This is a genomic window from Brucella pituitosa (assembly GCF_965577835.1).
GTDB classification, from domain to species: domain Bacteria; phylum Pseudomonadota; class Alphaproteobacteria; order Rhizobiales; family Rhizobiaceae; genus Brucella; species Brucella pituitosa.
The window spans coordinates 1,583,199-1,640,869 of the sequence record NZ_OZ264092.1 but is presented as its reverse complement, the minus strand read 5'-3'; the positions used below and the strand labels follow the sequence as shown (position 1 = coordinate 1,640,869).

Sequence of the window (57,671 nt, the reverse complement as noted above, 5' to 3'; positions counted from 1 at the left end):
GTGCCGTTCTGCGGCCATGCCACAATAGCGCTCGGTGCTGCACTTGCCATGCGCGAAGGTGACGGGCGGTTTGCATTGAAGCTCAACAATTCCGACATCAGCGTGGAGGGCCGCAAGGAAGGCGATCTGTTTTCAGCCAGCCTTCAATCGCCCGGAACGCGCAACCGCGCTGCATCTGAAATCGAGATCGAGCAGGCGCTTGCGCTGTTCAATTATGAGAAAGATGATCTGGCGCCAGGCATTCCACCAGCACTTATCCATGCAGGCGCAGATCATATCGTGTTGGCATTGCGCTCACGCGAGAAACTGGCGGCCATGCATTATGACCTTCCGCGCGGGCGAGTTCTGATGAAGCGACAGGGCTGGACCACGATCCTTCTGGTGCATTCAGAAACGCCACAACGCTTTCACAGCCGTAATCCTTTTGCCTCGGGCGGCGTTTATGAAGATCCTGCGACCGGCGCGTCTACAGCAGCCTTTGCTGCCTATCTGCGCGACTTGGGCTGGCCGCATGGCGGATCTATTGAAGTGTTTCAGGGCGAAGATATGGGCGTACCGTCCCATCTGCGCGCTGAAATTGGTCATGTACGCGGCGAATCTATCCGCCTGTCGGGTACTGCACGTCTGATGGAATAACGGAATGCAACTCGTCAAACCTTGACGAGTTGTTCCACCCGCTCCTCATTACCGAAGAATTTGAGATAACGTTCGACTTCCTTTGGGTCGCCTGTCGCTTTCTGCGGATTGTCGGAAAGTTTTACTGCCGGGCGTCCATTGGCATCGATCACCTTGCAGACCAGCGATATCGCTTTGAGGCCATGGATTGTTGTCGGTGCGCATCCGGCAAAATCATTGGTAAGGTTCGTACCCCAACCAAAGCTCATGCGGACCCGGCCCTCAAAGTGGCGATAGGTTTCCTCAATCGTTTCGACATCAAGCGCATCAGAGAAGATCAGCAGTTTTTCGCGCGGGTCTTTGCCGCGAGACTTCCACCATTCGATGATGCGTTCGCCGCCTTCGATAGGCGGGGCGCTGTCGGGACGAAAGCCGGTCCAGTCGGCAACCCAGTCCGGCGCACTGCGCAAGAATGCCGCCGTACCGAAAGCATCGGGCAGAACAATCAGAAGATTGCCGCCATAATAACGGTTCCAGTCCTGAAGCACCCGATAAGGTGCTGTGCGCAGTTCATCATCCGTATTGGCAAGCGCTGCCAATACCATCGGCAATTCATGCGCATTGGTGCCGAGCGCTTCAAGATCGTTATCCATTGCCAGAAGCACATTGCTGGTGCCGGTGAATGCTCCGCCGATACCTTCCTTCAAAGCCTCTACGCACCAGCGCTGCCACAGGAATGAATGACGGCGACGGGTGCCGAAATCCGAAATCTTCAGGTCCGGCAATTCGCGAAGCCGCTCAACCTTGCTCCACATCTTTGCCTTGGCGCGGGCATAAAGCACATCGAGCGAAAAAGGCCCGAGATTTTTCATCGCAGCACGCGAGCGCAACTCGTTGATGATCGCAAGCGCTGGAATTTCCCACATGGTCGTGTGTGACCATGGTCCATGGAAATGCAGCTCATACTGACCATCCTTGCGGCGCAGATCGTATTCTGGCAGTTGGAAGTCATGCAGCCAGTTGAGAAACTCCGGCTGGAAAATCTGCTTGCGACCATAAAAACTGTTACCGGCCAGCCAGATCATCTCTTTCTTGGTAAAGCGCAGCGTGCGTGCATGATCGAGTTGCGCGCGCAATTCGCCTTCATCGATCTCATCGGCAAGGCGCACGGACGTCGTGCGATTGATGAGCGCGAAGGTCGCATCCACCTTGGGGTAAAGCCCCCAGATCATCTGCAACATCAGAAGTTTGTAGAAATCCGTGTCCAGCAGACTGCGAACAATCGGATCGAGCTTCCATGCGTGGTTAAAGACGCGCCGCGCGATATCGGTTTTGGCCATGACGGCCTCCATTGCATGAACTTAGAGCATTTCCACTTTTAGGTGAAACGCTGGAAATGCTCTCACTATTTTTACGCATGTCTCTACCCCAAAACCGGTTCCCACTTTTGGGAGACATGCAATTGCTTGCAACCAAACCAAATGCTTGGCAGCAAAGAGAAAGGCGGGTTTTCACCCGCCTTTTTAAATGCTTCATTCAGATTTGGGAAGCTCTACAATGATCTCATGTTCACCATCGAGCTTAATCGCAACCCCTTCATCGGGCTTGGTGATTTTACGTCCATTGAGCTTGATCGCCTTTGTCTTGGAACCGGTCACCACTTTCACGTGATAGGTCGCGTCGCCAAAGCGCAGGTCAGCTTCATAGCCGTCCCATTCAGGCGGTAATGCCGGATCAAGATGCAGGCGATCACCACGTTTTGTGACACCGAGAATGCCTTCCGTCGCCACGCGATAGAACCAGCCAGCAGAACCCGTGTACCAGGTCCAGCCGCCCTGTCCGCGACGCGGCTCGACGGAATAGATGTCGGCTGCGATCACATATGGCTCAACGCGGTAGACATCCGGATTGCGTCCATGGTTGACCGGGCTGATGAGCGAGAACAGACGCCATGCTTCCGCGGCCTTGCCCATGCGAGCCAGTGCCAGAATGGCCCATGTCGCACCATGCGTATACTGACCGCCGTTCTCGCGAACGCCGGGCGGATAGCCCTTGATGTAACCCGGCTCCTGTACCGTCTTGTCAAAAGGCGGTGTGAACAGACGCAGCAATTCGCCCTGATCGTCGAGCAGATATTTCTCGAGCGAAGCCATTGCCTGCTCGGAACGCTTTGGATCAGCAACGCCAGACAACACGCTCCATGACTGCGCGATAGCATCGATCTGACATTCGTCGCTGTCTTTCGAGCCGAGCGGCGCACCGTTATCGAAGAAGCCACGACGATACCATTCGCCGTCCCAGCCATCGCGATCAAGCGCTTTGGTCAGGCTATCGAGATGCTTCTCCCATGCTTTTGCGCGTTTCGCATCCTTGCGTGATTCAGCAATAGGGATGAACTGACGCAATGTGTAAGCCAGGAACCAACCGAGCCACACGCTTTCGCCCTCACCCTTGACGCCGACGAGATTCATACCGTCGTTCCAGTCGCCGCCAAGGATCAGTGGCAGACCGTGCTTGCCTGTGCGTTCAATCGCAAGATCGAGCGCCAATGCGCAATGCTCGTAAAGGCTTTCAGTGTTCTTCGAGATTTGCGGCTCGTAGAACGCATCATGTTCGCCCTCTTCCAGCTTGCGGCCTTCAAGGAATGGCAGTTTCTCGTCGAGAATAGCGCGATCACCCGTCGTTTCCACATAGAGCGACGTGCCATATCCAAGCCAGACCACATCGTCGGAAATCAGCGTACGCACACCGGCACCCGTTGCAGGCAACCACCAATGCTGCACGTCGCCTTCAGGGAACTGACGCGAGGCCGCGTTGAGGATCTGCGCACGAGCCAATGAAGGATCAATCAGCAGAAGCGACAGCGTGTCCTGCAGCTGATCACGGAAACCGAACGCGCCACTGGCCTGATAGAAGGCAGCACGCGCCCAGATGCGGCAGGCAATCGCCTGATATGGCAGCCAGCCATTGATCAGGAGATCGAATGCCGGATCAGGCGTTTTGACCTGTACGCGGTTGAAGAGACCTTCCCAATGTTTGCGTGCAGCGTCGAGCTTTTCTTCAAACGAAGCCTTGCGGCTTTCTGCGACAAGCGCCTTTGCCTGTTGCTGATCGGCAGCATTGCCAAGCAGGAAGACCAGTTCACGACTTTCGCCCGGACCGACTTCAATATCGAGCGCAAGCGCTGCACATGGATCGCGTCCTGCTTCAACCGTTCCCGAAAGCGCTTTGCCAGCAAGCACAACTTCCGGCTTGTCAACCGATCCTGTCGAACCGATGAACTCGCCACGATCAGCCGTGACCGATTGCGGCTTTTCGGTTGCCGCAAAGAACGCCACCTGACCGGACTTGTCCGGATGATACGGATTACCAGCAAAGAGCGCACCGAGCTCTTCATCCTGTGATGGCACGATGAAAGGCACATTCTTGGCGCGGGCATTGCCCAGAACCCATTCGACATAACCATAGGCACGCAGCTTGCGCTTGGACCGACCCTTATTGGTAATCGTCAGACGCGAAAGCCGAACCGGCTTTTCGGCATCCACAATATGGGTGAGTTCCAGTGCCAGTTCGCCGTGCTGCGCCGAGAACGTGGTGTAGCCATGGCTGTGGCGGGCTTCATAGGTGACAGCTTCGTCGCGCAGCACATTCGCTGTTGGTGCAAAGCTGCGGCCCGTTTCGCGATCAAGAATATAGATCGCCTCGCCCGGACGGTTGGTGACCGGATCATTTGCCCACGGGGTGAGCTGATAATCACGGCTGTTGCCTGCCCAGGTGAAGGCCGATCCTTCTGCCGAAACATGGAACCCGAAATCCGGATTAGCGATCACGTTGATCCATGGATGCGGCGTGGTTGTGCGGTTGTTGATCCGCACGACGTAGCTGCCATCCTCGGCAAAACCGCCATAGCCATTCCAGAACTGGAGATCGTCGCCCGCTGGAGCCGGACGTGTCACTGGTTTTGGCTTTGCAACCGGACGGCGCTCTTCGGTGCCGCGCTCAAGCGCAACAGGTGCAAGCCCTGCTGCACCAAGGCCCTGCTGAGCTATCGCGGGTGTTTTTGCGTCGCTTCGTGCGGCCAGATCAACCGTGATTTCCTCGCTTCGACGCAACTGTTCGGCAAGCGAACCGTTCTGCGCATGCATGACGATACGAGCCGAAGCGAGAAGCGTGTTGTAGCTTTCCTCGCTCATCTGATCGCGACGAACCGCAAAGATATGCGGTTGACCGCCGCCACGAGCGCGGAAACCTTCCACGATCCAGTCGATGGCGCGTTGCGTATCCTGCGCATAGGAGAATGCGCGTTCGTTGACCGCAACGACGTCGACCGTCAGGCCCTTGCTGCGCCAATATTCCTGCGCACGCAGCACGCCACGCAGCACATCAAGATCGGCTTCATTATCAATGCGAAGAGCAAAGATCGGATAATCGCCGGAGATCGACATCGGCCAGAGATTGGATTGCTTGCCAAGGCCGCTTGCAATCGTTTCAGGCGGCTGACGCAAGGTGCGCTCCGGATAGAGCAGATAGGCTGCAACCTTCTGGTAGTCAGCAGCTTCCGCCGGCTTGATGCCGATATGGTAGAGCTGAACCTGCGAACTCGTCCATGACAGCGAGTATTCGCGCGCAAAGGTCTCCGGATGACGGTGCATCGCGACCGCATGTTCAACCGCATCGCGGCTTCCACCTGCAAAGGTCCAGAAGACGAGGCTCACCTTCTTATGCGCCGGAACGCGAACGCGGGTGCGTACCGATGCAATCGGATCAAGCACACAGCCCTGGCTTCCCGTGAATGTCGTACCTTCATCAAAGGCTGCGGCATCACGCAGCGAACGGCCACGACCGATGAAAGCACGACGGTCGGTTTCGACTTCTGTCTCTCGGATCGAGCCCGACAGGTCGGTCACGAAATGGGCTACATGAATGTCCGGATCGGACGGCGCACGCTTGCGGCGTTTCGCATAGATGGTCGAGCCATTGTCAGCGATTTCGGTTTCGACAAACATCTTGGCGAATGCCGGATGTGCTGCATCGCTGTCGCTGTCCGTCAGCACCAGTTCGGAATAAGACGTGACTTCAATCACGCGATCCCGCGCACTGGTATTGATGATATCGAGCCTGCGGCCTTCACCATCAGATTCTGACGAAACGATCACTTCCATGACCGTCTTGATGTCACCGGCAGTCTTGTAGAACTCCGCCTTGTCTTCGGTGAAGACAGTCTTGGTTTCTTCCTCGGGGTTGCGTACCGGCTCGCCGGTCGCCGACCACCAGTATCCGCTTTCCATGTCGCGCAGGAACAGGAACGTGCCCTGCAAATCCTCCGACGCATCGGCATGGAAACGGGTGATGTCCCAATTGTGCCAGCGACTATAGCCTGAGCCATTCGCCGTCACCATCAGTGCATATTGACCATTCGACATCATATGCGTCGTACGCGGAGCCTTGAACGGCACATCGATGATACGCATTGGCGCATCATCGAAACCGCCCGAATCCACACGCATCGGATTTTCCGTCTTCGCATAGATCATTGGAATTTCGCGTGGTGCCTTTTCCTGCAACAGCAGTTCGGCTGCTTCGATCACCGGATCGGAATGGAAGCGTTCACGCATGCGGCCTTCAAAGATCACGTTGTTAACCGCAATGATCGACATGCCATGGTGGTGGGCATAGTAGTTTTTCACCACCGCACAGGTTTCACCTTCGCGAACACGCGAAGGAGTGAAGTCCACGGAATCGTGGAAACCATAGCGGCCAAGCGCACCGAGCTTTTCCAATCGCTTCAGGTTGGCGACAGCCGCAGCGGGTTGATACTGCGAAGCCAGTAAGCTCGCATAAGGCGCGATAACCGCATTACGCGACAGACCACGCTGAAGGCCGAGGTTCGGCACGCCAAAGTTCGAATATTGGTAGTTCATATGCGCGTCACGCGCATTGAATGCCGCTTCCGAAATACCCCAAGGCAGACCGCGCGAGGTCGCGTAGTCGATCTGACGCTGCACAACGAGCTTGTTGGTCTGGTCAAGCAGCGAACCAAGCGGCTCCGACATAACCAGCGGCGGCATCAGATACTCGAACATCGAGCCGGACCAGGAGAGCAGAGCGCCCTTCCAGCCAACTGGAACCAGAAGACGGCCAAGCTTGAACCAATGCTCAACCGGCACGTCGCCCTTGGCAATGGCAAACAGGCTCGCAAGACGAGCTTCCGATGCCAGAAGATCGTAGCAGCTCTCGTCCAGTTCGTTTTCCTGCACGCGGAAACCGATCGACAGAAGACGACGTTCTTTCCGTTCAAGGAAACCGAACTGCATGTCAAAGGCCAGCTGGCGCGAACGGGATGCAAGATCACGCAGGCGCTCACGCAGTTCGTCGGTGTTGTGCTCGCCCATCGAATCGTCGGTGTGGGCCTTGCAGGTTTCAACGAGAATATAAGCCCACTCACGCGCTTCAGCACTTGCAGGTGTTTCGATCTCGCTGTCGAGTTCTTCCATCAGGCGCACAATATCGGTCGCAAAGAGCGACAGATTGATAGTGCGGAACGATGCCGTTTCCGGCTCTTCCTTGATGGTACGCACTGCACGACGGAAATTGGCGATCCGCTCTTCCAGACGACGGCGCAATGGACGCAGGATACGACGATCATCCGGGATACGAGCTATCGTTTCCTCAAGTACGTCGTTGACGTCAAGAATACCGTCGAGATCGGCCTGGAGATAAACAGATGGTGCTTCCGCCCATTCTTCCAGCGCCGACGAAAGCGTCACAAGATGGCCCGCGAGATTGCCACTATCCACGGCAGAGACATAAAGCGGACGCATCGGCGTCAGCGTATTGGTCTCATACCAGTTGTAGAGATGGCCCTGATATTTCTCCATCTTCTCAAGCGTATTGACGGTGGCTTCAACGCGATCAAGCGTCTCGGTAAAGCCGATCCAGCCAAAGTCACGCGCCGCAATCACCGACAGAAAATAAACGCCGATATTGGTTGGTGACGTACGCTGCGCAACAATCGGAGCTGGATCTTCCTGGAAGTTATCAGGTGGAAGATGGTTGTTTTCTTCATTGGTGAATTCGGCGAAATAGCGCCAGGTACGGCGCGCATACCGGCGCAGAGCCGACTTGTCAGAGGACAGCACTTCCAGCGTATCCTGCGGCTTCGCAGAACGGCTGACGAGCCAGGCAATCAGCGGTGACGCAAACCAGATCACGGCAAAGGGTGCAGCAATCATCGCTGCGTGGCTTTCTGCAGCCAGAGGCATGAAGATCGCAAGACCCGCAATAACAATGGCTGGCCACATCATCTGGAAGTAAAACAGCAGCGTGTCGGGCGCGGACTTGGCCTGTGCCGCCGTACGCCATTCGAGCAGGTTACGGCGTGATACGAACAGGCGATAAATCGTGCGCGCAATCGCATCAGCCATCAGGAACGCGGAATGCGCAATGAAGGTGGTGCGCAGCGCCACATCCGCCGTGCCCAGTGCAATATCGGTCAGAACCGACTGCGCATGGCCTTTAAGCGAATAGTCCATATTTGACGGAATGAGGTTGGTGACGATGCCGAAGGTCGGCGCCACAAACATGCTGATGATCAGGAAGCCTTGCCAGACAGCAGCCGGTCCAATTGGCAGTACACTCCAGCCGATAATGGCTGCAATCAGCCACAGGATCGGATTGAGCGAACGACGCAGATTATCGACCATCTTCCAACGCGTGATCGCGCTTACACCGCGGCCTGTCGAGAACAGCCATGGCAGAAGCTGCCAGTCGCCACGTGCCCAACGGTGATGACGCGACACGTCGACATTGTAGCCGGTCGGATAATCTTCAACGACTTCGACATCACTGACCAGCGCTGCGCGGGCATAGCCGCCTTCGAGCAGGTCGTGGCTGAGAAGCGTGTTCTCTGGAACGCGATTTTTCAGCGCAATTTCAAAGGCGTCGATATCGTAAAGACCCTTACCGGTGAAGGTGCCTTCACCCAAAAGATCCTGATAGGAATCGGAAACGGCAAAGACATAAGGATCAATGCCGCGATTGACCGAGAAAACGCGCTGCAGGAATGAAGCTTCATCGCCCGTCGTCAACGAAGGCGTCACACGAGGCTGCAAAATGCCATAACCACGAACAACCTTGCCGGTTTTCTCATCGAAAACCGGGCGGTTCAGTGGATGGCTGAGCTTGCCAACGAGGTTGGTGACCGATTCCGGCGTAAGCCGCGTATCCGCGTCCAGCGTCATGACGAATTTGACGTCTTTCGGCAGACGCTCGTCCGGCGGGAAATAGCTCGTATCCTGATCGCCACGCAGCAGCAGATTCAACTCATGGAGCTTGCCACGCTTGCGCTCCCAGCCCATCCAGCAGCTCTGCTTTTCATTGAACAGGCGGCGACGGTGAAGCAGGAAGAAGCGCGGCTGTTCGCTGCCGGTATAATGCTCATTGAGCTTGGCTATTTCATCGCGCGCATATTCGTAGATTTCCATATCCGCAGGCGTGATTTCCTGCTTTGCATCCACCCAGTCGCTGACCAGCGCGAAATAGATTTCGCCGCGTGGATTGGTGAGATAATGGACCTCAAGATTGCGGATCTGCTCGTCGATGGAATCGCGCGAATTGATAAGCGTTGGCACGGCAACAAGCGTGCGCGCCTCAACTGGCAGGCCTTCCTTATATTCGAAGCCGATCAAGCGCGTCGGTTGCACAAACCACGGCACCAGCGCATTGAACAGCGAATAAGACGCGTCCATTGCCGGGAAAATCGCGAGCAGCGTGAACAAAGTACGCAGGTCGGTCGAAAGCCCGGCCCTACTCATGCAGTAATTGACCGTCAGCAGAATCAGAATCGTGAAAATGGCTGTTGGGATGAAGAAACCCAACAGGCCCAGATTACGATAAAAGCGCAGGGCTTTGACGCCGAATGGCGCCTTGTAGCCGCACATCTTTTCAAGCTCAGAGCGTCCCTCGCCCGAAAGATAATAGGCGATCGAGCCCTTACCTTCCGCGCCGTTGACATCTGCTGGTCCCGCGGACTTGCTGTCTTCTGCAAGTTTGAGTGCTGCCCAGGTGATGTCAATTTCGCTCATATTCGAAAAGCGAGCGAGCTTTTCAATCGTCACGCGATAGGCATTGCGCGAACGGAAATCCAGAAGTTCAAAATCGCTATGGTCGCGCAGAATTGCATCGACCTCGTTGACGGTTTCAAACCAGGTTTCCCAGTCGATATCGTCAATTCTTTTGAGGCTGGTGATGACATTGCCCATCGTCACACCGCCGGTGGACTGGCGGGCATGTTCTTCAACGATGGCGTCTTCGGGATTGCTGCCTTCCTGCTCGAGAATACGCTCAAGCCAGCTTGCGGCAGCCGATGTATCGGTCGAGGCGCTGCGCAGGCGATAAAGCAGATGCGTGGCAAATGTGCTGTCACGTGCTGCTTGCGCATATTGCGCCAGAACCGTGTCGAGCTCATCCTTATCAGTGGCAACGACGATGCGATCAGCAGCAGTATTGGCGAGATTGCGCATGTTGCGCGCGCGATCAACGCGCAGCGCCAGACGACGCGCATTCTCGATGAGGAAATACCGCACAGCCGATGGCAGCGCCCAGAGTTCACCAATCTTCAGCGGCTCGACAGTCTGAAAGCCCTGAACAAGCGCCGTCAGCGACTTGAGCGAGAAATTACTGTCGGTGTGAGCAACATAAAGCCATGCAAGCGCAAAAATACGCGGCATGTCCTGATATTTTTCAACGCGGGCCTCATAGGGCGGCAGTTGGCGGATGAACTTCCGCGGCAGATCGCGGCGTGTCTGCTGGACGGTCTTGTCGATCTGATAATGATTGTCGAGCAGCCACTGTGCGGCTGGCGTAATCGTCTCGCCAGCGCGAGAAGCCGCATCGGACGAGCGGTATGCGTGCAGGATCAGCTTGCCATTTTCAGACAGGCGCTGATCGAACTCAAAAGCCTGATAGCCGGGCAAATCCAGCTCTTCGCCACGTGCAACGGAGGCCGCGAGTTCGCGCAGCTCATCCTCGCTTTTGTAAAGAGCACGTATCGGAGAGGGTTGCTCGGGCGGAATCTGATCCGAAGTCTTGCGATCGGCAATGGACGAATTAGACGGCGAAGAAGACAATTCCGGCATGTGCCTTAACAGCCTTTCCGAAGGGAATAAGTTAAATGCGGCGGGTGGATACTGAATGCACTGAGAATTTTCATATCAGGGGAACGACAGTATCCGTATTCGGTTCCCTGAATGTCGATATCATTTGGCCAAAATGCGACGACGGGTTGTGCTGATATTCAAACCGTTTGAATCGCAACGCACAATTCTTTCCGAACATTAATGTTGCGTTATAAAATATGCGCCTTTTACAACCCTAACATACTGAAAATAAGAATAATACTACTCTGCGTATTAGATTGCGAAAATGCCTCGGGCACGCACTTCGCCCTACTGGGTACTTTTACCTGTTAGAGCGGCCTTCGTGCGCCCATGGGAGGCACGGCGCTCTAAAAGATAAAAGACATCCGCATCTGTTAAAAAATGCGGATGTCAGTTTGATAAGGTCGTGCTTTGATCAGCCTGTTTTAGGCCTGAGCCTCGGTTAAAACCGGAGGGTTTTCAATTGCATTTGGCGCATCATCATTTCCGAAAACCTGCCAGTAGCGAGGGCGGAAAGCGATGCGGCTTTTTTCCGAAGCCGGATGCTCTGCTGGTATCTCGATTTCGACGCGCTCACGCGCACCGCCGATTTCAAGTTCCACGCGGCGTTTCCCGCCAGACCTGCGGCTTGCAATGACTGTACCGGCGATGCAACCACCGCAACCGTCAAGCAACTCCACATCGTGCGGGCGGAAAAACAGCCGAGCTTCACCATCGGCAACGCCATCGACCGTCAGACCAATATTGCGATCGGCCAGCCAAAGCTCACCCTTTTCTATCCGCACAGGAAGAGTGCTGGATTCACCAATGAAGCCATAAACGAAAGGCGAATTGGGCGTATCATAGACCTCATCAGGCGTACCGATCTGCTCGATACGGCCCTGACTCATCACCACCACCCGATCTGCGAGTTCCAGCGCTTCATCCTGATCGTGGGTAACGAACACGGTCGTGTGGCCAGTCTTGTCGTGAATCTCACGGAGCCAACGGCGCAGTTCCTTGCGAACCTGCGCATCAAGTGCTCCGAACGGTTCATCGAGAAGCAGGACTTTCGGCTCGATAGCCATCGCGCGCGCAAGAGCCACGCGCTGACGCTGACCACCAGAAAGCTGCGACGGATAGCGGTTTTCAAGCCCTTTCAACTGCACAAGATCGAGCAATTCGAGCGCTCGGCGCCTAATCTCGACGGTGGCAGGACGTGTACTGCTCGGGCGAACCTTCAGGCCAAAACCGATATTCTCGGCAACCGTCATATGGCGAAACAGCGCATAGTGCTGAAACACGAAACCGACATTCCGCTCCTGCACACTTTTGTGCGAAGCATCCTCTTCACCAAAATAAATGGCGCCCTCGGTTGGTTTTTCCAGCCCGGCAATCAGGCGCAGCAAGGTTGTCTTGCCCGAGCCCGATGGTCCAAGCAAAGCAATCAACTCGCTCGAACGGATGTCCAGCGACACATTATGCAATGCCGGAAAGCGAGCAAACTCTTTACGCACACCGGCGACACGAACTTCCATTCCCAATCCTTTCCCCTACCGCCAACTGCTAAAACAAAGCTTGGGCGGTTTATTCTCGTATATAAGTTAGTTGTTAATGCCCGTTACCGCCAGCCAGTTCATCACCATAACGCAGCTCAAGAAATGCTTTTAGCGCCAAGGTCACGAGAGCAAGAAGTGCCAGAAGTGAGGCGACCGCAAATGCCGCGACGAAATTATATTCGTTATAGAGGATTTCGACGTGCAGCGGCATCGTATTGGTAAGACCGCGAATGTGGCCCGACACCACGGAAACTGCGCCAAACTCGCCCATCGCCCGCGCATTACAGAGCAAAACGCCGTAGAGAAGCCCCCATTTGATGTTGGGCAAGGTGACATAACGGAAGGTCTGCCAGCCATTTGCCCCCAAAGAAATTGCGGCTTCTTCATCACCGCTTCCCTGTTCCTGCATCAGCGGAATGAGTTCGCGCGCCACAAATGGAAATGTCACAAAGAGTGTTGCCAGCACGATACCAGGCACCGCAAAGAGTATCTGGATATTATGGCTCGATAACCATGGTCCAAGCAGTCCATGACTTGCAAACAGCAACACAAAAACAAGACCGGAAATAACCGGCGATATCGAAAATGGCAGGTCAATCAAGGTTGTCAGAACGGCCTTACCTTTGAACTCGAACTTGGCAATTGCCCAAGCAGCGGCGACACCAAACACCAGATTGACGGGCACGGATATTGCCGCAACCAACAAGGTCAACCTGATTGCTGCCCAGGCATCCGGCTCAACAAGCGCAGTAAGATACTCTTCCGTTCCCTTACGGAAGGCTTCGACAAAAACTGCGACCACCGGCAGAATGAGGAAGAGCGCCAGAAACACCAGCGCTATGCCAATCAAAAGGAGCCGCGTCGGCAGACTTTCCGTCACGGCACTGCGCATCGAAGTTGTTATGTCATTCGCCATAGCCATACTTCTTTCTCGTCCAGGACTGGATCAGATTGATGAACAGCAACATGGCAAATGAAAGCGCCAGCATCACGGTCGCAAGCGCGGTCGCCCCGGCATAATCATATTCTTCAAGCCTGATGACGATCAGCAAGGGTGCGATTTCCGACACATAGGGTGTGTTGCCCGCGATGAAGATCACGGAACCATATTCACCAACCCCGCGTGCGAAAGCGAGTGCAAAGCCAGTGAGAATCGCTGGCTGCAGACTTGGCAGAAGCACCCGCCAGATTGTCTGGAAACGCGACGCGCCAAGGGTTGCTGCAGCTTCCTCAACCTCACGGCTGATTTCTTCCATAATGGGCTGCACTGTGCGCACCACGAATGGCAGGCCGATGAAGATCAGCGCCACGACGATGCCTGCGCGCGAAAAAGCGACCCGAATATTAAACGGAGCCAACAGGCTGCCGATCCAGCCATTGGGTGCATAGATCGAAGCGAGCGCGATACCGGCAACAGCCGTTGGAAGTGCAAACGGAATATCGACGATTGCATCAATGAACCGTCGCCCCGGAAAGCGATAGCGCACCAGCACCCAGGCCAGGATCACGCCAAACACAACGTTGACAAGCGCTGCAATGAAGGCTGTGCCAAAGCTGGTTTCAAGCGCTTTTATGGTGCGTTCATCGGTGACGATACGCCAAAAACCCGACAGCCCGACATCGGTCGAGCGCAGCACGAGAGCCGCAAGCGGAATAAGAATAAGAAGGGTCAAGTAGGCGACACTAAAACCGAGTGTCAGTCCGAAGCCCGGAATGACACTCGGTTTTCTGAAATGCCACCCTGCTCTGACCGGTGCAGGGCGCGAAGACATCAATATTTGTTCCCTTTTATTGATCTTTCGTGTGACTGCATCCTATCGGAATCAGACCACGAGTGGATTTACTTCGCAGGCTTGTAGATCTGGTCGAATGTACCGCCATCGCCGAAGTGATAAGGCTGCGCTTTGGCCCATCCGCCAAAGATTGGATCATCAATCGTCACAAGCTGCAATTGCGGAAACTCGCGCTTTTGGTCAGCAGGCACGACGTCCGGCTTGGATGGACGGTAAAAATGCTTGGATGCAAGCGCCTGACCTTCGGGCGAATAGAGATATTCGAGATAGGCCTCGGCAACCTTACGGGTTCCATTTTCATCGGCATTCTTATCGACCAGCGCCACGGGCGGTTCTGCGAGGATGGACTGCGGCGGAACCACGATGTCAAAAGCATCTTCACCGAATTCAGCGATCGAAAGATAGGCTTCGTTTTCCCAAGCCAGCAGCACATCGCCAAGCTGACGCTGCACAAACGTCGTGGTCGAACCGCGTGCACCTGTATCGAGCACCGGCACATGGCGGAACAATTCGCCGATATAATCCTTTATCTTGGCTTCATCGCCGCCATATTCCTTATAGGCCCACGCCCAGGCAGCCAGATAGTTCCAGCGCGCGCCGCCCGAGGTTTTCGGGTTTGGCGTAATGACCTCGACGCCATCCTTTACCAGATCACCCCAATCCTTGATGGCCTTGGGATTGCCTTTACGCACGAGGAAAACAATCGTGGAGGTATAGGGTGAGGAATTATCCGGGAGGCGTTTGCGCCAATCCTTGTCGATTTTACCGGAGTGTTCGACAATCGCGTCAATATCGCTTTCCAGCGCAAGTGTCACGACATCAGCTTTGACGCCGTCAATGACGGAGCGTGCCTGCTTGCCCGAACCGCCATGGGAAACGCGGATGGTCAGATTTTCGCCGGTCTGATCCTTCCAATGTTTTGCAAAGGCCGCATTGTAATCTTTATAAAGCTCCCGCGTCGGATCATAGGACACATTCAAAAGCGTCTGATCGGCAAAACTTGCCTGAACCGTCCCGGCCAGCGAAGCCGCAGCAACCAATGCTGCCAAAGTGAGCGAAAATCTCGATATCTTCATGACCGCCTCCATGTTTCATTGGCCAAGACAGTATCAGAGCTCTTTGAAGACAGGATGCCACAAGTTGGTCGTTATTTGAAACGACTTCGAAAAATCTACTCGCTTTGCAGGAGAATTCGGGGATAATTTTTCCACTGGCATGTCGAAACATGCCAGCTATAGTATCATTAACTCATTGGACCAGCTCAGGCACAGCAACCGGCACAGTTCCAGCGGCAGGCTGGCTACTCGTGGCTTGCTCCAGTTCGAGCGGCTGCTGCTTCGGCTCGTTCCAGCCCATAAAATTGTAGAGCGTATAGCGCCAGACGCCGATTTCCTCGTGGAGCGCCAGATCTGTCGCCAGGAAATACAGGCCTGCCGAAGACATGTTGGTTTGCGATCCGGTCAGATAACCCGCAGCGACTGGCTCGGGCTTCACGCCGAAATGCGCCAGATAGAGAAGATCGCGCTTCATCATGGGTGCAGCTTGCAGCAAAACGACCTTCCTCGGTCTGATCTCACGCAGGATTTCCGCCGTATTCCTGGCGTTCTGCCAGCTATTGCGGCTCTTTTCGTCAAGCAGGATGGACGTCCGATCAACACCGGCATTTTCCAACTGCTTGGCGATTGATGCGGCTTCGGAAATGCCCGTTCCGGCTACATCACCGCCGCTGGCGATAAACTTGCAGCTGAGACTCTTCTCGACACACTGACGGTTCATGGCAACCGCCGTCAAGATTGGCCCATAAGAGAAGGCAAGCAGCTCGACCACGTTTTGACCCTGTACATTGACCGTCTGGGTTCCCATGCCGAAGACGACGAAGGCAGTATTGTCTTCAAGCTGCGTCTGCAATTGCGATGAATAGGATGATTGCAGGCGGCTCATCAAATAATCAGGGAGAATTGCAGAAACAATTGCACCATATAAAACGACACCAAGGCCTAATAATAAAAAGCCCGTCTTACGCCGTTTGAATTTCAACAAGAGCAATCCGATAATAACAAAGGCAATAATAATATTAAGCGTCATACGGCAATCACCGGGATTCAATATGAATTCTTCTCAATTTCATCAATATAAACGGCTGTGAAAAAACCGATCAATCCCAATAAATTCAGGAATGATCATTCTCGCCCTTAAAAGTGGGACCCGGATTGGGATTGCGGGGGCAAATTTACTCCGGGTCCCGGCCGATCTAACGACCAGCAGAGTTATAACGGACAAAGATGGATTCGGTTCCGGTACAAAATTGAAATTCTGCGACTTTTTCTGCTACGAATTTGCTGAGTTGGTTACGACGAACAGAGTTTCATGTTTCAAAAGGAACGATTGCGATATTAGAGCATAATTTTAAAGTGTTAGAGCGACCTTTGCGCGCCCAATAGGGCGCCCGGCGCTCTAAGACGTGAGAATAGTGCCAACAGATCAGATAGCAGGTCGGGCGAAGGAGGACTTCACTATGCAAAAATGCCTATACAATGCGGGTATCACATTCGTCATGACAGCTCTCACGGCAAGCCCCGGTCTGGCGCAAGCAATAAGCCGGGACTCGGTCATTCGCATCGACTATGTCTGTGAACGCGGAGTTGTTGTGCCCGTCACCTACATTCATGCTGGTGAGGAGCCCGCTTTCGCTGTGCTTGACGCTGAAAGCAAGATGGTTGCGCTGCAATGGCACGACGCTCTCAAAAAATACGTCGCCATGGATGAACAGGACAGTTATCGCTGGGCTGAAAAAGACGGACTGGGCATTTTAAGCCACCTCGAAGCCGACGATTCAGCCAAAGAGGTGACAATTCTTTCGTCCTGTCGCGCTGACGACAGTGAACAATAATGTTCAGGGGACGAGATAGTGCTTGTCCCACTGATCCTGTGGAACTTCATCGCCAATATCATAGTCGAATGACACGACGTTGATGTGCTCATCATCCGTCTTGCAGACAAAAGCGAGCTTATACCAATGCTCACGGCTGCGGAATGCAGCACCGTCAGCCTGAATGCTGTTCTTTCCTGCTACAGGATCGGTAAAAGCATAAGCCAGAACCTTGTCGACCGAAAATTTTCTCTCATCCCGGCTGATCCGCTCCATCGCCTCAACATCGCAGCGCTGCTCAAGACGCGTTGCAGGATCGAGCTTTTCAAGCTGCGCCTTTTCGAGTGCTGTCATAGCCATGGACGGCGCGCTCACAGAGATGATGACGGACATAGTAACGAACGACAAAAGGCGAGCGATGAATGAATTCGGGATCAGAGCAGATAAAAACTTCATGAGATTTCGGGTAACTCGCTTCGTATGAATTCAGGAAAGAGGTTTAGAGTGGTTCCAGTTAAAACTGAACCATTGGAACCGCTCTATCTATTTGTTTTTACGCATTATCCGACACAAAACCGCTTCGCACTTTTGCTGGAAATGCTTTAATAACACACTCTTTGCGTCAGCTTGTCGACCTTCACGGCAATTTTATCGACCTTCATCCCCACAAGATCGCCCAGTACAGTCAGGAAAAATTCTCTTCAAACAAAGTTCGATCACGACCCGCTTCTTTAGCGGCATAAAGAACCTTGTCGGCCCGCTCCACTGCTTGCCAGAGATCATCCTTGTGACGAAGCCTGACAACACCAAAGCTACACGTAACGTTTACACCAGTTGAAAGACGAGAAAATTCGTGGGTTGTAACGCTTTCCCGGATATTCTCGACCAACGCGAAGGCGGCATCCGAGGGCATATCATCAAGATAGAGAATGAACTCCTCACCACCCGTACGTGCCGCCAAATCACGGCTCCTTAAATGCGATTGCAGAACCTCTGCGAATTCTTTCAAAACAGCATCACCTGTTGCATGCCCATAAACATCATTGATCGTTTTGAAATAATCGATGTCACAAGCCACAACCCAACCGGAAATATTGTTGCGCTCCATGGCCAGCATGTGCGCTTCCAGCCCACGACGGTTGAGAAGCCCTGTGAGGGGATCGCTATCGCGCTCATGAACAAGTTCATCGAACCGATCAGCGCCCGCTGCTGCAAAAAGCACAAGCCCAGCAATGACCGCTGCGACTGCCGTTGAAAAAACCGTCCACTGCCAGAACGGCGTGAAGGCAAAATCGACCGGAGTATCCTCACTGACAATGGAATGCGCAGTCAGCAGTGTGCGCGGGAAAAACTGGACTGCAACCAGAACCAACATGCCGAGGATGAGCTTGTCGGCAGGAGACCCGTGAACAAGGCCGCGCAGATGCCAGACAATACCCAGAATCACACATGCAAGCCCGAGATTGAGTACATACACCCGACCGAGCAGACTAGGATATAGATACAGGAAACAGATAATGCCGCCGAGGATCAGCACAAGGCTTGCAACACAGAACCAAAGCGACAAACTAAGACCTGATCGGCGCAGAATCCCATGCCCGCCTGCCAAGGCGCCAAGCACGTAGACTGTGGCCGTCAGCATCGTGTTCTGGCCATCATCCACGGGTATATCGACAAGCTGCGCAAGCATGGCCAAGCCAATGCAGAGAAAGCACAACGCGCACCACAAAAGATAGCGACGCAGTTTATCTACAGCCCAGACAACGACGAAGGCCAGTGAAAACAGGAGCAGGACGGCGGGCAGTACATAGAGCATATAATTATTATCTTAATTTCAACTGTCAGTGACTCTTATCGCCTTCCGGAATTAAAAACACAATTCAGTAAATTAGAATGGCCATAGAAACGCAGACTGTTCTGATGAAACGCTCTTGATTTCACATATCCGCCCGTGCTTGAAACCTGCAAACGCAATCGGCAATCCAGCCATACGGCGAGCCAACACCTGGTCAGCGGCCAATGAGCGGCTTGCCGCGAAAGGAAGAGATATGAAGCCCGTTTTCCTGCAACTGCAATGCACGCCCGGCAAGACTTATGAGGTTGCGGACACGCTCTTTCAGCGTGAAATCGTATCGGAGCTCTATTCGACCAGTGGCGAATATGATCTTCTTGCCAAAATCTATGTCGCTGAAGGGGACGATATCGGCAAGTTCATCAACGAAAACGTGCTGAACATTCCAAACATTGTGCGTTCGCTCACAACGCTCACATTTACCGCGTTTTAGAGCAAGTTTGACCTGGCTGAATCCGATACGATACCCGCGTCTCGACGTTATAAATAGCTGCGCAGTAAAGATTTGATTCACCATTAGTCTATTATCCTGATCACTCAGGGAACCTCCCTGTGTCCTTGCGCATTGACTCTGTGATAGCCCGCCCAAATGGGCTTCACAAAAGATTAGATCGAAAGCGACACTGGAAAGAAGATGGATAATCTTGAACATAGGCGCGTACTGGTCGTGGAGGACGAAATTTTTGTCGCCCTCGACGTAGCCGCCACTGTGGAAGATGCCAACGGAACGGTTGTCGGCCCTGTGGGCACCGTAAGGCAGGCCATAGACATCATAAATAATCAGGATGTCGACGCAGCTATTCTCGACGTCAATCTGGCAGATGGTGATCTCGAACCCATTCTTGATAGGCTGAAAAGCCGGAACATCTTCGTCGTCATTCACACTGGCGGTGGATTACCTGCACATCTCGCGGCACGTTATCCGGAAATGCCGATCTTCCAGAAGCCCGTTCCGCCCTATGTACTGACAAGGGCGCTGGCTTCAGCATTTACACCCAATATGGCTCAACGCGTCTGATGCGTCACAGCTTCCCCGATTTTGCAACCGTATTGAAAGAGGCTCAAGCGGAGCGCGACAGCGGTGAACACCTGCCGCGCCCGACTGTTAGTCTCGCATCCGCAGTGTTTTCCGCCGGATTCAATCCGGCTTCAAACGGAACTTACCCGACAGAAAAAATAGTCCCACAGTTCGATCTTCAGGATTTTGAAAGCGATCAGGACAAGCTAGATCGCGAAATGCAAGAACTGGCAAAACGCATGGAGAGCCAGTCGCCAGCTTCCATTCGCAGGGAACTTAATCTGCGGCCCGAAATGAAACGGGCAGAGCTTCAACGCCTGCGCCGACAGTTCGCCGCGCAAAACCATCCAGACCGGTTACCGCAAGAATTTCGTCTGGCCGCAGAACAGCGTATGAAGACAGCCAATGCGCTGCTCGATAGCGCCATGGCTTCTGCAACAAATGAGCTTTAAGAAATTTCCTTACGTTTAAAGCTTTAAATCTTTTGCATTATAACATCAATATGCTAGATTGATCCTGTCGGTGCCTGCAATTGCTGTTGCACGCCTGAACTTTTCCGCTGAACGCAATGTCCATAAAGGATCGCGACCGGTGCAAGCGCTGGGGCAATTTGCGCTTTGCTCTGCGGAAATGGTTCTGCCATACCGGCATCACAGCTTAGTGCATCCCGAAAAGTGTGAAGCAGTTTTCGGATAAGATGTGCGTCAACAAAGTAGAATAGAGCGCATTTCGACCCTATTTAAAGGGCGAGGTTCACTCTGAAATAGTGCTAAAAGGTTTGAAAATGCCTCCTTATCGTTCGCGTACTACCACCCACGGCCGCAATATGGCTGGCGCGCGCGGCCTATGGCGCGCCACCGGCATGAAGGATGAGGATTTTGGCAAGCCAATTATTGCTGTGGTGAACTCGTTCACCCAGTTCGTGCCGGGCCATGTGCATCTGAAGGACCTCGGCCAGCTCGTCGCGCGCGAAATTGAAGCAGCTGGCGGCGTTGCCAAGGAATTCAACACCATTGCGGTCGATGACGGTATCGCGATGGGCCATGACGGCATGCTCTATTCGCTGCCATCGCGCGAGCTGATTTCCGACTCGGTTGAATATATGGTCAATGCCCATTGCGCCGACGCGATGGTCTGCATTTCCAACTGCGACAAGATCACTCCCGGCATGCTGATGGCAGCACTCCGCCTCAATATCCCGGTCGTGTTCGTTTCGGGCGGGCCGATGGAAGCAGGCAAGGTCGTCTGGGACGATCAGGTCAAGAAGCTCGACCTCGTGGATGCGATGGTTGCAGCCGCTGACGACAGCTACACCGACGATCAGGTCAAGGCGATTGAGCGCTCTGCCTGCCCTACCTGTGGCTCGTGCTCTGGCATGTTCACCGCAAACTCGATGAACTGCCTGACCGAAGCTCTCGGCCTGTCGCTGCCGGGCAACGGCTCCACGCTCGCAACCCATGCCGACCGCAAGCGCCTCTTCGTCGAAGCCGGTCATCTGGTTGTCGATCTCGCCCGCCGTTACTACGAGCAAGACGACGAAAGCGTATTGCCGCGCTCGATTGCGAGCTTCCCGGCCTTTGAAAACGCCATGACACTCGACATTGCGATGGGCGGTTCGACCAATACGGTTCTGCATCTGCTTGCAGCCGCACAGGAAGCCGAGATCGACTTCACCATGGCCGATATCGACCGCCTGTCGCGTCGCGTACCGGTGCTCTGCAAAGTCGCACCTGCCAACAACACGGTTCACATGGAAGACGTGCATCGCGCAGGCGGTATCATGGGTATTCTCGGTCAGCTCGACAAGGCAGGCCTCATCAATACTGCGCTGCCGACCGTGCACAGCGAAACCATGGCCAAGGCGCTCGATCATTGGGACGTCACGCGCACCAAGAGCGAAATGGTACACAAGTTCTATTCCGCAGCTCCCGGCGGCGTGCCGACACAGGTTGCCTTCTCACAGGAACGTCGCTTTGACAGCGTCGATGCAGACCGTGAAAAAGGCGTCATCCGCTCCAAGGAATATGCCTTCAGTCAGGATGGCGGTCTGGCCGTGCTTTACGGCAATCTGGCCGAAGACGGTTGTATCGTGAAGACGGCAGGCGTGGACGATTCCATCCTGAAGTTCTCCGGCCCTGCCCGCATCTTCGAAAGTCAGGATACCGCAGTACTCGGCATTCTGAACGGCAAGATCAAGGCTGGCGACATTGTACTGATCCGCTATGAAGGCCCGCGCGGCGGCCCCGGCATGCAGGAAATGCTCTATCCAACCAGCTATCTGAAGTCGAAGGGTCTGGGTAAGGCTTGCGCGCTGATCACCGACGGACGTTTCTCGGGCGGTTCTTCAGGCCTCTCGATTGGTCACGTTTCGCCGGAAGCAGCCGAAGGCGGCACCATTGGTCTGGTGCGCGAAGGCGATATCATCGATATCGACATCCCGAACCGCAAGATCCATCTGGCTGTTGATGATGCAACGCTGGCCGAACGCCGCGCCGAGCAGGAAGCAACGGGCTGGAAGCCGCTGGAAGAGCGCAAGCGCAAGGTTTCAACCGCGCTGAAGGCTTATGCCTCCATGGCAACCAGTGCCGCCAAAGGCGCGGTGCGGAAGTTGCCGGATTGATTTCGTAAGAGAATATTTTACTAAGGGCTCTTCGGAGCCCTTTTATTTTATCAGGAGATTGGAAGCCATGAATTTGAGAGCCATATTTTGTGCATCTATAGCTGCTTCTTTATTGTCTATTGCACCGGCGCAAACCCAAGAACTAACCAAGCAAGATTATCTAGCGCTTCCCGCTAAATCCCTAAAGAATTTTCAATGCGCTATCCTCATCCAAAACATCGGAAATATTGTAAAACCAGCGGCCTCTTCATACCTTCTGTCATCCAGTTTCACACAAAAAGCTTACGATCTAGGCAAGCAATATTATGAGGCTCTGGAAACCAACAAGATTAGCGTCATGGACCTCACGCTAGATATGCCTTCAGAGTTTAAGCTGGACACAACTACGATCATGGCGCGAGATCAACAGGAAGTAATCGCGTTCAAACTTGGACGTATCTCGATCAAAGCAACGGCTGACATTCTTTATAAGGTCGGAGCTGTGAATAATGAGGGTGAAGTAGACACCGCCAAGTTCAAAAAGAAATCTCCCGAACTTCTTGATGAATATTGCGATTTCGAGGGATTGAACATGCCTGCTCCAATGCTCGAAAAGCTGCAACATGACCTCAGATCATCGGTTCAGGAATAAGCTCAACTATTACTGAAGCGCCTTCTCCACCGCTGGCATCAGATCGTTCTTCACCGATTCCGGGGTAAACGGCCCGACATGCTTGTAGACGATCTTGCCATTCTGATCTACGAGGAAGGTTTCCGGCACGCCGTAGACGCCCCATTCGATTGCTGAGCGTCCGGCGCGGTCGGCACCGACAGCGGCAAACGGATTGCCGAGATCGCCGAGGAAGCGGCGCGCATTTTCCGGCTGATCCTTGTAATTGAGGCCAACCACGCGGATGCGCTCATCCTTAGCGATTTCCATCAAGAGCGGATGTTCCTGACGGCAGGGGACGCACCACGATCCCCAGACATTGACCAGTGTGAGCTTGCCTATAAAATCTTCGCTGTTGAGACCGGGTACAGGCGCACCATCGCGCACCAGACCCTCGACAGGCGGAAGACTCGTCTGCGGTGCCGGTTTGCCAATCAGTGCCGAAGGAATGGTCGTATTATCCTTGCCAGACAGAAGCTGTACGGCAAAAATTGCGGCCAGTCCGACGAAAATCGCCAGCGGCAGCAGGGCAACCCATGTGGAGCGCTTTTTCGGCGCGGCAGACTTTTCGGTTGTTTCGGTCATTATGCTTTACCGGGGGCTTTTGCAGAACGACGACGCACGCCCTGTGCCTCAAGCCGCTTCAGCTCATTCTTCAGGATACGCTGATCGATCAATATCCAGCCAATTGTGATGGCAAGTGCTCCCGCGGCGAGGCCATAGGACGTTACAACAAAAGCCATGTGGCTCATCATACCGCCTCCCCTTGGGTTTCAGCCTGTTCTCTTTTCATACGGCTGCGGTCGGCATTGCGGGCTGCGAGCTTTTTCATCATGGCCACGCGACGGCGCCATATTTCATTGCGCATCGCCATCATGTGCAGCGTGAGAAACAGCAGCGTGAAGCCAATGGCCATCACGAAAAGTGGGCGCAGCATGGAGCCGTCAATGGTCGGACCGTCCATGCGGAAGACAGAGGCTGGCTGATGCAGGGTGTTCCACCAATCGACCGAGAATTTGATAATCGGGATATTGATGAAGCCCACCAGTGTCAGAACCGCGACAGACTTGGCGCTCTTGGTCGGATCATCCATGGCACGCGACAGTGCGATAATGCCAAGATACATGAGAAACAGCACGAACACGGACGTCAGCCGCGCATCCCACACCCACCACGTGCCCCACATCGGCTTGCCCCAGAGCGAACCTGTTGCCAGCGCAAGCGCAGTGAAAACGGCCCCCAGCGGAGCTGCAGCGCGGATCGAAACATCCGCCAGCGGATGACGCCAGACCAGCGTGCCCAGCGCCGAAACAGCCATGATCGAGTAGCACATCATGGAAAGCCATGCGAAAGGCACATGGATATACATGATGCGGACCGTCATGCCCTGCTGGTAGTCCTCCGGCGACAGGAAGAAGACCATATAGAGGCCGATGGCCAGAAACAGTGCAGACAGAAGCCCAAGCCATGGCAAAACCCTGCCCGCAAAGCCAAGAAAGCGCGTGGGGTTTGCCAGATCAAGCCAGCTTGTGGTTCTCATCATATCATTCGTCATGGCTTATACTTATACCTGACGCGTTATGCTGTTCAATTGACCGTAATCAACTGCGTCAATCCGCCGAGCATGATCTTGACTCAAAAACGGCTCCCACTTTTCGGGATCACAATATTTCTGAGCATTGTCCTACGCAAAACCGGTTACCACTTTTGCTGGAAATGCTTTTAATCCGCCGAGCTTTTTAATGAAGCTGCTGCGGCCAACGGACCCAGAACAGCGAAAAACAAAGTGAGCGCACAGAGAATAAGGAATGGTGCAAAAAACGGAGCCACGGCATCAGTCGCGCCATAAGACGCTGACACGCCAAAAATCAGCACTGGAATGGTCAGCGGCAGCACGATTACCGAAACAAGCAGACCACCACGCGGCAAGGCTACGGCCAATGCCGCCCCCACTGCTCCGATAAAGGCAATTGCCGGGGTGCCAACAAGAAGTGTGAGGGCAGTCGCAGCGGTTGCCGTCGCATCCATATTCATGAACAGCCCCAACATGGGTGACGCAATCACCAACGGCAATACGCTTGCCACCCAATGAGCGACGCATTTCACAAAAACGGTGAAAGCCAGCATATGGCGGTCTGCGCCAATCAGCAGGAGATCGAGCGAACCATCCTCGCGATCCGCCTGAAACAGCCGGTCCAACCCGAGCAGTGTTGCCAGCAAAGCGCCAATCCACAACATGGCCGGGCCGATACGCGCGAGGAGATTGAGATCAGGACCGACACCGAACGGCATCACCGAAATCACCGCCAGAAAGAACAATATGCCGATCAGCGCGCCACCGCCAGCGCGAAAACTAAGGCGCATATCCCGGATAAAAAGCGCCAGCATCACACAGCCTCAACTGAATAGGCGGCCATGTCGAGTGTCCGAACGCCAATGTTTCTTTCCAACGCAGTTCCGGACGGGAAACCGGCTTCCACTTTCCCTGAAACTGCGTCTAAGCCCAACGGAATATGCGTTGCGGCGACAATCATGCCGCCTTCCTGCATATGCCCGCGCATCAGTTCTGCAAAGCGCGCCTCGGATGCTTTGTCGAGCCCGGCAGTCGGCTCATCGACAACCCAGAGCGGACGATAACTGACCAGCAGCTTGGCGATTGAAACGCGACGCTTCTGCCCAGTGGAAAGATAGCCAAAAGGCAAATGCTCAACGCCTGGCAAATCAACGGCCTCAAGCGCCTCATCGATATCGAGGCGTGGTTCGCCATTGAATTTTTGCCAGAACAGCAAGTTCTCGCGCACACTCAAGGCAGGCTTCATTGCATTCTGGTGACCGAGATAGTGGCAAGATGCGCGAACGGGAAGCGAGGTTCCCTCTTCAAACAACTCGACTGTGCCATCTTCCGGCGCAAGAAGACCACATATGATTCGCAGCATCGTCGATTTGCCGGAACCGTTCGGACCTGTGACCACCAGCGCTTCGCCGGAAGACAATTCAAAGGAAAGGGCAGAGAAGATCGTCTCGCCGCCACGCTCGCCTGCCAGGTTTTCGGCCTCAAGCCGCATTTTCTCTCCTTAGCGCGCCGTGCGCTCTGCAAGGCGCACAAAAGGTCGCTCTAACAGTTTAAACTTGCTGCATAATTTTATCTTAAACTGATAAGAGTTTAAGAAATTATGCAATAGGCACGTCCGGCAAGGGCTGAACGCGGGTATCGCAACATTTCGCCGCAAGGGAGCAAATTCACGATATTCTGTCTGGAATCGTTTTAGGAAACTCTCTATATGAGGGCTACCATGCCAGCGGTCGGTGTGGAAACAAATTTTGGCCGATCTCAAAGGCTTGGCGCTTGTAGGAGCACAGGTTTCGGGACGGACAGCGGAAATGACTGCACCCGCACCTTTAGCGCGTCCTTGAAACGCAGCAGAGGCGTTCGTCCTGGTTTTCCGGCCAGTAGCATGAAGGACGAACGCAGTGTCACACATTGACAGCTTTAAATGCCGCAAAACCCTTACCGTCGCCGGTAAGGAATATGTTTATTACAGCCTGACCGAAGCCGAAAAGAACGGCCTCGAAGGCATCTCCAAGCTCCCGTTCTCCATGAAGGTTCTGCTCGAGAACCTGCTCCGCTTCGAAGATGACCGCTCTGTCAAGAAGTCGGACATCGAAGCCGTTGCCAAGTGGCTGAATGATCGCGGCTCGGCAGGCGCGGAAATCGCCTATCGCCCGGCACGCGTACTCATGCAGGACTTCACCGGCGTTCCGGCCGTTGTCGATCTGGCAGCTATGCGCGACGGCCTGAAGAACCTCGGCGGCGATCCTGAAAAGATCAACCCGCTGGTTCCTGTCGATCTTGTCATTGACCACTCGGTCATCGTCGACGAATTCGGCAATCCAAGCGCATTCAAGGCCAATGTGGATCTGGAATACCAGCGCAATGGCGAACGCTACCGCTTTCTTAAGTGGGGCCAGCAGGCGTTCAAGAACTTCCGCGTCGTTCCTCCGGGCACCGGCATCTGCCATCAGGTAAATCTCGAATATCTGGCGCAGGCCGTATGGACCAAGGAAGAAGACGGCGTGACCGTTGCTTATCCTGACACCTGCGTCGGCACCGACTCCCACACCACCATGGTCAACGGCCTTGGCGTTCTGGGCTGGGGTGTTGGTGGTATTGAAGCAGAAGCCTCGATGCTGGGTCAGCCGGTTTCCATGCTGCTGCCGGAAGTTATCGGCTTCCGCCTGACCGGTAAGGTCAAGGAAGGCGTTACCGCAACCGATCTCGTGCTCACCGTTACCCAGATGCTGCGCAAAAAAGGCGTGGTTGGCAAGTTCGTTGAATTCTTTGGCCCGGGTCTCGACAATATGACCCTTGCCGATCGCGCAACCATTGCGAACATGGGCCCTGAATATGGCGCGACCTGTGGTTTCTTCCCGATCGACAAAGAAACGCTCAACTACATGAACACGACCGGTCGCGAAGAAGACCGCATCGCGCTCGTTGAGGCTTATTCACGTGCACAGGGCATGTGGCGGGAAGCGGACAGCGTTGATCCGGTATTCACGGATGTTCTCGAACTGGATATGAGTGAAGTCGTTCCGTCGATGGCCGGTCCAAAGCGTCCTGAAGGCCGCATTGCGCTGGAAAAGATCGCATCGGGCTTCGCAACCTCGCTTGAAACCGAATACAAGAAGACCACAGGCCAGACCGCACGTTACGCTGTTGAAGGCGAAGACTACGATCTCGGCCATGGCGATGTGGCAATTGCCGCTATAACCTCATGCACCAACACCTCCAACCCAAGCGTCCTGATTGCAGCCGGTCTTCTGGCGCGCAATGCAGTCGCCAAGGGTCTCAAGACCAAGCCGTGGGTTAAGACCTCGCTTGCTCCCGGCTCTCAGGTTGTTGCCGCTTATCTTGAATCCGCTGGCCTCCAGAAGGATCTTGATGCGCTCGGCTTCAACCTCGTTGGTTTCGGCTGCACGACCTGTATCGGTAACTCCGGTCCATTGCCTGCTCCGATCTCCAAGACGATCAACGAAAAGGGCCTGATCGCGGCTGCCGTCCTGTCCGGCAACCGTAACTTCGAAGGCCGCGTTTCGCCGGACGTTCAGGCCAACTATCTGGCTTCGCCGCCACTCGTCGTCGCTCACGCTCTTGCCGGTACGGTCACCAAGGACCTGACCAAGGAGCCGCTTGGTGAAGATCAGGACGGCAACCCCGTATTCCTGCGCGATATCTGGCCTTCATCGGCTGAAATCCAGGAATTCATTGCCAAGAACGTTACCCGCAAGATTTTCTCCGAAAAATATGCGGACGTGTTCAAGGGCGACGAAAACTGGCAGGCTGTTCAGGTTCCTGCAGGCCAGACCTATGCATGGGACGACAATTCGACCTATGTGCAGAACCCACCTTACTTCGTGGGCATGGGCAAGTCGGCAGGTAAAATCGGTGACGTTAAGGGTGCACGCATCCTCGGCCTCTTCGGCGACAAGATCACCACCGACCACATCTCGCCTGCCGGTTCCATCAAGGCACAGTCGCCTGCTGGCAAGTACCTCATCGATCATGGCGTCGGCATTGCCGACTTCAACCAGTACGGTACGCGTCGTGGCAACCATGAAGTGATGATGCGCGGCACCTTCGCCAACATCCGTATTCGCAACCACATGCTGGGCGAAAACGGTCGTGAAGGCGGCTACACCATCCATTATCCGTCGAAGGAAGAAACCTCGATCTACGACGCAGCCATGGAGTACAAGGCAGAAGGTGTGCCACTCGTCGTCTTCGCAGGCGTCGAATATGGCAACGGTTCTTCGCGTGACTGGGCTGCAAAGGGCACCAACCTGCTCGGCGTCAAGGCTGTGATCGCTCAGTCGTTCGAGCGTATCCACCGCTCCAACCTCGTTGGCATGGGCATTGTGCCTTTCGTCTTCGAGGAAGGCACAAGCTGGCAGACGCTGGGTCTGAAGGGTGACGAAATCGTCTCCATCGAAGGCCTTGCCGATGTACGTCCGCGCCAGAAGGTCGACGCTTCGATCACTTATGCAGATGGCACAGTGAAGAAAGTTCCGCTCATCTGCCGCATCGATACGCTGGACGAGCTCGACTACATGAAGAACGGCGGCATCCTGCAGACCGTTCTGCGTGACCTCGCTGCTTAATCAGCGACAACGCTCCAAACAAAAAAGCCGCCGGAGAAATCCGGCGGCTTTTTCAGTCTCCGGAACCGTTTTATTGCCCCGAACGGATCATTTCCCTGATTTTTAAAGCTTTTTCAAAGTGATCGAGAGTGTGGGTTTTTATCCACCACTCGGCAGCTTCCATAAGAAGCTCCGGTTCCGTGTTTTTGTTGGCAAAGAACGCATAGAACGAGATACCGACTGTATCGCCCTTTTTCGCGATCTTTTCATCGCAGATGGCGATGGCCTTTTCTCTCAAACTTTGTCTCATTCGCAATTTGCCTTTTATTAAAGCGCGACGCTGCACATATACTCGAAAAAGCCAGCTTCCGCCTTTAGGAGACGTATCTTAGTGAGATAAAAGAAACACACTGCCTGCAAATCTCACTGCAACGTGAATTCCTATTGATCGTCGTAATTCCTACATAATAGATGTCAGCGTCAATTATTGCAGGATGAACCCAAAGTGACCTTCCATTACCCCTTCCATGGGACACATACATGGCTTTCCGGCGACTATGTTCCCGGCTTGCGCGGTGTTTGTGCTGCATTGGGGCTGGCGTTCACCGGTTGCCTGTCAATGCAGGGCGTAGCGAAAGCTCAGGATAGCAGCACACGAACGTCCGTTCTCGAGCTCTATACCAGTCAGGGCTGTGCCTCGTGCCCGCAGGCTGACAAGAATTTGGCGAAATACGCTGACGACGCCAATGTATTGGCTCTGTCGTTCCACGTTAATTACTGGGATTACATGGGCTGGCGCGACACACTCGCCTCACAGGACAATACAGACCGCCAGAATGCCTATCGCAATTCGTTCAATGCCAAGATGGTCTACACGCCTCAGGCAATCGTCAATGGCGCTTCGGAAATGAACGGCGGCGACGCCGAGGTCGTGAAGCAGCATCTTGATGCGAGTAAGCTCAACGTACCCGTTTCGATCAGGAAACTGGACGATGGGCGCCTGTCGATTGAGATTGCGGCAGGTGAAAAACCAGAGAAGCCCGTACATGTCGTTATGTTCTACCTGCGCGATTCGGTAACCATTCCGATTGACAAGGGTGAGAACGCAGGGCAGTCCGTTACCTATCGTAATACGGTAACGGACACCAATACGATTGGCATGTGGGATGGTCAGGCTTTGAAAATCGAGCTGCCAGCTTCCGAGTTGACCCGCAAGGATGTGACCGGCTGTGCTGTGGTTTTGCAGCAAAGCAACAGCGACAAAGCGCTCGGTCCAATTCTCGGTGCCGCGATATTCAAACAAAAAGTTCAGCTCGGGCTCTAAAAGCCGCTTCGTCAAACGCCCGCAACACGCGAACGCAACAGCAACTACGCTTCGTGCGAGCTGTTTATCTTATCATTTGCGGGAATGTTGCATCTGTCTGAGTGGCTAGGCCAATGAAGGTTGGTTCGGCTCGGGCAGTCCTTTGGGCGGGGGGCTTGGGGTCGGACATACCCGAACCGAACCGTCTCAGGCAACATGGTGATGCTGACGTCATAATCGGGCCGGAATGCGAAGTTGACAAGGCCAAAATGTGGCTGGCGATCACCATTGAGAACAGCTTTTCTCTTTTCGTGAACAGCTAATATACAACTAATTGGGGGTCTATTCTTGTGGGCAGTTCATAGAAAACCGCCAGTACCAGCGCTTGATCTTGCAATCGTTTTACAAAAGCATCACCTTACTGTCATGAGCTGATTTGATCGGTGTTCCCGTATTTCCTTTACAATAGCTCCTGACGGCGAAAGGAAGAAAATGGACATACCAAGCGCTGCGAATGAAGATAAGTCTTCGCATTCGCCCTCTCATCCATCGGCGACGCCAAAAATTGTCCCTTTAGCGCAATCACGTCCGCCTTCTCCCACGGTCAGTTTTGACAGACACGAACTTGGTAAAATCCTGAATATTTATGGCCGTATGGTCGCCACAGGTGCGTGGCGCGACTATGCGATTGATCATCTGGCCGATAGAGCGGTGTTCTCGATCTTTCGGCGGGCCAGCGAAGTTCCGCTGTTTCGTGTGGAGAAAAACCCCAAGCTCGCACAGAAGCAGGGGGCCTATTCTGTGATTGCTGCAAGCGGGCTCATTATGAAACGCGGACACGAACTGGAGCGTGTGCTCCGTGTCTTCGATAAAAGCCTCAAGCTGGTCGATAATTGATTAGAGCGCATCCCGAAAAGTGTGAAACGGTTTTCGGACAAGATGTGCGGGAAAACAAATGATTAGAGCGCCGATCTGATCCAATCAGATCGGCGCTCTAAGTGAGGGGCACTTCGCCCGGGTCGACGGTGCAGCCACCGTTGAGCGGCAATTGCATGAGGACCGTATCGAGCCAGCGTCCATGCTTGAAGCCTGAACCCTGAATACGTCCGCTATGGGTGAAGCCGAGGCTCTCATGCAGCTTCACCGAGCCTATGTTGTGCTCGCCGTCACCAACCACTGCCAGCAATTGCCTGAAGCCCAACGCGGTCGCACGCTTGATAAGCTCGCCAAGCAGAAACTTGCCAACGCCCTTCCCCTTAGCGTCCGGCGCGATATAGATAGAATCTTCTGCAAGCCAGCGATAGGCCGGCCGGGTACGGAAGTAGCTGATATAGGCATATCCCAGCACCAGCCCATTTTCTTCCGCGACAAGAATTGGAAAGCCCTGCTCGACAAATGCGTCGAAGCGAGTTTTCATTGCTTCAACGGTAGGCGGTTCGATGTCGTAAGAACCGGAACCGTTCAGCACAGCCTCCGTGTAGATTGCGGTGATGGCATCGATATCGGTGGGTTGAAAATCGCGAATATGGGGCATGTCATAAGCCAGAAGTCAGGTTCAGATTACGCCTTCAACATGCCTCGAAGTCACGCGATTGAAAAGCAAAAAGGGCAGCGTTTCCGCTGCCCTTTCGCATAATTCAATTCCAGACTGATTAGTCACGGTTGCCCATGAACTGAAGCAGGAACATGAACATGTTGATGAAGTCGAGATAGAGACGCAGCGCGCCCATCACAATCTTGCGGCCCTGCGTGTCCGAAGCATCACCTTCGTAGTACATTTCCTTGATCGACTGCGTGTCGTAGGCGGTGAGACCTGCGAAGATCAGCACACCGATCACCGAGATTGCGAACTGCAGCGCGGTGGAGCCAAGGAAGATGTTGACGACAGAGGCGATGATCAGGCCGAACAGGCCCATCATCAGGAACGAACCCATTGCGGAAAGATCACGCTTGGTCGTGTAACCGTAAAGCGAGAGCGCTCCGAAGGAAGCTGCCGTTACGAAGAAGGTGCGCACGACGCTTTGGCCGGTGAAGACCAGGAAAATCGACGACAGCGACAGACCGACGAGAGCTGCATAGCCCCAGAATACGGCGTTAGCGGTCGAAACCGACAGACGTTCGATACGGAAGCTCAAGAAAAACACTGCTGCGAGCGGTGCAAGCATGACCACCCAGCGCAGCGGAGACGTGTAAAGTGCTGCACCAAGTGCAGTAAGCATCTTGCCGTTTGCCATCTGCGCGACAGCAGCAGACGGGTCATTGGTCACTGCCAGAGATGCGACGGCGAATGCAGCAAGGCCGGTAACGGCCAAGCCGATAGCCATCATGTTGTAGACGCCCAGCATGTAGCTGCGCAGTCCCTGATCAATGCTGGCATCAGCGCGAGCGCCGCCTACCGGCCTCTGCTGCGCCTGAATATTGCGAAAGTCAGCCATGACTTAAATCCTCTTGCCTTGTCCCGTCCGGTGTCGGGTCCTGGCTCATTTCGAGCCGCTCCCAGGCGCCGCTGGCGGGACCCCAGCATGCCTGCGTATATTATGGGCATTTCAGAGCTATCGTACAAGTACTACCTGTAAAAAATCGTGATGAGGCAGCTTGAAATCTGAAGTGCATTCTCCATGCTATCCAAGCATTTAGCCCATTTCTGATCCAACATTACAAATGGTTCATATGGTCCGCAGCACAGTTGCAGGTTTCTGACCCAACACCCGCCATGTTCCCGCAAGGCCGAAACCAACGGTGAGGATCAGTGCAACAGCGACTGTCATCAGAGCCACATCCGGCAGGAACTGTGCTTTGAGCTTCATCACTTCTACTACTACGTACCAACCGGCAGCACTTCCTGCGACCAGCGCAAACATGGCTGTTGCAAGCCCAAGCAGCATATATTCGACGATATAGGCTGCAATGAGCGTACCCCGCGTGGCACCCAGCGTTTTAAGCACAACCGCATCGTGAACACGTGCCCGATTGCCCGCAGCCAAGGCCCCGCCAAGCACCAGCACCGAGGCCGCAAGCGCTATGGATGCAGCCGCACGGATTGCCGTTGCAAGCTGGCTGATCAGATCATTGGCAACATCAAGCGCATCGGTCACGCTGACAGTGGTAACCGCTGGCCATGTCTTCGTGACCTGCCGCAGCACATCCGGCGCAAGATTCTTCTGCCCGTCAGGAATGGTCAGCGTCGCAAGCCATGTGGCGGGCGCACCAGCAAAAGTGTTGGGCGAAAACACCATAACGAAATTCATCGCCAGTGTTTCCCATTGCAACTGCCGGAAACTTGCAATCTTAGCATTGATGTTACGGCCAAGTACATTGACCGTGACCGTGTCGCCAAGCTTCAGGCCAAGCTCCTTGCCCTCACGTTCCGCAAAAGATACCAATGGCTCGCCGCTATAATCCGCTGGCCACCACTCACCTTCAGTGAGTGTCGAATTTTCGGGCACCTTGTCGGCAAAGGTTATGCCGCGATCGCCGCGCAATACCCATGCAGCTTCCGGCGGAATGGTCATGTCGCGTACATTGGTGCCGTTAAAGGCTACAATACGCCCGCGCAGCATCGGACCGGAGGTAAGCTTGCCATCCGGTACGATGCCGCTCACAAGCTTGGTGAAATCGCCAATATCCTTGTTCTGAATATCGACAAAAAAGAAATCCGGTGCCTGTGCAGGAATGTTTTCTGTGACCTGACGGCGTAGATTGCCGTCGATCAGTGCAATCGCCACCATGAGTGTAAGACCAAGGCCAAGCGACAGAACCACCGAAGGGGTCAATGCGCCTGGACGATGAATATTGCCGACCGCAAGGCGAACGGCAGTTGAACGCATGCGCGGTGCGCGGCGGGCAAGCCAGCGGATACCGTCCGCGACCAACCGCAGAACACCAAAGGCCGCAATTGATGACACGATGAAGATGGCAGCGATCCGCCGGTCATAGGCGACGTAAAGTGCAAGACCCGCCAAAGCCGCAATCAGCAACACAGCGAGGCTGAGATAAAGGAACGGTGGCAAGCCGCGCTGCTCAAAACCCTGCTCGCGGAAAAGGGCTGTGGCCGGAATATTACGCGCGCGGCCCAGCGGTATGATTGCAAAGGCCAGCGTTGTGATCAGACCGAAGACAGCGGCAAGCGCAAGTGCATCCGGGAAAAACCCGCCGCCACCTGCGACAGGCAAATAATTGGCGAGCGCTGCTGCCGCCGCAAAGGGCATGATTGCCGCCAGAACCAGTCCGATAGCGATGCCGACAAGGCCGATCACCATGATCTGCACCAGATAGACCAGCACAGCAAAACGCGCGGGCGCGCCCAATGATTTGAAGGTCGCAATCACACCGCGCTTGCCGTCGAGATAGGCGCGAACGGCATTGGCAACCCCGACGCCACCAACGATCAAAGCAGTCAGGCCGACCAGCGTAAGAAACTGCGAGAAACGCTCGATATTGGCGCTCAGCGCCGGTGCAGCGTTAGCGCGCGAACGGATATTCCAGCCTGCATCCGGAAAATCAGTGCTTGCCCGCTCACGCAATTGCACGATTGCTGAATCCGGCGCGCCATCTGGTAATGCGACCTTGTAGATATGATCGACGAGGCTTCCGGGCTGGATCAGTCCCGACGCACGCAGACCATCCATCGAGACCAGAAAGCGTGGCGCAAAATTAAAGCCGGACGACAGCAGATCAGGTTCGCTTTCAATCAGTGCCCGCAATTCAAACGTTGAGGAGCCAAGCAGCACTTTCGCGCCCAGAGACAGGCCCATTCGATTGAGGAAATCCTGGCTGACGGCGGCGCCATAGACGCCATCTTGCTCTTTGGTCATATCCGCAAGCGACTGCTGAGGTTGTACCTTCAGCTCACCATAAAGCGGATAGGCGGCATCTACTGCCTTAACCTCTACGAGCGATTGATCGGTGCCATCCGGTATGCGCGCCATGGAACGCATGGTCGCACTTTCGGCAAAGCGGCCTTGCTGCTCGATAAAGGCACGCTCATCTGCGCTTGCCTCTCGTTGATTAAGCGCAAAGCTCAGGTCGCCGCCAAGAATGCTCTGACCTTCCGAAGCAATGCCTGTGCTGACAGAACGCGCGACGGAGTTCACACCGCCAATGGCTGCAACACCCAGCGCGATACAGGCGAGGAAAATATAAAAACCGGACAAACCACCGCGCATTTCACGTAATGCAAAGCGAAGTGCGAGTGAAAATGAGGCAATTCCGCTCATGCGCCAGCCACCGCCGCTTCGAACGCTGGCTCTTTTCGCGTAGGTTCTTCAATGCGTCCCGAACGTACTGGAATTTCATGATCGCAGCGCGCAGCCAATGAAGGGTCATGTGTAACCAACACCATGGTCAAACCGTTTTCGCGCTGTTTGGAAAACAGCAGATCGGTAATCTGGCGACCCGTGGCTGTATCGAGATTGCCTGTCGGTTCATCCGCAATCAGGATTTTTGGGCTTGGCGCAAGCGCGCGGGCAATCGCCACGCGCTGTTGCTCACCACCCGAAAGCTCTGAAGGATAATGCGTGAGGCGTTCACCAAGGCCGACGGCGATCAGCTCTCGTTCAGCCACTTCAAATGCATCTTTGCGCCCTGCAAGTTCCAGAGGAACCGCAACATTTTCCAGCGCTGTCATATTGGGTATGAGGTGGAAGGACTGAAACACGATCCCGATATTGGCACCGCGAAAGGCTGCGGCCTGATCCTCAGTCATCTTGCTGATTGTCTCCCCTGCGATCTTCACACTTCCGTTATCAACGTGCTCAAGACCGGCCAGAACCATCAAAAGCGTAGACTTGCCCGAACCCGATGGCCCCACGATACCGACAGACCGTCCCTGGGCGATGGAAAGTGAAACACCCTTGAGGACATGGACCGATGAGGCTGCATGTCCAAGCGTCAGATGAACGTTCTCAAGCTCGATAATCGGGGCAAAAATCGGGGGAGTCACCTGTTCCGTCACGCGTTTTTCTTCCTATATGAATATTGAAGAGCCAAAGCGCGCCACAAAATTGAACTTGTTTTGCGCCAGAAATTGAAGAGAAGTCCGAGGAGAAGTTCTTCGGGTGATTTTCCTACCTTGTTGCTAGATATGGGTTGCTGACAATGCGTTTCAAACTCTCGATCCCGGCATGGCTGTCGATTTTTGCGATAGTTGGATCTTTTCTTGCCGCAAGCTTGCCTGCCGCAAATGCGCAGGAGGAGCCGACAGGGCTCGAAGATGCACTGCCAACCGAACAGCTTGCACAGGTAAAAATTGTCGGTTTTGGCGATAGTTTGATGGCGGGATATCTTCTGCCTTCCAATGCAGCCTTCCCTCAGCAGCTTGAAAAAGTGCTCGACGATAAGGGCTATGAAGTCAGCATCGAAAATGCAGGCGTATCCGGCGACACCACCACTGGCGGCCTTGCTCGCATCGACTGGTCGATCCCCGATGGCACTGATCTGGTGATCCTTGAACTTGGTGCCAATGACGCCTTGCGGGGCATTTCACCCGACATTACCGAGAAAAATCTTGATGAAATGCTGTCGCGTCTTAAGACACGCGGCATCTCCGTTATCCTTGCGGGCATGATGGCGCCGCCCAATATGGGCAAGGATTACGCCGACAAATTCAATCCGATCTATCCCAGGCTCGCCCAGAAATACGGTGTGCCGCTTTATCCGTTCTTCCTTGATGGCGTCGCTACACAGAAAGGATTGTTACTTGAAGATGGCATGCATCCCAATGAAAAAGGGGTCGAAGCCATGGTTGCGAAATTTTTGCCAACAATCGAGAAAAACCTGAAAGACATACAAAAGACGGGGACATCCGGCGGCTGACACAATCGGGAGGCATAAACAGCTTGCTCAAAACAACGAAGAATGATTCGCTGAGAGTTGCATCGGTTAGGAAAGAAGATTCGTTTTTCTGATGATCGGTGCATAGGCACTCTAACTCAGAGCGTCCTCCAGTGGTTTCTGCCACACGACGCTCTGGCGCAGAACGGTTCGAGGAGGATGCTTTATGCCGCGTCTCTTTACTGCCCTCGAAATCCCGCGCGACGCCGCGCTTTCGCTCTCGTTATTGCGAGGCGGCCTCCCCGGCGCACGCTGGATTGATGTCGAAAATTACCACATAACCCTGCGTTTTATCGGAGATGTGGAAGGCCATGTGGCCGACGAGGTTGCCAATGCGCTTGATCGCGTGCGGCGCCCCGAATTCATGCTCAACCTGTCAGGTGTCGATGCTTTCGGTTCCAAGAAGCCGCACAGCATTTATGCGGGTGTATCCCCCTCGCCTGAACTCAATGCATTGCAAGGCGAGATCGAACGCATTTGCCAGCGGCTTGGTATTCCCGCCGATCCGCGCAAATTTACACCCCATGTGACTTTGGCACGCTTGAGAAATCCACGTATTGAAGATGTCGTGCATTATCTCTCTTCACGCGGCAATTTTTCGACTCTGCCCTTCAAAGTGGGTCGCTTCGTGTTGATGTCTTCACGTGATTCAGTGGGTGGTGGACCTTATATCGTTGAAGAAGCCTGGCCTTTGATGGCAGCATCCCGCCAGAACTGGTCAGCCAACGCATTGGAAGACGCCAGAACCATCCGGTAAACCTCTTCGAAGTCCCCGATCTGGCCATAATAAGGATCGGGGATTTCAACCGGCTTTCCTTCGGCTATCTCGGTGAAAAGTCCGACGCGGGCACTTGCGTTTGCAGGCTGTCGCTGGCCGATCATCCGCATATTGTAGTGATCCATCCCCAGAATAAGATCGAAGCGCGTGAAGTCGCCGGCGGTCAGCTGACGGCAACGTTGGGCCGAGATATCGAGGCCATGGCGTGCGGCAACCCGGATCGAACGATCATCGGGTTCCTCGCCCGTGTGATAGCCATTTGTGCCCGCCGAATCGACCAGCACATGATCAATTCGGCGCTGTTTCAGCACTTCGCCCATCACACCTTCGGCAAGCGGCGAACGGCAGATATTGCCTGCACAAACGAAAAGGATACTGGTCGGGGCTGAATGGGTCACGGAACTCTCGCGGCTATGATAAACTGATATGACGAACCCAACATAGGCAAAAGACGATGGCACGCAACAGGCTGACGGAAAACGAATTCCAAGAAGCGCTGACTGACCTTGAAGGCTGGCAGAAAGTCGAAGGGCGCGAAGCGATCCAAAAAACTTTCAAGTTCAAGGATTTCAATGCGGCGTTCGGTTTTATGACGCGCGCAGCGCTTCACGCTGAAAAGCTCGACCACCATCCGGAATGGTTCAATGTCTATAATCGCGTCGATGTCACGCTTTCGACCCACAGTGAAAACGGCATCACGGAACTTGATATCAAGCTTGCGCGCAAGATGAATGCATTGGCTTGAATCTATTCAAACCTTTGAAATATAAACAATAATAACCTTTTTCTGGAAGTTGAAGCTGCCATCGCGATTCCTGCACGAGTAAGGCAGCACCTTCGCCAGATCGATTTTCTCGTTCCAGTTTTGCCCTAAAGCACCTCCATTCACGCTTCTGATAAAAACGTCACCAATGGCAATAGCAGAATGGAATATGTGCCCGGCTCTGACATCATAGAAGCCGATTGCTCGCCCATAGGGCAGAGCCGAATAGCCGTTCCACAGCTCTCCGGCTTTGAAATTCAGCAAGGGAATCCAGTTTTGTCCGGATGTGCCACGTAATGTGTGCTCAGAAATACCCGCACCCAGCAAGAACCGCATATAGGCGGTAGTGTCGTAGCAAATGCCATCCTTTACATCGATATTGACCTGATCGCCAATATCCTGCGCCATGGCCAACTGATGGCCGCGATAGAACTGACTTGACCGGTCGGTGCGCACAAAGTTTTCGCCATAGCCGGTTAGATGCATAGCAAATCTCCATTTAATCCGATCAGACAAAGCCACCCGATTTGGCTGAGAGCTATATTCTGGTGATTTGGGAGACTTGGTGTAGCTGATGGTTCTCTCAGGGGAGACCACAGCTCTTAATCTTGAAACGCGGTCGCAATATTCCCATCTGCGGTATCGTCATGTCATATATAACTATGTCGTAGATAACCGACTGACAGGAGTTTGAACGGAAGATGGATAGCGTCAAGATTGATGAAATCCTCGAACCCGGCGACAAAGGCGATTTCAATAATCGCAGCGAGCGGGTGAAAAAAGGTTTCTGGAAGACCGCACGCCGTGCCGGTCGCATGGTCCCGTTCATGGATGAAGTCGTGGCTGCCTATTATTGTGCGCTCGACCAGAATACACCGACGCGCGTGCGCATGACACTGATGGCAGCACTTGCCTATTTCGTTCTGCCATTCGATGTCATCCCCGATATGCTGGTCGGAATTGGTTTTACCGATGATATTGCAGTGTTGATGGCTGCCCTGACTGCAGTTCGCACGCATATAACGCCTGCGCATAAAATTGCGGCCCGTGAGGCCCTGCGCGACGAGGAGGAGGCAGCTTAAAGCCGCCGCTCCCCTTCACGGCTTTGTTACGGGTCGACATCACTATCATTGTGCATTGACGCAATACGACAAACTCTTGCCGCTTTCTTTTGGATGAAGTTGGCAACGGGATTGCGGGGCCCTCGGCCTGCTCGTTCAAGTTTTCTTTCAAAACTTCACCGTTTGGTAACCCAGATTAAGGCACATTAAGGGTCACCAAACGGGACGGCGTGTTGAACGGCGACATCCCGATATTCGACTTTGAAGCAAACGAAAGAGAACCGGTAAAAAACCATGCTTGGAAAATCGATCGTCGCGGCTTCGGTGTTCACGATTGCAATGGCGGGCTCGGCTCTCGCCCAGACACCGACCCAGATTAAGCAGTTCGACGCCTGGGGCGCATACAGCTATCAGTCAGGCAATGGCAAGGTCTGCTATGTCCTGTCCGTTCCGACGCAGAAAGCGCCAGCCAATGTTGATCATGGCGACAACTTCTTCCTCGTGAGCCAGAAGCCCGGACAGAATATCAGCTTTGAACCACAGTTCATGGCTGGTTATGAGCTGAACGCCAATGCGAATGCCAAGGTCATTGTCACCATTGGAAACCGCAATTTTACAATGTTCGTCAACGGAAAATCCGGCTGGATGGAAAACGCCGCCGAAGAACCACAGCTGATTGCAGCAATGCGCGGCGGTTCGGACATGAAGGTGCAGGCACAATCCAAGCGCGGCACCAAGACCAATTACACCTATTCGCTCAAAGGCATTTCGGCAGCACTCGCAGCCATTCAGAAGTGCAAATAAGCCAATCGGTTCAAGCTAAATTACTAAGCCGGGGCTCCGCTCCGGCTTTTCTTTTTGATCCTGGGCCTATCCATCCTGCATATCTGCTACGATATACTGCGGGATGACGGATCGAATATTGTGTGCTATGTCCGCGCGCAACAGGGCTCGCATTTCAAATGAACGAGCCCATATATCCATGCAACAGATAGTGTTTATCGGCGCGCTTTATGCGACGTCCTCAACAGTTGAAAACAGATGTCCATTTCATTCGACTTAACCATTGATGATACGCGCGACCAGCTTGCCCGCCACGTGCGCGCAAATATGGAGCAGAAGCCGTCGCTCATCGGCATGTCGCGTGAGGAAATGGCTGATGAGCTGATCAAGGTTGGCGTGACGCCAAAGCAGGTCAAGATGCGCATCGCGCAGCTCTGGCATTGGCTCTATGTGCGTGGCGTTTCCGACTTTGCCGATATGCGCAATATCTCCAAGGATCTGCGCGGTCTTCTGGCGCAGCATTTCACCATTGCGCGTCCGGAAGTGGTTGAAGAACAAATCTCGCAGGACGGCACGCGCAAATGGCTGTTCCGTTTTCCGCCACGCGGTGCCGGACGCCCTGTCGAAATCGAATGCGTTTATATTCCTGAAGAAGGTCGCGGCACGCTCTGCATTTCCTCACAAGTGGGCTGCACGCTGACCTGCACTTTCTGCCATACCGGCACACAGAAACTGGTGCGTAATCTCACCTCAGAAGAAATTCTGGCACAGTTGATGACGGCCCGTGACCGGCTTGGCGATTTCCCGGATACCAACACGCCGGACGGCGCTATCGTGCCTGCGGAAGGCCGCAAGGTCACCAATATCGTCATGATGGGTATGGGCGAGCCGCTTTATAACTTCGAAGAAGTGAAAAAGGCTTTGCTGATCGCATCCGATGGTGATGGGCTGGCGCTTTCCAAGCGTCGTATCACGCTTTCAACTTCTGGCGTTGTGCCGGAAATCTATCGCACTGGTGAAGAAATCGGCGTCATGCTGGCGATCTCACTGCATGCAGTGCGCGACGAACTGCGTGACCTTCTGGTGCCGATCAACAAAAAATACCCGCTGGAACAGCTGCTTAAGGCTTGCCGCGAATATCCGGGCCTGTCGAATGCCAAGCGCATTACGTTTGAATATGTGATGCTGAAAGACGTCAATGACAGCATGGAAGACGCCAAGCTTCTGGTGAAGCTGCTGCGCGGTATTCCAGCCAAGATCAACCTGATCCCGTTCAACCCATGGCCCGGCACAAACTACCAGTGCTCGGACTGGGAGCATATCGAGCGCTTTGCCGATTATGTGAATGCGGCAGGTTACGCATCGCCGATCCGCACACCACGTGGCCGCGATATTCTGGCTGCCTGCGGTCAGCTGAAGTCGGAATCAGAGCGTATGCGCAAGACCGAGCGACTGGCACTCGAAGCGATGATGATCGCCGGACACGGAGATTAAGCGCGGTTGACCGACACGTTCGATTATATAACTCGCTTCTTCGTTATCTGTTTCGGCTATTGTTGTGCGGTTCTCGCTGCAGGCTATTTTCTTGCGGCGGTTCTTTACGGCCAATTCGACCTCAACGCGTTGCTCCGACATGATGTTGATGGTACCGACGCTTTCAATCCCTTTGTTGGAAATTGGGGTTCTGAAGGTTTTCAGGCTGCATTGCACTTGGGTGGATTCTTCTTTGCAGGCATTGCAGGCGCGTTCAGCTTTTTCCCAGCACTTGGAATGGTCATCTATAGTGAGACCAAGCCTGTAACATCTTCGCTTTTCTATTGCGTAGGTGGACTGCTGATAAGCTTGTTTGCCATGATCTCAATCGGCCTTTTCACATGGCAAATGGAACCGATCGATTCATTCTCTGTCATGCTTTACACCACCGTCGCCTGCTCGGGTATCGTTGGCGGCTTCATCTACTGGCTGATTGCCGGTCGAAATGCCGGGCGGTTTTTAGCTCGCCCGGCTGAGTAATTTCACTTTGCCTGTGCGGTGATGATCTTCAGCGCGAAAGCTGAGAAAATACCGGCAAAAAGCCAATCCACAATCCGTGTAACCGTTGGGTTCTTCTTAAGAAGACCAGCAAACCTGTCGGCTGCAACCACCATAGGAATGGTGAACGGCAACGCCAGCGGTATGAACGACAGGCCAAGGAAGAACAGTTTTCCCATAGCATGTGGATCATGTGCGGAAACGAACTGCGGCAGAAAGGTCATGTTGAACAGAATGATCTTCGGGTTGAGCAGATTGATGCCAAGTCCGGTCGCCCAGTTCTGGAACAGCGTATGCTTCTTACCACCGTTCTTTTCAGGCGAGAATGCCGATCCCTTGCGAATAGCCTGCACGGCAAGCCACACAAGATAAATCGCACCAACGGCTTTCAGGGCCGTGAAGGCTGCAGGCGAAGCGAGGATAAGCGCAGAAAGCCCCAACGCCACCATGCTTGTATGCACGACAATGCCCGTGCTTGCGCCTGCCATACAGGCAAAACCAGCCGCCTTCCCTTCAGACAGGGCACGCCCGACGAAAAGCGTCATATCCGGGCCGGGGGTGATGGATAAAATTGCAGTAGCGATCACGAACTGGACGAAGATGGTCCATTCGGGAATGAAGGTCAGGTTTGTCAGAAAAGACATCGAAAGGCACTCCGAGAATTCGCGGCAAGCTAACGCGAATTCAATTGCGCCGCCACAGGATTTTTTAGCCGTCTCAGCGCCCCTTGTTTATGCGTAAGCAACCCATCCGCGATAGGTGAAAGATGCATAGAAAAGGCTCAGATCCTTGAAGCCCGCACCACGTATCAGCGCCTCGTCCTGCTGTGGTGTTAAAATGTGAAGGCGTTCTTTGATCGCAGCACTGGCTTTCACTGCACTTGCCAGATCGACACCGGAATCATTCAAAAAGGCAGAATAGCGTGACAGCCACAAAGCTCGCTCATCAGCACTGCCCTGCTCAAAACTGAAATGTGCCACGATAAATGGTGCGCCAGGTTTCATACGGCGATAGATGTCCGCAAGAGTTTGTTTGCGTGTTTCCCCATCCAGAAAATGCATGGTCAGCAAACAGACTGCTCCATCAAACGGCCCCGACGATGCGCTACCGATATAGCCTTCGTGGAAGTTCACACGAACCGCATTGGAGCCAAGGTTTTGTCGCGCCAATTGAAGCATTTCGGCAGACGGATCAACGCCTTCAAACGTCCAGAATGGATGACTTTCAGCAAAGAGCCTGAGTTCAAGACCACCGCCCGCACCCAACACCAGAATTCTTGCAGTATCGGATAGGTGTTCGGCAAGCAGCAAACGCGTCATGCGCTGCATATCCCGAAAGCCCGGCACAGCTTTCGGCGGCCCTTCGGCATAATGGGCGACGACCTGCGGATCAGAAAATGGATTGCCAGATTTAATCATGTAACTTTTATAGTTACAAATCAAAGTGACAGTCAAGACTATCCATAATGGCAGATGACGCTTTCTTTTCGCTGACAAAGTGCCATCCGGCTTGCGCGCCGCTTAGCAACTGATAAAAGAACTGCAACATCCTGTTCTACGGCCCTTTGGGCCACAATCGCATCTCAGACGGAAGTGAACTATGAGCAAGCTGAAAGACGTTAAAAAGGTCGTTCTCGCCTATTCGGGCGGTCTCGACACCTCGATCATCCTGAAATGGTTGCAGACTGAGCTTAACGCAGAAGTCGTGACCTTTACCGCCGATCTCGGCCAGGGCGAAGAGCTTGAACCAGCACGCAAGAAGGCGGAAATGCTGGGCATCAAGGAAATCTTCGTTGAGGATGTGCGCGAAGAATTCGTGCGCGATTTCGTCTTCCCTATGTTCCGCGCCAATGCCGTCTATGAAGGCGTCTATCTGCTCGGTACTTCGATTGCGCGTCCGCTGATCTCCAAGCATCTCATCGAGATCGCCAAGAAGACCGGCGCTGACGCAATTGCGCACGGCGCGACTGGCAAGGGCAATGATCAGGTTCGCTTCGAGCTTTCCGCATATGCGCTGAACCCGGACATCAAGATCATCGCCCCATGGCGCGACTGGTCGTTCAAAAGCCGCACGCATCTGCTCGAATTTGCTGAACAGCACCAGATTCCGGTTGCGAAAGACAAGAAGGGCGAAGCGCCGTTCTCGGTTGACGCAAACCTGCTGCACTCTTCGTCTGAAGGCAAGGTTCTGGAAGATCCGGCGATCGAAGCGCCGGAATATGTGCATATGCGCACGATTTCGCCAGAAACCGCCCCGGATACACCAACCATCATCAAGATTGGCTTTGAAAAGGGTGATGCGGTTTCGATCAATGGCGAACGTCTGTCGCCTGCGACACTTCTTGCCAAGCTCAACGACTATGGCCGCGACAATGGCATCGGTCGTCTCGACCTCGTGGAAAACCGCTTCGTCGGCATGAAATCGCGTGGCGTCTACGAAACGCCGGGCGGCACGATCCTGCTGGCTGCACACCGCGCCATCGAATCGATCACGCTCGATCGCGGTGCAGCGCACCTCAAGGATGAGCTGATGCCACGTTATGCAGAGCTGATCTATTACGGCTTCTGGTTCTCGCCGGAACGCGAAATGCTGCAGGCTGCTATCGACCTCAGCCAGCGTCATGTCGAAGGTGAAGTCACGCTCAAGCTCTATAAGGGCAATGTGATCGTAACTGGCCGTGAATCGGACAAGTCGCTCTATTCCGACAAGCTCGTCACTTTCGAAGACGATCAGGGCGCTTACGACCAGAAGGACGCAGCGGGCTTCATCAAGCTCAATGCGCTTCGTCTGCGCACATTGGCTGCCCGCGACCGTCGCTAATCGGATCACATCAATGCGAAAGCCCGCCTCCCGGCGGGCTTTTGTTTTTAGAGCGGGACGTGAATTTTGTCTTTCTATCTGGCCCTACCTGTCTGCATTCTGCTCGGCATCTATCTACTGATCCGCTGCATACCCATTCTGTGGAAAATGATTGCGCCTGATGTCCGGCACCAGTTTGCGGGCAACGCCCGGCCACATGTCTTTCATTTGCCGAACGCCGGACGCTACGCGATCAGCATCGTGTTTCCGCCGTTTACCATTCTCCCCGGCACGGCCTATTTCTCAACGCGGTTTGCCATCAAAGCCTGCGCGACCGGCGCGCCGATTGCCTATCATTCCGCAAGCCGCTTCCTGTTGAGCGTCCGGCGGACCGACATGCGCGGCAATGCTTCCCACGCCTTGGGTTATTTCGACTGCACGACAGCCGGGAATTACGAAATCACCTGCCTGACCCCTGAAAAGATCAGGGCGAATTTCCGGCTGGAAATAACGCCCCATATTTCTTTCCTGAAACTCGCGCCCGTCATCGCAGGGACCATTCTTGCCGCTGGAATGAGTGTGGGCGGGACGATTGTCTTTGTGCTCTGGATAACCGGCAGGATCGCATGAGATCAAGCGGCGTGTTTTATACCCGCCAGCATCTTTTCTTCACCGGGACGCAAGGTCAGCACCCGCACGCCATTTGAGGTGACTGCGACAGTATGCTCAAACTGCGCTGACAGTTTTCCGTCACGCGTCACCACCGTCCAGCCGTCCTTTTCGGTCTTCACCTTGGCCGTTCCCTGATTGAGCATCGGCTCGATGGTGAACACCATGCCTTCGCGGAGACGAACGCCGGTGCCCGGCTTGCCGAAATGCAGAACCTGCGGTTCCTCGTGCATCTCGCGGCCGATACCATGGCCGCAATATTCCCGCACGACACTGTAATCATGTCGCTTGGCGTGGCGCTCGATGGCATGGCCGATATCGCCCAGCGTCGCACCGGGTCGCACGGCAGCAATCCCCTTCCACAAGGCCTCATAGGTCACACGGACCAGCCGCGAGGCAAAGGGAGCAACGTCACCGACCATGTAGGTCTTGCTGGAATCGGCGATATAGCCGTCCTTTTCCAACGTGATATCGAAGTTGATGATCTCGCCGTTTTCAATGATCTCGTCATCCGACGGCATGCCGTGGCAGACAACTTCATTCTTGGAACTGTTCAGCACATAGGGAAAATCATATTGCCCCTTGCTGGCAGGCCGCGCCTGCAATTCGCGGGTAATGTAATCCTCGACCAGATCGTTGACCTGCATCGTGGTCATGCCCGCCAGCGGCGTGCGGTCGAGAAGTGTAAAAACGGAGGCGAGCAGCGCGCCGGATGCCGCCATTTTCTCCACTTCAGCAGATGTCTTGGTCATGACGATTGCACAGTAAGAACGGGCAGAACCGGCAGCTCGACCTGCGCTGCGCGCAACTGCATCTGCACGATCTCGTTGAACGACAGGTCGGGATGGGCTTGTGCCAGCATGCCGATCTTCATCCAGTATTCAGCCTGCGCATTGATCGAACGGCACATGACGTCACTCGCCTTGCGCAGTTCCTCATGCAGTTCATCGCCGATTTTCACGATACCCATAGCATTGTCCAGACCATATAGTTCATATACGGATCATATATAAACCGTATATACCTATCGATCAAGCTCTCCACTGTTCCTGCTCAAGCAATCAAAGTCACTTGCATTTAGTATGGCGCCATACTATAAGTCACCGTATGGAAATAATCGAGCAAAAGCACCACGCCCTTCTGGGCGAAATGGAACACCGTCACAGCCCGTCCACCGACGCGCTGAAAACCTGCTTTGAAGTCTTGTCGCTTGCTGCGGCCATTGACCGTGATTGCGCCAACCGGCTTGCACCGCACAAGCTTTCGGAGGGCAAATTCGTCCTGCTGTTTCTGCTGCACAATGCAGCTGACGGCCTCTCGCCGCACGAGCTTTCAGAACGCGCAGGTGTCACGCGCGCCACCATAACCGGCCTGCTGGACGGGCTGGAACGCGATGGTTTCCTCAAGCGTCACGCGGATAGCGAGGACCGTCGCAAGCTGACTGTCCGGCTGACATCCGAAGGTTCGCTGCTGGCGCAACAGCTTTTCGAACAACATACCGCGTGGATTGCAAGCCTGATGAGCGATCTCTCGTCAGGCGAACAGCAGCTTCTCAGCACCTTGCTGCGCCGCATCTGGAGCCGCACCGATGCCGGTCGCTCTTTCAAGATCAATGAAACCCTAAGGGATATGACATGACCTATTACCTCGCCGAGCTTTATTCCCCGAAATCGAGCTGGCACGGGCTTGATGCTGAAGGCAGGCAGGCCTTCTTTGAGAAAGTCGGCGCGGGTATGGGCGGGCTTGGCGCGCTCGGTATCGAGGCCTTGGCATTAGGTCCCGTCGACGCGACAAAGCCTTTTGCACCCGACCAGAGCTTCTTCGCCATCTGGCGTTTCCCGGATGAAGCAGCTCTCGACATGCTGATTGCCGGAATCACCGCCACCGGCTGGCATGATTATTTCGACACGATCAATGCGGCTGGTGCAGGCACCGACCTTCCCGGCCATCTGGCGCAACTGGCAGGCGTGCCTTTCAGGGAAGCCGCCTAATCCAAAACCACTATCGCGATGATAGAGCGCATCCCAAAAAGTGTGAAACGCCTACACAAGGAAATCAGTCCACTGGACTGATTTCTGATCCCGCTTGACTCTTGCCTCACTCGATTCAATACTAGAACATATGGAGAACAAAAAGATGGAATCTAGACGTGAGCGGCATCGACATCGCGGCGCTGCGGCGCATGGTTACGACCATTGAAGGCAACGATCCGCAAGGTAGTTTTGCAAATCAGGGGCAAACGGGCTTCGGGCGGGCGCGCAGTTTCACGCTCGGCCTTGCCGGGGCGGATGCCGCCTTTCCGCATGGCCTTGCAGGCGACGCGCTGCATGAGGTTTTTGCCGAAAACCCCGGCGCGCATATGGCCGCGACCGGCTTTGCGCTCGCCTTTGCCGCCCGCGCCGCAGAACGTGTAGCAGACCCCCGACGCCCAATTATCTGGATCGAGGAAGAAAGCGCTGCAAGTGAATATGGCGGGCTTTATCCGCCGGGACTTCATGCCTTCGGGATCGATCCGTCGCGACTTCTGATCGTGCGCTGCCCCACGGCACAGGATGTCCTGAAAGCGGCAAATGATGCGCTGGAAGCCGGAACCGGCGGCAAGGCCTCGCATCTTGTTTCCGGCGTCGTCGCCTCGGTGACAGGCCAGCCGAAATGCCTCGACCTGACCGCTTCGCGTCGTCTGCTTCTGGCAACCGAAACCGCGCAACTGCCCGTCATCCTGCTCAGGAGCCACCGGACGGCTGTGCAGAGCGCTGCCGTCAGCCGCTGGCGGATAGCGCCCGCGCCGTCCCGTTCAAGCGGAGCGAACGCACCCGGCAAGCCTGTCTTTTCGGCGGTTCTGGAGCGCAATCGCCACGGCACATGCGGGCAATGGATCATGGAATGGAACAATGAAACCCAGGAATTTGGTGCTAACGAACGGGATGGCAGAACGTCTGTTTCTCGCCCTCTGGTTTCCGTTTCTGCCGACCGACCGGCTTCGCAGCAGCGCTCCGCCTGACGGCAAACCGCACCTGCCTTTGGTTGTGACCGAACGCACGGCCAATGCGCTGCGCCTGACAGCAGTGGATGCCGGAGCGGCAAAGCTCGGCCTTTTTCCCGGCATGGCGCTGACGGATGCACGCGCCCGCGTGGAAAAGCTAGAAGTGGCAGCGGCAGCACTCGAGCACGATGCGGCATTGCTCAAGCGTCTTGCCCATTGGTGCGAACGTTACACGCCGCTTGTCGCCTTCGATGAGCCGCATGGGCTAATGCTCGACATAACCGGCTGCGCGCATCTTTTTGGCGGGCTCGACGCCATGCGTGCCGATGCAATCCGGCGTCTGGAACGGGCCGGGCTTGGCGTACAGGCGGCGGTTGCCGATAACAGTTTTGCCGCGCGACTTCTGGCACGGGGAACGAAGGGCGGTGTCTTCAGCAGGGCAGAGGCCGACCGGCTGCTTCCCCGCCTGCCGCTCTCCGCGCTTGAACTGACGCAATCTGCCGAAACCGGCCTCAAGCGCGCCGGATTGAAACGCATCGGCGATGTGATGGGGCTTCCGCGCGCCGCACTCACCGCCCGCTTCGGCACCGATCTTGCCACCAGGCTCGACCGGCTGGCGCGGCGCGAGCGCGCGCCGATTTCCCCTTTGCGCATCATGCCTCTCAGCACCGTCGAGCGCCGCCTGTCAGAGCCGGTTACCGCAATGGAATTGGTCGAACGCATCTTGCAGGAACTGGCGCAGGAACTTTTTGCGCAGCTTGAACCGGAGGGAAAAGGCGCGCTTCTGATTGAGGCCTCCTTCTTCCGTGTCGATGGCGAAGTGCGTCATATCCACATCGAAACCGGCCAGCCCTTGCGCAGCGACAAGGTTTTCCTGCGCCTTGCGCGTGAAAGGCTCAACGCCTTGACCGACCCGCTCGATGCCGGTTTCGGCTTCGACATGATCCGGCTGGCAGCGCTGCGCAGTGCGGCAATCGCCCAGCGCCAGACAGGGCTCGACCAGCATGAGGAAGATGAGGCCGGGTTCGGCCAGCTTGTCGACCGGCTTTCGGCGCGGCTTGGACAGAACCGCGTTCTCGTCTCCTTTTCGCGCAACACGCATATTCCTGAACGGGCCTTCGGCCTGCGCCCTGCCCTGCACACGGATGGCAAGGGCGAAGCCGATTATGAGAGTGCACCAATGCTTCCCGGTGATCCGCCTGCGCGCCCCATAAAACTGTTTCGCCCGCCGCAGTTGATCGAAAGCGTGGCGGAAGTGCCCGACAGTCCGCCTTCGTTTTTCCTGTGGCGGCGGGTGCGCCATCATGTGCGCCTTGCCGAAGGACCGGAAAGGATCGAACCGGAATGGTGGATCGCAATCGGTCACGCGGTTCCGGAGCTGCGCGATTATTACCGGGTGGAAGACGAGAACGGCCAGCGCTTCTGGATTTTCCGCGAAGGCCTTTATGACGGTGCCAATCATCCGCGCTGGTTTCTGCATGGACTGTTTGCGTGATGGCTCCTTATTTCGAAATGGCTGCTGCCAGCAATTTTTCCTTCCTTTGCGGCGCTTCACATCCGCAGGAACTGGTAGCGCGTGCGCATGAGCTTGGCCTGTCCGGTATCGGCATTGCCGACCGCAACACGCTGGCCGGTGTGGTGCGGGCACATGCGGCATGGAAGGATTTTCGCGACAAGAGCGATTTCCGGCTTTTCATCGGCTGCCGCCTGTCCTTTACTGACGGCACGCCGGATATGGTCGTCTATCCGCGCGATCGTCCGGCCTATGGGCAATTGTGCCGCCTGCTGACGGAGGGCAAGGTACGCGCCGCCATCAAGGGCGAATGCCACCTCGAATGGAGTGACCTGCTGTTTCGCGCCCGGCAGTTCCAGATCGCGGTCTTTCCGCCTGAAGACGACAGGCCGGATTTTGCCGCGCGCCTGACCGAGATTGCACAAGCTGCCCCCGGCTCCGTCTGGCTGGCGCTTGCCATGCCGCATCAGGGCCATGACGGACGCCGGGCCGAACGCATCGCCCAGTTTGCAGCCGAAGCCAATGTGCCGCTGCTCGCCACCAATGACGTTCTTTATCATCATCCCGACCGCCGCGCGCTTCAGGATGTGCTGACGGCAACCCGCCACCACACGACTGTTTTCGCAGCCGGACGGCTTCTCGAAAAGAATGCCGAACGCCACCTGAAACCACCGAAGGAAATGCTGCGACTGTTCCGCGATTACGCTGAGGCCGTCGAAGCAACCGCTGATTTCGTCGCGCCCATCACCTTCCAGCTTGATGAGCTGAAATATGATTATCCCGACGAACCGGTGCCGCCCGGCAAGACGCCGCAACAGCATCTGCATGATCTCACCTGGGAAGGTGCTGCCCGTCATTACGGTGCGGACAGCATCCCGCCGAAAGTACAGGCGCTGATCCACAAGGAACTGGCGCTGATCGAAAAGCTGCAATATGCGGCCTATTTCCTCACCGTCTATGACATTGTGAGCTATGCCCGCGGAGAAGGCATTCTGTGTCAGGGGCGTGGTTCGGCGGCCAATTCCGTCGTCTGCTTCTGCCTTGGCGTCACCGGTGTGGACCCGACACTGGTCGATCTCCTGTTCGAGCGCTTTCTTTCGGTGGAGCGAAAGGAGCCACCGGATATCGACGTCGATTTCGAGCATGAGCGGCGCGAAGAGGTGATGCAATATGTCTATAAGCGCTATTCCAGAGATCGTGCGGCCATTGTCGCAACCGTCATCAGCTATCGGTCCCGCAGTGCGATCCGCGATGTCGGCAAGGCGCTGGGTCTCACCGAAGACGTGACGGCAGCGCTCGCCAATACGGTCTGGGGCATATCCGGCGGCGGCATCGACAAGCAGCATATCAGACAGGCGGGTCTCGACCCCGACAATCCCATCATCCGACGCGCGGTGGAACTGGCCATCACGCTGATCGGCTTTCCGCGCCACCTGTCGCAGCATGTCGGCGGTTTCGTGCTCACCCGCGACCGTCTGGACGAGACCGTGCCCATCGGCCCGGCAGCAATGGACAAGCGCTCCTTCATCGAATGGGACAAGGACGATATCGACGAGGTGGGATTGATGAAGGTCGATGTGCTGTCGCTCGGCATGCTCACCTGCATCCGCAAGGCTTTCGACCTCATTCACCAGCACAAGCCGCAGCTTTATGGCGGCGAAAAGCTGACGCTGGCCAATCTGCCCCGTGAAGATGAAGCCGTCTACGACATGTTGTGCAAGGGGGATTCGCTCGGCGTGTTTCAAGTGGAAAGCCGCGCCCAGATGAACATGCTGCCACGCCTGCGCCCGCGTGAGTTCTATGATCTCGTCATCGAGGTCGCCATCGTGCGGCCCGGTCCCATTCAGGGTGACATGGTCCATCCCTATCTGCGGCGGCGAAACAATGAGGAACCCTGCACCTTGCCATCCCCAGCGCCGGAGTACGGGCCGCCCGACGAGTTGCTGCAGATTCTCGGCAAGACCAAGGGCGTGCCGCTGTTTCAGGAACAGGCGATGCGTATTGCCATGGAGGCTGCAAAATTCACACCGGATGAGGCCAACCAGTTGCGCCGCGCCATGGCCACTTTCCGCAAGATGGGCACCATTCATACGATGGAGACAAAGATGATCGAAGGCATGGTCAATCGTGGCTACGACCGGACCTTTGCCGAAAACTGCTTCAACCAGATCAAGGGGTTCGGCGAATATGGCTTTCCCGAAAGTCACGCAGCAAGCTTTGCGCATCTGGTCTATATTTCCGCGTGGATCAAGTGCCACCACCCGGAAGTGTTCGCCGCCGCACTTCTGAATTCCCAGCCCATGGGTTTTTATGCGCCCGCCCAGATCGTACGCGATGCCCGCGAGCATGGCGTGACGGTGCTGCCCGTCGATGTGAACTTCAGCCATTGGGACAATACTTTGGGCGACAATATTCTGGAGGATACGCTCGATATTCGACCAGCGCTCCGGCTCGGCTTCCGCCAGATCGACGGGTTTTCCAAACGGGACACCGAACTCCTGATTGCCGACCGGCAGGAGCCTTACCGCACCATCGAGGACATGCATCGGCGTCTCCGGCTCGACCGGCGCGCCTTCACACTTCTGGCCGATGCCGATGCCTTCGGCTCGCTTGACATCGACCGCCGTGCCGCACTGTGGGCCGTGCGCCGTCTGCCCAATGACGAAACGCTGCCGCTGTTCCGCGCCGCCGCAACCAGTGAACTGGCGGAGGAACCGCGCACAAAGCTTCCTGAAATGGCCGCCTCCGAGCATGTGATTGCCGATTACGAGACGACGCGGCTCTCGCTGAAAGGGCATCCGCTGCAATATCTGCGTGAGGGGCTGGCAGCGGAAGGCGTTTCAACCTGTCGTGGAGTGCAGGAAGGTGCCGACGGACGCCGCATGAAAGTGGCGGGCATCGTCACCGTGCGCCAGCGCCCCGGCAGCGCCAAGGGCGTGGTGTTCCTCACCATTGAGGATGAAACCGGCATCGCCAATATTGTCGTCTGGTCGAAGATCATGAAGGCGTTTCGCCGCGAAGTGATGGGCGCACGGCTGATCCATATCGAAGGCCACATCCAGCGCAGCCCCGAAGGGGTCGTGCATCTGGTGGCGTCAAAGCTGCAGGATCGTTCAGCAGCGTTGATCGAAATGAGCGGACGCGAAGCGCAGCGCCTCGTCGCTCCCTCCCAGACAGCGCATCATCCGCGGAATGTAAAAATCATGCCGAACTCACGCGACTTTCATTAGCCTTACGTCCCGACGAAAAACACCGCACAATAATGCAGTGCCGCGCCCACCACGACAAAGCCGTGCCAGATGGCATTCTGAAATCGCAGGCGCTCCCAGACATGGAAGATCACACCCAGCGAATAAACCATGCCACCGGCTGCAATCAGCCAGAAAACGGCTGGCGGCAGCGACTGCACCATGGTGTCGTAGACCATGACGCCGCTCCAGCCGAGCGCTAGATAAAGCAGGATCGACAGCCGGTCGAAACGCCCAGGCATGAACAGTTTCAGTATGATGCCGACGAAAGCTACGCTCCAAACGAAGAGCAACAACGGCACGGCACGATCGCCCATATGCACCGCAAAGGGCGTGTAGGTTCCAGCAATCAGAAGATAGATCGCCGAGTGATCAAAGCGACGCAGAAACCATTTAGTGGGAGAAACAGGCCAAATATTATAAACCGCAGAAATTCCAAGTGCTGCAAGTAAGCTCGCGAGATAGACACCCGATGAGATCGAGGTCGCTGCAGACATATTCGGCAGGAAATAAATGAGCATCGCGATAGCACCTGCAAATGCAAGTGCCACGCCCAGCACATGGACAACACCATCTGCCCAAAGCTCGGCTCTGTCATATTTCCATTTGATTGGATACGGTAGTCTTACATCCATCACGCGCACTCACATCTTCATATCAGGACAGCAAACTGGCATCGCTTTGCAGCGTCAAGATGACAGTTGGTTGATATGAAGTTTACTGTGCTGCCGGTGCGTAGGACGCCTGAATGGGAGCGACACCGGGAAGCGGTGCTGCAGCACCTTCTGGCAAGGTCGCCGGCTCTGCCGAGATTGCAGCTGCGTCACGTGTCGGACCACTGTGCTTCCAGCTGCCGTCGAGACCCGTCTCTTCCAGCAGTCCCTTGCGCTTGGCATCATAATAATAGCCGCGGGCATAATAGCGAACCGCCTGGCTTTCATCACCGCCCGCGACCTTGTAAGCGCCAGACAGATAGCGGACAGCATATTTCAGGTTCGTCTCGGCATCGAGAAGACCCTTGGCGTTACCCTTGTAGCCCATGCCACGCGCAGTCGGATGGCTGATCTGCATCAGACCCCAATAGGGTCCGTTGCGAGCACCCGGATTGAACCGGCTTTCGCGATGCACGACCCGGCGCACAAGGCGCTCCGGCACATCATAGGCAACCGAATATTTGGTGATGAGATCATCAAGACCATTCGGTGCATGGTCAGGCGTTTCAAAAGCCATGTTGGTAGCAAGAGACGCAGGCGAAGCCGCTGCCTGCGCGCCAGCAAAGGCCAGCATAGGCTCGGATTGTCCACGGACACCCGGAATTGGCACAACCGATGGAAGTACCGGGTTTTCCAGCGATGCGACGGTTTCCGTTCCGGTAGCGGTAGCGGCATCCGCAACTGCGGTGGCGCCAGCAGCAGGATTTGCTGCGTCGCCCGTTGCTGTTGTTGCAGCCGCGGTGGTTGTCGTTGAAGCGCCGCTTGGTGTGATCAGTGCCGTTTTTACAGGCTTGCCGTCATTGGTCGTGTTGCACGCGCTCAAAGCGACGGCGCAACCAAGGAGAAGAACGCCTTTAAAGACCGGAAGGGAAAATGCTCTGGAAGTAACCTGAAAACGCATGTCCGATTGATCCTTAGGAATCGAAATCTTGTTCGATACGTTTTTCGAGTTCAACCAGATCGGCTGGCAGAGGCATACCCGTTGCTTTGAGCGCATTGAGCTTCTCGCGAACTGTTTCGCGAATCTCATGAACGTCCTGCGGCTGGTTCACCATCTGCTCAAACAGCAGAGCAATTTCCGCCTTGATGTCCTCGAATGCCATAAGACCCTCTTGGCTTGAGCGGGTCCGTTTTGCGGCCCGGTTCAGTCAATATTCTTTCAATCGATAACTGTCATCTACCATGCAAAATACGCAAAGCGAAAGCCCAGAACGTCACGGGCGCGTCAAAATGAATATTTCAATCGGTAACAGAACGCCCCGAGGCCTCACAAAATTCGCGGCAGCATCGTATCTATCGCATTGAATTCATGCGCAAAAATTCCAAGATCGTCCAGACCAAGACCACCATCGGGATCGAACAGATAAATGCTCATCCAGACGAGCGCACATGTCAGCAAAATCGCCAATATCGTCAAAAGCAGAAGGCGGCGACCGAGAGCAGCCTTATGGCCAGCTCCCTCGGGTGGGATCTTATTCATATTCAATCGTCATTCGTGGCGTTCAAATCTTCAGGCGGTGTACCATGTTCTGACGGTGCTGCAAGGTATCCTTGCTGCACGAGTGATTTACGCAAAATATGGATGATGGCCTCGGTCTGGTTCAAACCGGGATGCTTTTCGTTGATAAAGCGCTCAAGAGCGTCATGTATGTCAACGGGAAGATAAGTGCTCATCATTCCTCCTTCGAAAGCTTCTCTATACGCAATCTTTTCTAGCTGTTTCTGGCTGTTCCCGGCCATTTCTGGACAGGATTTCGTCAGGCAACTTTCACCGAAATCGTGCCGACGCCATCCACATTCCCCTGCAGCAGGTCTCCCCTCTTAACGGCTCCCACGCCAGCCGGTGTGCCGGTATAGATGAGATCACCGGCCTGCAGAACAAAGAGAGATGAAAGATACGCGATGGTTTCCGGTACTTTCCAGATCATCTGATTGAGATCACCCGCCTGACGCTGCTCCCCATTGATTTTCAGCGTAATTGCCGCAGACTGTGGATGGCCGATTTCAGACACTGGTACGATGGCCGAGCAAGGTGCCGAATGTTCGAAAGCTTTCGCTACTTCCCACGGACGGCCGGCCTTTTTAGCCACAGCCTGCAAATCGCGCCGCGTCATATCGATACCAACCGCATAGCCATAGACATGATCAAGCGCTGTCTCGACCGGGATATCGCTGCCGCCTGTCTTGAGCGCGACAACCAGCTCGATCTCGTGATGCACGTCTTCAGTCTTTGGCGGGTACGGAAAATCCCCACCATCAATCACAAGGTTGTCGGGGTTTTTCTGGAAGAAAAAAGGCGGGTTACGCGTTGGATCGCCGCCCATTTCGATAGCGTGATCTGCATAATTCTGTCCGACACAATAAATGCGATGCACGGGAAAACGCGCTTCTGTTCCCTTAACCGGCACGAATGGCTGCGGAGAGGGCGCGAAAACATAATTTGTCATGAAAGGCTGATCCCGTCAGAATGTAACTGCTGTTTCACATCATGCAGGCAGGAATCACCTGCTGCAAGTCTTGGACGTGCAATTTTCCGTCATGGTTTATGCCGTTATGACAACGTAGTTTGCATTTCGTGACGTCGAAACCACGAGCTCGGCATTCGGAATATCGTTGGAAAGTGCGCGCTCACGCGCGGCATCTTGTGTGTGTCCATGATCAAGCCAACGCTGGATGAGACGACGCTCCAGCTCCACAAAAGGCACGTCCAGAAAGATCGTCATATCAAAGAATGATGCAAGACCTGTCCAGGGTTCCTGATCGAGCAGAAGGTAATTGCCTTCAACCAGCAAAATTTGATGGTTGGCACGTACGATTGCGGCACCAGCACGCGCCAGATCCAGCGTGCGATCAAAGGCAGGAATGACAATATCTTCTGATGCATCTTTCAAACGCTCCAGCAGCGCTGCAAAGCCCGCACAATCAAAGGTCGGCGGCGAGCCTTTGC

The 57,671-nt window shown here is 54.8% G+C and carries 56 protein-coding genes (2 of these 56 cut by a window edge); 24 read left to right on the top strand and 32 right to left on the bottom strand.

Annotated features, from left to right (window positions below; genetic code table 11):
• Nucleotides 1-636, top strand: the 3' portion of a protein-coding gene (locus ACSME1_RS07880; protein ID WP_024898206.1) for a PhzF family phenazine biosynthesis protein. The gene continues 195 nt to the left of window position 1, outside the view; 636 of the gene's 831 nt are visible here — the last part of the coding sequence; the start codon falls outside the window, past its left edge; it ends in the stop codon at nt 634-636.
• A gap of 14 nt (nt 637-650) precedes the next feature.
• On the opposite strand, the gene pncB is transcribed toward ACSME1_RS07880, so the two are convergent.
• From pncB to ACSME1_RS07845, 7 genes are all read right to left on the bottom strand, one after another.
• On the bottom strand, nt 651-1,955 hold the full coding sequence (gene pncB, locus ACSME1_RS07875; RefSeq protein ID WP_024898207.1) for a nicotinate phosphoribosyltransferase: 1,305 nt from the start codon (nt 1,953-1,955) through the stop codon (nt 651-653).
• A gap of 192 nt (nt 1,956-2,147) precedes the next feature.
• On the bottom strand, nt 2,148-10,751 hold the full coding sequence (locus ACSME1_RS07870; protein WP_024898208.1) for a GH36-type glycosyl hydrolase domain-containing protein: 8,604 nt from the start codon (nt 10,749-10,751) through the stop codon (nt 2,148-2,150).
• 446 nt (nt 10,752-11,197) lie between these two features.
• Nucleotides 11,198-12,289, bottom strand: coding sequence for a sulfate/molybdate ABC transporter ATP-binding protein (locus tag ACSME1_RS07865; protein ID WP_024898209.1), 1,092 nt, complete (start codon nt 12,287-12,289; stop codon nt 11,198-11,200).
• A gap of 73 nt (nt 12,290-12,362) precedes the next feature.
• A complete protein-coding gene (cysW, locus tag ACSME1_RS07860) occupies nt 12,363-13,226 on the bottom strand; it encodes a sulfate ABC transporter permease subunit CysW (protein ID WP_024898210.1) in 864 nt (287 codons plus the stop codon).
• Complete coding sequence (gene cysT, locus ACSME1_RS07855; protein WP_024898211.1) at nt 13,216-14,082, bottom strand: sulfate ABC transporter permease subunit CysT; 867 nt, start codon at nt 14,080-14,082, stop codon at nt 13,216-13,218. Before cysT ends, cysW begins: the two co-directional genes overlap by 11 nt.
• Before the next feature lie 68 nt (nt 14,083-14,150).
• Nucleotides 14,151-15,179, bottom strand: coding sequence for a sulfate ABC transporter substrate-binding protein (locus ACSME1_RS07850; RefSeq protein ID WP_024898212.1), 1,029 nt, complete (start codon nt 15,177-15,179; stop codon nt 14,151-14,153).
• Nucleotides 15,180-15,351: 172 nt separating this feature from the next.
• Nucleotides 15,352-16,188, bottom strand: a complete 837-nt coding sequence (locus ACSME1_RS07845; RefSeq protein ID WP_105705485.1) for a YdcF family protein — start codon at nt 16,186-16,188, stop codon at nt 15,352-15,354.
• Nucleotides 16,189-16,618: 430 nt separating this feature from the next.
• Here ACSME1_RS07845 and ACSME1_RS07840 point away from each other — a divergent pair, with 430 nt between their 5' ends.
• Nucleotides 16,619-16,993, top strand: coding sequence for a hypothetical protein (locus ACSME1_RS07840; protein ID WP_024898215.1), 375 nt, complete (start codon nt 16,619-16,621; stop codon nt 16,991-16,993).
• Nucleotides 16,994-16,996: 3 nt separating this feature from the next.
• On the opposite strand, the gene ACSME1_RS07835 is transcribed toward ACSME1_RS07840, so the two are convergent.
• On the bottom strand, nt 16,997-17,428 hold the full coding sequence (locus ACSME1_RS07835; RefSeq protein WP_024898216.1) for a DUF930 domain-containing protein: 432 nt from the start codon (nt 17,426-17,428) through the stop codon (nt 16,997-16,999).
• Between the two features lie 229 nt (nt 17,429-17,657).
• Complete coding sequence (locus ACSME1_RS07830; RefSeq protein ID WP_024898217.1) at nt 17,658-18,788, bottom strand: GGDEF domain-containing protein; 1,131 nt, start codon at nt 18,786-18,788, stop codon at nt 17,658-17,660.
• A 232-nt stretch (nt 18,789-19,020) separates the two neighbouring features.
• Here ACSME1_RS07830 and ACSME1_RS07825 point away from each other — a divergent pair, with 232 nt between their 5' ends.
• The 5 genes from ACSME1_RS07825 (at nt 19,021) to ACSME1_RS07805 (ending at nt 23,093) form a co-directional block, all read left to right on the top strand.
• Entirely contained in the window at nt 19,021-19,257 is a 237-nt protein-coding gene (locus tag ACSME1_RS07825; protein WP_024898218.1) for an Lrp/AsnC ligand binding domain-containing protein, read from the top strand.
• Between the two features lie 201 nt (nt 19,258-19,458).
• Nucleotides 19,459-19,842 carry a response regulator gene (locus tag ACSME1_RS07820; protein ID WP_024898219.1) on the top strand — a complete coding sequence of 128 codons (384 nt, stop codon included), beginning with the start codon at nt 19,459-19,461 and terminating at the stop codon, nt 19,840-19,842.
• Nucleotides 19,842-20,294 (top strand): hypothetical protein, encoded by a 453-nt coding sequence (locus ACSME1_RS07815; protein ID WP_105705487.1) that lies wholly within the window; start codon nt 19,842-19,844, stop codon nt 20,292-20,294. The genes ACSME1_RS07820 and ACSME1_RS07815 overlap by 1 nt, the downstream gene beginning before the upstream one ends.
• A gap of 332 nt (nt 20,295-20,626) precedes the next feature.
• Entirely contained in the window at nt 20,627-22,462 is a 1,836-nt protein-coding gene (gene ilvD / locus ACSME1_RS07810; RefSeq protein WP_105705489.1) for a dihydroxy-acid dehydratase, read from the top strand.
• A gap of 67 nt (nt 22,463-22,529) precedes the next feature.
• A complete protein-coding gene (locus ACSME1_RS07805; RefSeq protein WP_105705491.1) occupies nt 22,530-23,093 on the top strand; it encodes a hypothetical protein in 564 nt (187 codons plus the stop codon).
• A 9-nt stretch (nt 23,094-23,102) separates the two neighbouring features.
• On the opposite strand, the gene ACSME1_RS07800 is transcribed toward ACSME1_RS07805, so the two are convergent.
• The 5 genes from ACSME1_RS07800 to ccmA form a co-directional block, all read right to left on the bottom strand.
• The gene (locus ACSME1_RS07800) at nt 23,103-23,696 is read right to left on the bottom strand and encodes a DsbE family thiol:disulfide interchange protein (RefSeq protein WP_105705492.1); all 594 of its coding nucleotides are present in this window, start codon (nt 23,694-23,696) and stop codon (nt 23,103-23,105) included.
• Nucleotides 23,696-23,866 carry a heme exporter protein CcmD gene (gene ccmD, locus ACSME1_RS07795; protein ID WP_024898224.1) on the bottom strand — a complete coding sequence of 57 codons (171 nt, stop codon included), beginning with the start codon at nt 23,864-23,866 and terminating at the stop codon, nt 23,696-23,698. Before ccmD ends, ACSME1_RS07800 begins: the two co-directional genes overlap by 1 nt.
• A complete protein-coding gene (locus tag ACSME1_RS07790; RefSeq protein WP_024898225.1) occupies nt 23,863-24,666 on the bottom strand; it encodes a heme ABC transporter permease in 804 nt (267 codons plus the stop codon). The genes ccmD and ACSME1_RS07790 overlap by 4 nt, the downstream gene beginning before the upstream one ends.
• Before the next feature lie 167 nt (nt 24,667-24,833).
• Nucleotides 24,834-25,499: a heme exporter protein CcmB gene (ccmB, locus tag ACSME1_RS07785; RefSeq protein ID WP_024898226.1), complete on the bottom strand. Its 666-nt coding sequence runs from the start codon at nt 25,497-25,499 to the stop codon at nt 24,834-24,836.
• The gene (ccmA, locus tag ACSME1_RS07780; protein ID WP_024898227.1) at nt 25,499-26,176 is read right to left on the bottom strand and encodes a heme ABC exporter ATP-binding protein CcmA; all 678 of its coding nucleotides are present in this window, start codon (nt 26,174-26,176) and stop codon (nt 25,499-25,501) included. The genes ccmB and ccmA overlap by 1 nt, the downstream gene beginning before the upstream one ends.
• A gap of 406 nt (nt 26,177-26,582) precedes the next feature.
• Between ccmA and acnA the strand changes: the two genes are divergently transcribed.
• Nucleotides 26,583-29,270 carry an aconitate hydratase AcnA gene (acnA, locus tag ACSME1_RS07775; RefSeq protein WP_024898228.1) on the top strand — a complete coding sequence of 896 codons (2,688 nt, stop codon included), beginning with the start codon at nt 26,583-26,585 and terminating at the stop codon, nt 29,268-29,270.
• Nucleotides 29,271-29,340: 70 nt separating this feature from the next.
• Here the strand turns inward: acnA and ACSME1_RS07770 are convergent, their stop codons facing one another.
• Complete coding sequence (locus ACSME1_RS07770; RefSeq protein WP_024898229.1) at nt 29,341-29,559, bottom strand: DUF6500 family protein; 219 nt, start codon at nt 29,557-29,559, stop codon at nt 29,341-29,343.
• 279 nt (nt 29,560-29,838) lie between these two features.
• On the opposite strand from ACSME1_RS07770, the gene ACSME1_RS07765 reads away from it, so the two are divergent.
• A complete protein-coding gene (locus ACSME1_RS07765; protein ID WP_024898230.1) occupies nt 29,839-30,573 on the top strand; it encodes a DUF1223 domain-containing protein in 735 nt (244 codons plus the stop codon).
• A gap of 471 nt (nt 30,574-31,044) precedes the next feature.
• Nucleotides 31,045-31,449, top strand: coding sequence for a DUF2794 domain-containing protein (locus ACSME1_RS07760; RefSeq protein ID WP_024898232.1), 405 nt, complete (start codon nt 31,045-31,047; stop codon nt 31,447-31,449).
• A 97-nt stretch (nt 31,450-31,546) separates the two neighbouring features.
• Here ACSME1_RS07760 and ACSME1_RS07755 read toward each other — a convergent pair whose 3' ends face one another.
• The 4 genes from ACSME1_RS07755 to ACSME1_RS07740 all read right to left on the bottom strand — a co-directional run bounded on the left by ACSME1_RS07755 (nt 31,547) and on the right by ACSME1_RS07740 (nt 36,493).
• A complete protein-coding gene (locus tag ACSME1_RS07755; RefSeq protein WP_105705494.1) occupies nt 31,547-32,086 on the bottom strand; it encodes a GNAT family N-acetyltransferase in 540 nt (179 codons plus the stop codon).
• A 118-nt stretch (nt 32,087-32,204) separates the two neighbouring features.
• Nucleotides 32,205-32,987, bottom strand: coding sequence for a Bax inhibitor-1/YccA family protein (locus tag ACSME1_RS07750; protein ID WP_024898234.1), 783 nt, complete (start codon nt 32,985-32,987; stop codon nt 32,205-32,207).
• 231 nt (nt 32,988-33,218) lie between these two features.
• Entirely contained in the window at nt 33,219-35,768 is a 2,550-nt protein-coding gene (locus tag ACSME1_RS07745; protein WP_024898235.1) for an ABC transporter permease, read from the bottom strand.
• Entirely contained in the window at nt 35,765-36,493 is a 729-nt protein-coding gene (locus ACSME1_RS07740; protein WP_024898236.1) for an ABC transporter ATP-binding protein, read from the bottom strand. The genes ACSME1_RS07745 and ACSME1_RS07740 overlap by 4 nt, the downstream gene beginning before the upstream one ends.
• A gap of 155 nt (nt 36,494-36,648) precedes the next feature.
• Here ACSME1_RS07740 and ACSME1_RS07735 point away from each other — a divergent pair, with 155 nt between their 5' ends.
• Complete coding sequence (locus ACSME1_RS07735) at nt 36,649-37,365, top strand: arylesterase (protein ID WP_024898237.1); 717 nt, start codon at nt 36,649-36,651, stop codon at nt 37,363-37,365.
• A 184-nt stretch (nt 37,366-37,549) separates the two neighbouring features.
• Nucleotides 37,550-38,140, top strand: coding sequence for an RNA 2',3'-cyclic phosphodiesterase (gene thpR, locus ACSME1_RS07730; protein ID WP_024898238.1), 591 nt, complete (start codon nt 37,550-37,552; stop codon nt 38,138-38,140).
• Here the strand turns inward: thpR and ACSME1_RS07725 are convergent.
• On the bottom strand, nt 38,050-38,559 hold the full coding sequence (locus ACSME1_RS07725) for a low molecular weight protein-tyrosine-phosphatase (RefSeq protein WP_105534751.1): 510 nt from the start codon (nt 38,557-38,559) through the stop codon (nt 38,050-38,052). The genes thpR and ACSME1_RS07725 overlap by 91 nt on opposite strands.
• Before the next feature lie 56 nt (nt 38,560-38,615).
• On the opposite strand from ACSME1_RS07725, the gene ACSME1_RS07720 reads away from it, so the two are divergent.
• Nucleotides 38,616-38,906 carry a 4a-hydroxytetrahydrobiopterin dehydratase gene (locus ACSME1_RS07720; protein ID WP_024898240.1) on the top strand — a complete coding sequence of 97 codons (291 nt, stop codon included), beginning with the start codon at nt 38,616-38,618 and terminating at the stop codon, nt 38,904-38,906.
• Nucleotides 38,907-38,912: 6 nt separating this feature from the next.
• Here the strand turns inward: ACSME1_RS07720 and ACSME1_RS07715 are convergent, their stop codons facing one another.
• Entirely contained in the window at nt 38,913-39,410 is a 498-nt protein-coding gene (locus ACSME1_RS07715) for a hypothetical protein (protein ID WP_024898241.1), read from the bottom strand.
• A gap of 215 nt (nt 39,411-39,625) precedes the next feature.
• Between ACSME1_RS07715 and ACSME1_RS07710 the strand changes: the two genes are divergently transcribed.
• The 4 genes from ACSME1_RS07710 (at nt 39,626) to ACSME1_RS07695 (ending at nt 42,781) form a co-directional block, all read left to right on the top strand.
• Nucleotides 39,626-40,006 (top strand): YkvA family protein, encoded by a 381-nt coding sequence (locus tag ACSME1_RS07710; RefSeq protein WP_024898242.1) that lies wholly within the window; start codon nt 39,626-39,628, stop codon nt 40,004-40,006.
• A gap of 273 nt (nt 40,007-40,279) precedes the next feature.
• Nucleotides 40,280-40,789, top strand: a complete 510-nt coding sequence (locus ACSME1_RS07705; protein WP_024898243.1) for an invasion associated locus B family protein — start codon at nt 40,280-40,282, stop codon at nt 40,787-40,789.
• A gap of 237 nt (nt 40,790-41,026) precedes the next feature.
• Entirely contained in the window at nt 41,027-42,262 is a 1,236-nt protein-coding gene (gene rlmN / locus ACSME1_RS07700; RefSeq protein WP_105705496.1) for a 23S rRNA (adenine(2503)-C(2))-methyltransferase RlmN, read from the top strand.
• 6 nt (nt 42,263-42,268) lie between these two features.
• Nucleotides 42,269-42,781, top strand: a complete 513-nt coding sequence (locus ACSME1_RS07695; RefSeq protein WP_105705498.1) for a hypothetical protein — start codon at nt 42,269-42,271, stop codon at nt 42,779-42,781.
• A gap of 2 nt (nt 42,782-42,783) precedes the next feature.
• On the opposite strand, the gene ACSME1_RS07690 is transcribed toward ACSME1_RS07695, so the two are convergent.
• Together ACSME1_RS07690 and ACSME1_RS07685 are read right to left on the bottom strand one after the other, a co-directional pair.
• Entirely contained in the window at nt 42,784-43,443 is a 660-nt protein-coding gene (locus ACSME1_RS07690; protein WP_024898246.1) for a LysE family translocator, read from the bottom strand.
• Between the two features lie 87 nt (nt 43,444-43,530).
• A complete protein-coding gene (locus ACSME1_RS07685) occupies nt 43,531-44,217 on the bottom strand; it encodes a class I SAM-dependent methyltransferase (protein WP_105705500.1) in 687 nt (228 codons plus the stop codon).
• 181 nt (nt 44,218-44,398) lie between these two features.
• Here ACSME1_RS07685 and ACSME1_RS07680 point away from each other — a divergent pair, with 181 nt between their 5' ends.
• The gene (locus ACSME1_RS07680; RefSeq protein WP_007873048.1) at nt 44,399-45,619 is read left to right on the top strand and encodes an argininosuccinate synthase; all 1,221 of its coding nucleotides are present in this window, start codon (nt 44,399-44,401) and stop codon (nt 45,617-45,619) included.
• A gap of 66 nt (nt 45,620-45,685) precedes the next feature.
• A complete protein-coding gene (locus ACSME1_RS07675) occupies nt 45,686-46,228 on the top strand; it encodes a hypothetical protein (RefSeq protein ID WP_235822324.1) in 543 nt (180 codons plus the stop codon).
• 2 nt (nt 46,229-46,230) lie between these two features.
• Here the strand turns inward: ACSME1_RS07675 and map are convergent, their stop codons facing one another.
• Complete coding sequence (gene map, locus ACSME1_RS07670) at nt 46,231-47,019, bottom strand: type I methionyl aminopeptidase (protein ID WP_024898249.1); 789 nt, start codon at nt 47,017-47,019, stop codon at nt 46,231-46,233.
• Nucleotides 47,016-47,237 (bottom strand): ParD-like family protein, encoded by a 222-nt coding sequence (locus ACSME1_RS07665; protein ID WP_011982312.1) that lies wholly within the window; start codon nt 47,235-47,237, stop codon nt 47,016-47,018. The genes map and ACSME1_RS07665 overlap by 4 nt, the downstream gene beginning before the upstream one ends.
• A gap of 137 nt (nt 47,238-47,374) precedes the next feature.
• On the opposite strand from ACSME1_RS07665, the gene ACSME1_RS07660 reads away from it, so the two are divergent.
• The 5 genes from ACSME1_RS07660 to ACSME1_RS07640 all read left to right on the top strand — a co-directional run bounded on the left by ACSME1_RS07660 (nt 47,375) and on the right by ACSME1_RS07640 (nt 53,993).
• The gene (locus ACSME1_RS07660; protein ID WP_024898250.1) at nt 47,375-47,905 is read left to right on the top strand and encodes a MarR family winged helix-turn-helix transcriptional regulator; all 531 of its coding nucleotides are present in this window, start codon (nt 47,375-47,377) and stop codon (nt 47,903-47,905) included.
• Complete coding sequence (locus ACSME1_RS07655) at nt 47,902-48,258, top strand: DUF6616 family protein (RefSeq protein ID WP_105705502.1); 357 nt, start codon at nt 47,902-47,904, stop codon at nt 48,256-48,258. The genes ACSME1_RS07660 and ACSME1_RS07655 overlap by 4 nt, the downstream gene beginning before the upstream one ends.
• 158 nt (nt 48,259-48,416) lie before the next feature.
• A complete protein-coding gene (locus ACSME1_RS07650) occupies nt 48,417-49,268 on the top strand; it encodes an ImuA family protein (protein ID WP_105705504.1) in 852 nt (283 codons plus the stop codon).
• A complete protein-coding gene (locus ACSME1_RS07645) occupies nt 49,204-50,745 on the top strand; it encodes a Y-family DNA polymerase (protein ID WP_105705661.1) in 1,542 nt (513 codons plus the stop codon). Before ACSME1_RS07650 ends, ACSME1_RS07645 begins: the two co-directional genes overlap by 65 nt.
• Complete coding sequence (locus ACSME1_RS07640) at nt 50,745-53,993, top strand: error-prone DNA polymerase (protein WP_105705505.1); 3,249 nt, start codon at nt 50,745-50,747, stop codon at nt 53,991-53,993. Before ACSME1_RS07645 ends, ACSME1_RS07640 begins: the two co-directional genes overlap by 1 nt.
• Before the next feature lie 2 nt (nt 53,994-53,995).
• On the opposite strand, the gene trhA is transcribed toward ACSME1_RS07640, so the two are convergent.
• The 7 genes from trhA to ACSME1_RS07605 all read right to left on the bottom strand — a co-directional run.
• On the bottom strand, nt 53,996-54,646 hold the full coding sequence (gene trhA / locus ACSME1_RS07635; RefSeq protein ID WP_024898255.1) for a PAQR family membrane homeostasis protein TrhA: 651 nt from the start codon (nt 54,644-54,646) through the stop codon (nt 53,996-53,998).
• An 82-nt stretch (nt 54,647-54,728) separates the two neighbouring features.
• Nucleotides 54,729-55,625 carry a lytic transglycosylase domain-containing protein gene (locus tag ACSME1_RS07630; RefSeq protein WP_024898256.1) on the bottom strand — a complete coding sequence of 299 codons (897 nt, stop codon included), beginning with the start codon at nt 55,623-55,625 and terminating at the stop codon, nt 54,729-54,731.
• A 13-nt stretch (nt 55,626-55,638) separates the two neighbouring features.
• On the bottom strand, nt 55,639-55,827 hold the full coding sequence (locus tag ACSME1_RS07625; RefSeq protein WP_024898257.1) for a hypothetical protein: 189 nt from the start codon (nt 55,825-55,827) through the stop codon (nt 55,639-55,641).
• A gap of 164 nt (nt 55,828-55,991) precedes the next feature.
• The gene (locus tag ACSME1_RS07620) at nt 55,992-56,204 is read right to left on the bottom strand and encodes a hypothetical protein (RefSeq protein ID WP_024898258.1); all 213 of its coding nucleotides are present in this window, start codon (nt 56,202-56,204) and stop codon (nt 55,992-55,994) included.
• A gap of 2 nt (nt 56,205-56,206) precedes the next feature.
• The gene (locus tag ACSME1_RS07615; protein ID WP_024898259.1) at nt 56,207-56,398 is read right to left on the bottom strand and encodes a hypothetical protein; all 192 of its coding nucleotides are present in this window, start codon (nt 56,396-56,398) and stop codon (nt 56,207-56,209) included.
• 83 nt (nt 56,399-56,481) lie between these two features.
• A complete protein-coding gene (locus tag ACSME1_RS07610; RefSeq protein ID WP_024898260.1) occupies nt 56,482-57,171 on the bottom strand; it encodes a fumarylacetoacetate hydrolase family protein in 690 nt (229 codons plus the stop codon).
• A 96-nt stretch (nt 57,172-57,267) separates the two neighbouring features.
• On the bottom strand, nt 57,268-57,671 hold the 3' portion of the coding sequence (locus tag ACSME1_RS07605; protein ID WP_024898261.1) for a nucleoside/nucleotide kinase family protein. 232 nt of this gene lie beyond the right edge of the window; 404 of the gene's 636 nt are visible here — the last part of the coding sequence; its start codon lies beyond the right edge, outside the window; its stop codon occupies nt 57,268-57,270.

Coding starts and splice junctions, on each gene's coding strand:
- ACSME1_RS07735 (WP_024898237.1), top strand. CDS start 36,649: ATGCGTTTCAAACTCTCGATCCCGGCATGGCTGTCGATTTTTGCGATA.
- map (WP_024898249.1), bottom strand. CDS start 47,019: ATGACCAAGACATCTGCTGAAGTGGAGAAAATGGCGGCATCCGGCGCG.
- ACSME1_RS07865 (WP_024898209.1), bottom strand. CDS start 12,289: ATGGAAGTTCGTGTCGCCGGTGTGCGTAAAGAGTTTGCTCGCTTTCCG.
- ACSME1_RS07610 (WP_024898260.1), bottom strand. CDS start 57,171: ATGACAAATTATGTTTTCGCGCCCTCTCCGCAGCCATTCGTGCCGGTT.
- ACSME1_RS07655 (WP_105705502.1), top strand. CDS start 47,902: ATGACCTATTACCTCGCCGAGCTTTATTCCCCGAAATCGAGCTGGCAC.
- ACSME1_RS07720 (WP_024898240.1), top strand. CDS start 38,616: ATGGCACGCAACAGGCTGACGGAAAACGAATTCCAAGAAGCGCTGACT.
- cysW (WP_024898210.1), bottom strand. CDS start 13,226: ATGGCGAATGACATAACAACTTCGATGCGCAGTGCCGTGACGGAAAGT.
- ACSME1_RS07815 (WP_105705487.1), top strand. CDS start 19,842: ATGCGTCACAGCTTCCCCGATTTTGCAACCGTATTGAAAGAGGCTCAA.
- ccmD (WP_024898224.1), bottom strand. CDS start 23,866: ATGATGAGCCACATGGCTTTTGTTGTAACGTCCTATGGCCTCGCCGCG.
- pncB (WP_024898207.1), bottom strand. CDS start 1,955: ATGGCCAAAACCGATATCGCGCGGCGCGTCTTTAACCACGCATGGAAG.
- ACSME1_RS07770 (WP_024898229.1), bottom strand. CDS start 29,559: ATGAGACAAAGTTTGAGAGAAAAGGCCATCGCCATCTGCGATGAAAAG.
- ACSME1_RS07620 (WP_024898258.1), bottom strand. CDS start 56,204: ATGAATAAGATCCCACCCGAGGGAGCTGGCCATAAGGCTGCTCTCGGT.
- cysT (WP_024898211.1), bottom strand. CDS start 14,082: ATGTCTTCGCGCCCTGCACCGGTCAGAGCAGGGTGGCATTTCAGAAAA.
- ACSME1_RS07790 (WP_024898225.1), bottom strand. CDS start 24,666: ATGACGAATGATATGATGAGAACCACAAGCTGGCTTGATCTGGCAAAC.
- ACSME1_RS07745 (WP_024898235.1), bottom strand. CDS start 35,768: ATGAGCGGAATTGCCTCATTTTCACTCGCACTTCGCTTTGCATTACGT.
- ACSME1_RS07755 (WP_105705494.1), bottom strand. CDS start 32,086: ATGCCCCATATTCGCGATTTTCAACCCACCGATATCGATGCCATCACC.
- ACSME1_RS07820 (WP_024898219.1), top strand. CDS start 19,459: ATGGATAATCTTGAACATAGGCGCGTACTGGTCGTGGAGGACGAAATT.
- ACSME1_RS07640 (WP_105705505.1), top strand. CDS start 50,745: ATGGCTCCTTATTTCGAAATGGCTGCTGCCAGCAATTTTTCCTTCCTT.
- ACSME1_RS07715 (WP_024898241.1), bottom strand. CDS start 39,410: ATGCATCTAACCGGCTATGGCGAAAACTTTGTGCGCACCGACCGGTCA.
- ACSME1_RS07680 (WP_007873048.1), top strand. CDS start 44,399: ATGAGCAAGCTGAAAGACGTTAAAAAGGTCGTTCTCGCCTATTCGGGC.
- ACSME1_RS07750 (WP_024898234.1), bottom strand. CDS start 32,987: ATGGCTGACTTTCGCAATATTCAGGCGCAGCAGAGGCCGGTAGGCGGC.
- ACSME1_RS07615 (WP_024898259.1), bottom strand. CDS start 56,398: ATGAGCACTTATCTTCCCGTTGACATACATGACGCTCTTGAGCGCTTT.
- ACSME1_RS07870 (WP_024898208.1), bottom strand. CDS start 10,751: ATGCCGGAATTGTCTTCTTCGCCGTCTAATTCGTCCATTGCCGATCGC.
- ACSME1_RS07805 (WP_105705491.1), top strand. CDS start 22,530: ATGAATTTGAGAGCCATATTTTGTGCATCTATAGCTGCTTCTTTATTG.
- ACSME1_RS07625 (WP_024898257.1), bottom strand. CDS start 55,827: ATGGCATTCGAGGACATCAAGGCGGAAATTGCTCTGCTGTTTGAGCAG.
- rlmN (WP_105705496.1), top strand. CDS start 41,027: ATGTCCATTTCATTCGACTTAACCATTGATGATACGCGCGACCAGCTT.
- ACSME1_RS07825 (WP_024898218.1), top strand. CDS start 19,021: ATGAAGCCCGTTTTCCTGCAACTGCAATGCACGCCCGGCAAGACTTAT.
- ACSME1_RS07665 (WP_011982312.1), bottom strand. CDS start 47,237: ATGGGTATCGTGAAAATCGGCGATGAACTGCATGAGGAACTGCGCAAG.
- ilvD (WP_105705489.1), top strand. CDS start 20,627: ATGCCTCCTTATCGTTCGCGTACTACCACCCACGGCCGCAATATGGCT.
- ACSME1_RS07690 (WP_024898246.1), bottom strand. CDS start 43,443: ATGTCTTTTCTGACAAACCTGACCTTCATTCCCGAATGGACCATCTTC.
- ACSME1_RS07705 (WP_024898243.1), top strand. CDS start 40,280: ATGCTTGGAAAATCGATCGTCGCGGCTTCGGTGTTCACGATTGCAATG.
- ACSME1_RS07835 (WP_024898216.1), bottom strand. CDS start 17,428: ATGAAGTTTTTATCTGCTCTGATCCCGAATTCATTCATCGCTCGCCTT.
- ACSME1_RS07660 (WP_024898250.1), top strand. CDS start 47,375: ATGGAAATAATCGAGCAAAAGCACCACGCCCTTCTGGGCGAAATGGAA.
- ACSME1_RS07845 (WP_105705485.1), bottom strand. CDS start 16,188: ATGACGCTTAATATTATTATTGCCTTTGTTATTATCGGATTGCTCTTG.
- ACSME1_RS07685 (WP_105705500.1), bottom strand. CDS start 44,217: ATGATTAAATCTGGCAATCCATTTTCTGATCCGCAGGTCGTCGCCCAT.
- ACSME1_RS07830 (WP_024898217.1), bottom strand. CDS start 18,788: ATGCTCTATGTACTGCCCGCCGTCCTGCTCCTGTTTTCACTGGCCTTC.
- ACSME1_RS07630 (WP_024898256.1), bottom strand. CDS start 55,625: ATGCGTTTTCAGGTTACTTCCAGAGCATTTTCCCTTCCGGTCTTTAAA.
- ACSME1_RS07760 (WP_024898232.1), top strand. CDS start 31,045: ATGGACATACCAAGCGCTGCGAATGAAGATAAGTCTTCGCATTCGCCC.
- ccmB (WP_024898226.1), bottom strand. CDS start 25,499: ATGCTGGCGCTTTTTATCCGGGATATGCGCCTTAGTTTTCGCGCTGGC.
- ACSME1_RS07850 (WP_024898212.1), bottom strand. CDS start 15,179: ATGAAGATATCGAGATTTTCGCTCACTTTGGCAGCATTGGTTGCTGCG.
- ccmA (WP_024898227.1), bottom strand. CDS start 26,176: ATGCGGCTTGAGGCCGAAAACCTGGCAGGCGAGCGTGGCGGCGAGACG.
- ACSME1_RS07710 (WP_024898242.1), top strand. CDS start 39,626: ATGGATAGCGTCAAGATTGATGAAATCCTCGAACCCGGCGACAAAGGC.
- trhA (WP_024898255.1), bottom strand. CDS start 54,646: ATGGATGTAAGACTACCGTATCCAATCAAATGGAAATATGACAGAGCC.
- ACSME1_RS07840 (WP_024898215.1), top strand. CDS start 16,619: ATGCAAAAATGCCTATACAATGCGGGTATCACATTCGTCATGACAGCT.
- ACSME1_RS07800 (WP_105705492.1), bottom strand. CDS start 23,696: ATGACCGAAACAACCGAAAAGTCTGCCGCGCCGAAAAAGCGCTCCACA.
- thpR (WP_024898238.1), top strand. CDS start 37,550: ATGCCGCGTCTCTTTACTGCCCTCGAAATCCCGCGCGACGCCGCGCTT.